General features: G+C 59.1%; 54 protein-coding genes, 2 tRNA genes and 2 pseudogenes (1 of these 58 running past the window's edge). 20 read left to right on the top strand and 38 right to left on the bottom strand.

The features are described from left to right. A protein-coding gene (locus GA0061103_RS30815; protein ID WP_092718583.1) for a DUF1737 domain-containing protein crosses the window boundary here: on the top strand, positions 1-156 show its 3' portion. It extends 51 nt beyond the left edge of the window; 156 of the gene's 207 nt are visible here — the last part of the coding sequence; its start codon lies off the left edge, out of view; its stop codon occupies positions 154-156. Between the two features lie 48 nt (positions 157-204). On the opposite strand, the gene GA0061103_RS30810 is transcribed toward GA0061103_RS30815, so the two are convergent. Beyond that, a complete protein-coding gene (locus GA0061103_RS30810; RefSeq protein ID WP_092718579.1) occupies positions 205-642 on the bottom strand; it encodes a metallopeptidase family protein in 438 nt (145 codons plus the stop codon). Between the two features lie 275 nt (positions 643-917). On the opposite strand from GA0061103_RS30810, the gene GA0061103_RS35515 reads away from it, so the two are divergent. Genes GA0061103_RS35515 through GA0061103_RS30800 form a run of 3 tightly spaced genes read left to right on the top strand, consistent with a single transcriptional unit; the run spans position 918 to position 6,839 of the window. After that, complete coding sequence (locus GA0061103_RS35515; RefSeq protein ID WP_245304919.1) at positions 918-1,907, top strand: ImuA family protein; 990 nt, start codon at positions 918-920, stop codon at positions 1,905-1,907. 40 nt (positions 1,908-1,947) lie between these two features. After that, positions 1,948-3,375, top strand: coding sequence for a Y-family DNA polymerase (locus tag GA0061103_RS30805; protein WP_245304929.1), 1,428 nt, complete (start codon positions 1,948-1,950; stop codon positions 3,373-3,375). Next, entirely contained in the window at positions 3,372-6,839 is a 3,468-nt protein-coding gene (locus tag GA0061103_RS30800; RefSeq protein ID WP_092718573.1) for an error-prone DNA polymerase, read from the top strand. The genes GA0061103_RS30805 and GA0061103_RS30800 overlap by 4 nt, the downstream gene beginning before the upstream one ends. A 62-nt stretch (positions 6,840-6,901) precedes the next feature. Here the strand turns inward: GA0061103_RS30800 and GA0061103_RS35510 are convergent, their stop codons facing one another. After that, positions 6,902-7,144 carry a hypothetical protein gene (locus tag GA0061103_RS35510; RefSeq protein ID WP_245304928.1) on the bottom strand — a complete coding sequence of 81 codons (243 nt, stop codon included), beginning with the start codon at positions 7,142-7,144 and terminating at the stop codon, positions 6,902-6,904. Between GA0061103_RS35510 and GA0061103_RS30795 the strand changes: the two genes are divergently transcribed. Further along, positions 7,031-7,303: a (2Fe-2S)-binding protein gene (locus GA0061103_RS30795; protein ID WP_245304927.1), complete on the top strand. Its 273-nt coding sequence runs from the start codon at positions 7,031-7,033 to the stop codon at positions 7,301-7,303. The two genes, GA0061103_RS35510 and GA0061103_RS30795, sit on opposite strands and share 114 nt — an antisense overlap. Continuing rightward, entirely contained in the window at positions 7,269-7,754 is a 486-nt protein-coding gene (gene bfr, locus GA0061103_RS30790) for a bacterioferritin (protein ID WP_075853386.1), read from the top strand. Before GA0061103_RS30795 ends, bfr begins: the two co-directional genes overlap by 35 nt. 145 nt (positions 7,755-7,899) lie before the next feature. On the opposite strand, the gene GA0061103_RS30785 is transcribed toward bfr, so the two are convergent. The 7 genes and pseudogenes from GA0061103_RS30785 to GA0061103_RS30755 form a co-directional block, all read right to left on the bottom strand. Continuing rightward, a complete protein-coding gene (locus GA0061103_RS30785) occupies positions 7,900-8,439 on the bottom strand; it encodes an RNA pyrophosphohydrolase (protein WP_092718567.1) in 540 nt (179 codons plus the stop codon). A gap of 41 nt (positions 8,440-8,480) precedes the next feature. Continuing rightward, positions 8,481-9,674, bottom strand: a complete 1,194-nt coding sequence (locus GA0061103_RS30780) for a divergent polysaccharide deacetylase family protein (protein ID WP_092718564.1) — start codon at positions 9,672-9,674, stop codon at positions 8,481-8,483. 228 nt (positions 9,675-9,902) lie between these two features. After that, positions 9,903-11,231: a S41 family peptidase gene (locus GA0061103_RS30775; protein WP_092718561.1), complete on the bottom strand. Its 1,329-nt coding sequence runs from the start codon at positions 11,229-11,231 to the stop codon at positions 9,903-9,905. Beyond that, complete coding sequence (locus GA0061103_RS30770) at positions 11,221-12,663, bottom strand: murein hydrolase activator EnvC family protein (RefSeq protein ID WP_245304918.1); 1,443 nt, start codon at positions 12,661-12,663, stop codon at positions 11,221-11,223. Before GA0061103_RS30770 ends, GA0061103_RS30775 begins: the two co-directional genes overlap by 11 nt. Positions 12,664-12,850: 187 nt before the next feature. Further along, positions 12,851-13,333, bottom strand: a complete 483-nt coding sequence (gene rlmH, locus GA0061103_RS30765) for a 23S rRNA (pseudouridine(1915)-N(3))-methyltransferase RlmH (protein WP_092718552.1) — start codon at positions 13,331-13,333, stop codon at positions 12,851-12,853. 114 nt (positions 13,334-13,447) lie between these two features. Continuing rightward, a pseudogene (gene rsfS / locus GA0061103_RS30760) lies at positions 13,448-13,890 on the bottom strand (ribosome silencing factor). Between the two features lie 163 nt (positions 13,891-14,053). After that, the gene (locus GA0061103_RS30755; protein WP_092718544.1) at positions 14,054-14,353 is read right to left on the bottom strand and encodes a DUF1330 domain-containing protein; all 300 of its coding nucleotides are present in this window, start codon (positions 14,351-14,353) and stop codon (positions 14,054-14,056) included. 168 nt (positions 14,354-14,521) lie between these two features. Between GA0061103_RS30755 and GA0061103_RS30750 the strand changes: the two genes are divergently transcribed. Further along, the gene (locus GA0061103_RS30750; protein WP_092718542.1) at positions 14,522-14,908 is read left to right on the top strand and encodes a winged helix-turn-helix domain-containing protein; all 387 of its coding nucleotides are present in this window, start codon (positions 14,522-14,524) and stop codon (positions 14,906-14,908) included. On the opposite strand, the gene modC is transcribed toward GA0061103_RS30750, so the two are convergent. From modC to rplU, 11 genes are all read right to left on the bottom strand, one after another. Then, complete coding sequence (modC, locus tag GA0061103_RS30745; protein WP_092718539.1) at positions 14,905-15,978, bottom strand: molybdenum ABC transporter ATP-binding protein; 1,074 nt, start codon at positions 15,976-15,978, stop codon at positions 14,905-14,907. The genes GA0061103_RS30750 and modC overlap by 4 nt on opposite strands. After that, positions 15,975-16,676, bottom strand: coding sequence for a molybdate ABC transporter permease subunit (modB, locus tag GA0061103_RS30740; RefSeq protein WP_092718535.1), 702 nt, complete (start codon positions 16,674-16,676; stop codon positions 15,975-15,977). The genes modC and modB overlap by 4 nt, the downstream gene beginning before the upstream one ends. 83 nt (positions 16,677-16,759) lie before the next feature. Continuing rightward, a complete protein-coding gene (gene modA, locus GA0061103_RS30735) occupies positions 16,760-17,557 on the bottom strand; it encodes a molybdate ABC transporter substrate-binding protein (RefSeq protein WP_092718532.1) in 798 nt (265 codons plus the stop codon). Between the two features lie 559 nt (positions 17,558-18,116). Next, positions 18,117-18,698 (bottom strand): nicotinate-nucleotide adenylyltransferase, encoded by a 582-nt coding sequence (locus GA0061103_RS30730; protein ID WP_245304926.1) that lies wholly within the window; start codon positions 18,696-18,698, stop codon positions 18,117-18,119. A gap of 37 nt (positions 18,699-18,735) precedes the next feature. Further along, a complete protein-coding gene (locus tag GA0061103_RS30725) occupies positions 18,736-20,019 on the bottom strand; it encodes a glutamate-5-semialdehyde dehydrogenase (RefSeq protein ID WP_092718874.1) in 1,284 nt (427 codons plus the stop codon). Beyond that, complete coding sequence (gene proB, locus GA0061103_RS30720) at positions 20,012-21,181, bottom strand: glutamate 5-kinase (protein ID WP_092718526.1); 1,170 nt, start codon at positions 21,179-21,181, stop codon at positions 20,012-20,014. The genes GA0061103_RS30725 and proB overlap by 8 nt, the downstream gene beginning before the upstream one ends. Continuing rightward, entirely contained in the window at positions 21,178-22,284 is a 1,107-nt protein-coding gene (gene obgE, locus GA0061103_RS30715) for a GTPase ObgE (protein ID WP_092718523.1), read from the bottom strand. Before obgE ends, proB begins: the two co-directional genes overlap by 4 nt. A 529-nt stretch (positions 22,285-22,813) precedes the next feature. Next, positions 22,814-23,401 carry a GNAT family N-acetyltransferase gene (locus tag GA0061103_RS30710; RefSeq protein WP_092718519.1) on the bottom strand — a complete coding sequence of 196 codons (588 nt, stop codon included), beginning with the start codon at positions 23,399-23,401 and terminating at the stop codon, positions 22,814-22,816. Next, positions 23,398-24,033 (bottom strand): GNAT family N-acetyltransferase, encoded by a 636-nt coding sequence (locus GA0061103_RS30705; protein ID WP_092718516.1) that lies wholly within the window; start codon positions 24,031-24,033, stop codon positions 23,398-23,400. Before GA0061103_RS30705 ends, GA0061103_RS30710 begins: the two co-directional genes overlap by 4 nt. Positions 24,034-24,162: 129 nt before the next feature. Continuing rightward, complete coding sequence (rpmA, locus tag GA0061103_RS30700) at positions 24,163-24,432, bottom strand: 50S ribosomal protein L27 (RefSeq protein ID WP_004127267.1); 270 nt, start codon at positions 24,430-24,432, stop codon at positions 24,163-24,165. 32 nt (positions 24,433-24,464) lie between these two features. Then, a complete protein-coding gene (rplU, locus tag GA0061103_RS30695) occupies positions 24,465-24,782 on the bottom strand; it encodes a 50S ribosomal protein L21 (RefSeq protein ID WP_004127263.1) in 318 nt (105 codons plus the stop codon). Between the two features lie 306 nt (positions 24,783-25,088). Here rplU and GA0061103_RS30690 point away from each other — a divergent pair. Then, positions 25,089-25,178 (top strand) — tRNA-Ser (locus tag GA0061103_RS30690). A gap of 64 nt (positions 25,179-25,242) precedes the next feature. Here the strand turns inward: GA0061103_RS30690 and GA0061103_RS30685 are convergent. Continuing rightward, positions 25,243-25,638, bottom strand: coding sequence for a cupin domain-containing protein (locus GA0061103_RS30685; RefSeq protein WP_092718513.1), 396 nt, complete (start codon positions 25,636-25,638; stop codon positions 25,243-25,245). Between the two features lie 230 nt (positions 25,639-25,868). After that, positions 25,869-26,789, bottom strand: a complete 921-nt coding sequence (locus GA0061103_RS30680) for an alpha/beta fold hydrolase (protein WP_092718509.1) — start codon at positions 26,787-26,789, stop codon at positions 25,869-25,871. 145 nt (positions 26,790-26,934) lie between these two features. Between GA0061103_RS30680 and GA0061103_RS30675 the strand changes: the two genes are divergently transcribed. Continuing rightward, positions 26,935-27,399 (top strand): winged helix-turn-helix transcriptional regulator, encoded by a 465-nt coding sequence (locus GA0061103_RS30675; RefSeq protein ID WP_092718506.1) that lies wholly within the window; start codon positions 26,935-26,937, stop codon positions 27,397-27,399. Between the two features lie 23 nt (positions 27,400-27,422). On the opposite strand, the gene GA0061103_RS30670 is transcribed toward GA0061103_RS30675, so the two are convergent. The 3 genes from GA0061103_RS30670 to GA0061103_RS30660 are packed head-to-tail and all read right to left on the bottom strand — an operon-like array spanning position 27,423 to position 31,177. After that, entirely contained in the window at positions 27,423-29,102 is a 1,680-nt protein-coding gene (locus tag GA0061103_RS30670) for an ABC transporter permease (protein ID WP_092718503.1), read from the bottom strand. A 12-nt stretch (positions 29,103-29,114) separates the two neighbouring features. Further along, entirely contained in the window at positions 29,115-30,074 is a 960-nt protein-coding gene (locus GA0061103_RS30665; protein WP_092718500.1) for an ABC transporter substrate-binding protein, read from the bottom strand. Positions 30,075-30,106: 32 nt separating this feature from the next. Beyond that, positions 30,107-31,177 (bottom strand): ABC transporter ATP-binding protein, encoded by a 1,071-nt coding sequence (locus GA0061103_RS30660; protein ID WP_092718497.1) that lies wholly within the window; start codon positions 31,175-31,177, stop codon positions 30,107-30,109. Between the two features lie 509 nt (positions 31,178-31,686). Between GA0061103_RS30660 and GA0061103_RS30655 the strand changes: the two genes are divergently transcribed. Next, positions 31,687-33,057 carry a GGDEF domain-containing protein gene (locus GA0061103_RS30655; protein WP_092718494.1) on the top strand — a complete coding sequence of 457 codons (1,371 nt, stop codon included), beginning with the start codon at positions 31,687-31,689 and terminating at the stop codon, positions 33,055-33,057. A gap of 137 nt (positions 33,058-33,194) precedes the next feature. Continuing rightward, positions 33,195-33,857 carry a flavin reductase family protein gene (locus GA0061103_RS30650; protein WP_092718491.1) on the top strand — a complete coding sequence of 221 codons (663 nt, stop codon included), beginning with the start codon at positions 33,195-33,197 and terminating at the stop codon, positions 33,855-33,857. 30 nt (positions 33,858-33,887) lie between these two features. On the opposite strand, the gene GA0061103_RS30645 is transcribed toward GA0061103_RS30650, so the two are convergent. Beyond that, the gene (locus GA0061103_RS30645; RefSeq protein WP_092718487.1) at positions 33,888-34,502 is read right to left on the bottom strand and encodes a TetR/AcrR family transcriptional regulator C-terminal domain-containing protein; all 615 of its coding nucleotides are present in this window, start codon (positions 34,500-34,502) and stop codon (positions 33,888-33,890) included. A 75-nt stretch (positions 34,503-34,577) separates the two neighbouring features. On the opposite strand from GA0061103_RS30645, the gene GA0061103_RS30640 reads away from it, so the two are divergent. Further along, positions 34,578-35,795, top strand: coding sequence for a TCR/Tet family MFS transporter (locus GA0061103_RS30640; RefSeq protein WP_092718485.1), 1,218 nt, complete (start codon positions 34,578-34,580; stop codon positions 35,793-35,795). Between the two features lie 97 nt (positions 35,796-35,892). On the opposite strand, the gene GA0061103_RS30635 is transcribed toward GA0061103_RS30640, so the two are convergent. Then, on the bottom strand, positions 35,893-36,810 hold the full coding sequence (locus GA0061103_RS30635) for a DUF1003 domain-containing protein (protein ID WP_092718481.1): 918 nt from the start codon (positions 36,808-36,810) through the stop codon (positions 35,893-35,895). Between the two features lie 473 nt (positions 36,811-37,283). On the opposite strand from GA0061103_RS30635, the gene GA0061103_RS30630 reads away from it, so the two are divergent. Continuing rightward, positions 37,284-38,240: a phytanoyl-CoA dioxygenase family protein gene (locus tag GA0061103_RS30630; RefSeq protein WP_092718478.1), complete on the top strand. Its 957-nt coding sequence runs from the start codon at positions 37,284-37,286 to the stop codon at positions 38,238-38,240. Between the two features lie 119 nt (positions 38,241-38,359). Here the strand turns inward: GA0061103_RS30630 and GA0061103_RS30625 are convergent, their stop codons facing one another. From GA0061103_RS30625 to GA0061103_RS30605, 5 genes are all read right to left on the bottom strand, one after another. Then, positions 38,360-38,845: a DoxX family protein gene (locus GA0061103_RS30625; protein WP_092718473.1), complete on the bottom strand. Its 486-nt coding sequence runs from the start codon at positions 38,843-38,845 to the stop codon at positions 38,360-38,362. 17 nt (positions 38,846-38,862) lie between these two features. Further along, a complete protein-coding gene (locus tag GA0061103_RS30620; protein ID WP_092718471.1) occupies positions 38,863-39,618 on the bottom strand; it encodes an HvfC/BufC N-terminal domain-containing protein in 756 nt (251 codons plus the stop codon). A gap of 10 nt (positions 39,619-39,628) precedes the next feature. Next, entirely contained in the window at positions 39,629-40,483 is an 855-nt protein-coding gene (gene bufB / locus GA0061103_RS30615; RefSeq protein WP_092718468.1) for an MNIO family bufferin maturase, read from the bottom strand. 159 nt (positions 40,484-40,642) lie between these two features. After that, a complete protein-coding gene (locus GA0061103_RS30610; protein ID WP_092718465.1) occupies positions 40,643-40,927 on the bottom strand; it encodes a BufA1 family periplasmic bufferin-type metallophore in 285 nt (94 codons plus the stop codon). Positions 40,928-40,973: 46 nt separating this feature from the next. Next, complete coding sequence (locus GA0061103_RS30605) at positions 40,974-41,240, bottom strand: BufA1 family periplasmic bufferin-type metallophore (protein WP_092718462.1); 267 nt, start codon at positions 41,238-41,240, stop codon at positions 40,974-40,976. A gap of 292 nt (positions 41,241-41,532) precedes the next feature. Between GA0061103_RS30605 and GA0061103_RS30600 the strand changes: the two genes are divergently transcribed. From GA0061103_RS30600 to GA0061103_RS30590, 3 genes are all read left to right on the top strand, one after another. Continuing rightward, entirely contained in the window at positions 41,533-42,099 is a 567-nt protein-coding gene (locus tag GA0061103_RS30600) for a sigma-70 family RNA polymerase sigma factor (protein ID WP_092718458.1), read from the top strand. Then, positions 42,086-42,721 carry an NrsF family protein gene (locus GA0061103_RS30595; RefSeq protein ID WP_092718454.1) on the top strand — a complete coding sequence of 212 codons (636 nt, stop codon included), beginning with the start codon at positions 42,086-42,088 and terminating at the stop codon, positions 42,719-42,721. The genes GA0061103_RS30600 and GA0061103_RS30595 overlap by 14 nt, the downstream gene beginning before the upstream one ends. 241 nt (positions 42,722-42,962) lie before the next feature. Continuing rightward, positions 42,963-43,036, top strand: a tRNA-Gln gene (locus GA0061103_RS30590). A 254-nt stretch (positions 43,037-43,290) separates the two neighbouring features. Here GA0061103_RS30590 and GA0061103_RS35245 read toward each other — a convergent pair. Continuing rightward, positions 43,291-43,722 carry a hypothetical protein gene (locus GA0061103_RS35245; RefSeq protein ID WP_208603591.1) on the bottom strand — a complete coding sequence of 144 codons (432 nt, stop codon included), beginning with the start codon at positions 43,720-43,722 and terminating at the stop codon, positions 43,291-43,293. Positions 43,723-44,086: 364 nt separating this feature from the next. Between GA0061103_RS35245 and GA0061103_RS30575 the strand changes: the two genes are divergently transcribed. The 3 genes and pseudogenes from GA0061103_RS30575 to GA0061103_RS30565 form a co-directional block, all read left to right on the top strand. Beyond that, the gene (locus GA0061103_RS30575; RefSeq protein ID WP_245304917.1) at positions 44,087-44,908 is read left to right on the top strand and encodes an ABC transporter permease; all 822 of its coding nucleotides are present in this window, start codon (positions 44,087-44,089) and stop codon (positions 44,906-44,908) included. A gap of 37 nt (positions 44,909-44,945) precedes the next feature. Beyond that, complete coding sequence (locus GA0061103_RS30570; protein WP_092718447.1) at positions 44,946-45,698, top strand: ABC transporter ATP-binding protein; 753 nt, start codon at positions 44,946-44,948, stop codon at positions 45,696-45,698. A 34-nt stretch (positions 45,699-45,732) separates the two neighbouring features. Beyond that, positions 45,733-46,241 (top strand): annotated as a pseudogene (locus tag GA0061103_RS30565) (ISL3 family transposase); the annotation flags it as partial. Positions 46,242-46,334: 93 nt separating this feature from the next. Here GA0061103_RS30565 and GA0061103_RS30560 read toward each other — a convergent pair. The 5 genes from GA0061103_RS30560 to GA0061103_RS30535 all read right to left on the bottom strand — a co-directional run bounded on the left by GA0061103_RS30560 (position 46,335) and on the right by GA0061103_RS30535 (position 54,636). Next, positions 46,335-47,456: a glycosyltransferase family 4 protein gene (locus GA0061103_RS30560; protein WP_092718444.1), complete on the bottom strand. Its 1,122-nt coding sequence runs from the start codon at positions 47,454-47,456 to the stop codon at positions 46,335-46,337. Positions 47,457-47,498: 42 nt separating this feature from the next. Beyond that, positions 47,499-50,546, bottom strand: coding sequence for a glycosyltransferase family 4 protein (locus GA0061103_RS30555; protein ID WP_092718441.1), 3,048 nt, complete (start codon positions 50,544-50,546; stop codon positions 47,499-47,501). Positions 50,547-51,129: 583 nt separating this feature from the next. Next, entirely contained in the window at positions 51,130-52,095 is a 966-nt protein-coding gene (locus tag GA0061103_RS30545) for a GDP-mannose 4,6-dehydratase (RefSeq protein WP_092718434.1), read from the bottom strand. Positions 52,096-52,124: 29 nt separating this feature from the next. Continuing rightward, positions 52,125-53,099, bottom strand: a complete 975-nt coding sequence (gene gmd, locus GA0061103_RS30540) for a GDP-mannose 4,6-dehydratase (protein ID WP_092718429.1) — start codon at positions 53,097-53,099, stop codon at positions 52,125-52,127. A 418-nt stretch (positions 53,100-53,517) separates the two neighbouring features. Next, complete coding sequence (locus GA0061103_RS30535; RefSeq protein WP_092718425.1) at positions 53,518-54,636, bottom strand: glycosyltransferase family 4 protein; 1,119 nt, start codon at positions 54,634-54,636, stop codon at positions 53,518-53,520. A 301-nt stretch (positions 54,637-54,937) separates the two neighbouring features. Between GA0061103_RS30535 and GA0061103_RS30530 the strand changes: the two genes are divergently transcribed. Then, positions 54,938-55,306 carry a phosphomannose isomerase type II C-terminal cupin domain gene (locus tag GA0061103_RS30530; RefSeq protein ID WP_092718421.1) on the top strand — a complete coding sequence of 123 codons (369 nt, stop codon included), beginning with the start codon at positions 54,938-54,940 and terminating at the stop codon, positions 55,304-55,306. The last annotated feature ends 121 nt before the right edge of the window (positions 55,307-55,427 follow it).

Genomic DNA, 55,427 nt, shown 5'->3' with positions numbered 1-55,427 from the left:
AAGGTGAGCGCGGCGCTGAACAAGGGCTGGGAGCTATACGGCTCGCCGACCTATGGCTTCAATTCCACAAGCGGCCGGATGGAATGCGGCCAGGCCGTCACCAAGGAAGTGGCCGGCAAGGATTACGATCCGGATATGAAGCTTTCCGAGCAGTAAGCCACAAATGAAGTTTTTCACCCCGGCCGTCTTGCGGTCGGGCCGGTATCACCGATCCGTCGCTTCCTCAGCGCTTTCCTCGATACGTTCCATGTCCTCGTCGCTCAGGCCGAAATGGTGGCCGATTTCGTGGATCAGGACATGGGTGATGATGTCGCCGAGGGTTTCCTCGTTCTCAGCCCAATAGTCGATGATCGGCCGACGATAGAGGCGGATTTTGTTGGGCATGTCGCCGGTCTGAGCGGTAAAGCGCTCCGAGATACCACGGCCTTCGAAGAGGCCGAGCAGGTCGAAGGGTGTTTCCAGCGCCATATCCTCGAACACCTCGTCATCCGGGAAATCCTCGATGAGAATGACGAGATTACCGGTAAGCGAGCGGAATTCCTCCGGCAGGTGGCTATAAGCCTCCATTGCCAGAGATTCGAATGTGCTGATGGAGGGCGAGTGGCGATCCCGCCAATCTTCGCTCTGGTCGACGCGAGCCATGAATATTCCTTCCTTGGCTGGTCATATAGAGACTTTGCGCTGCTTTTACGAGAGCGGAATAGAGCATGATACCGAAAAGTGTTTGAGCGGTTTTCGGACGACATCATGCTCTACTTCTTTGATTCCAGAGTGGATTCAGATTTTAGGTCGAACAGACCGAAAATCATCCGGCTCTGGCAGAGGAATATTTTCTCATGAAGTGGTGTTGACTCTTTCTCCAACCTCTGGAATCCATAAGAACATAACAGGAACATTATCGATCTGGAGTGAACGTCATGGCCGAGGCTGCCGTGGCGCGGGAAACGCTTTTTGCCCTGCGTGAAACCATTGCCCGACTGGAAGGTAGGCCGATCCCGGCACTGGCGGCAGCGGCGCATGAAGCGCTGGCAGGCAAGCCGGTGAGGGAGACGACGGGCATTGCGCAGCCCCTGCCCGCGCAATCTGGGTCTGCCCAGCCCATGGCTGAGCCGCTGCTGCTTGCGACCGGCGTCGACGATCTCGATGCGGCGCTGCAAGGCGGTCTGCCGCTCGATGGGCTGACGGAAATTCGTTCCCTCGGCCTGCGCGATGCCGGCGCGGCAAGCGGTTTTGCGCTGGCGCTCGCCGCGCGGCTTCACGCGCAAGCATCGGATATGGCTAAGTCTCCGGTCCTGTGGATCGGCGATACGGTCGCTTCGATGGAAGCCGGCCTGCCCTATGCCATCGGCATCCGGGATTTCGGGCTGGAGCCTCAGGCTTTCCTGCAGGCATCGCCGCGCAAGCTGGAAGATGCGCTCTGGGTGGCGGAGGCGGCGCTTGGCAGTGCGGCCTTTGCCCTCGTCATTCTGGAAGTGCGCGGCAATCCCGCTCGCTTCGGCCTGACTGAAAGCCGACGGCTGGCTTTGAGGGCCAAGGCGGTGGGGCGGCCCTTGTTTCTATTGCGGCAGGGAGGCGAGGAGGAAGCGAGCAGCGCCCTCTTCCGCTTTTCCGTCGAACCCGCGCCGGCGCAGGCGCGGCCCCTGCCGGACGGATCGGTGCTTGGCGGCAGCATCGGTCATCCGGCCTTTCGTCTGACCTTGGAAAAGAGCCGAAATCCGGCGCCTCTTTCCATAACTCTGGAGTGGAATGCCCATGACCGCCGCTTTGCCCCTGTCCTCGACGCTCAACGCCCTGCCTTTCCCGGCGAACACGCAGCGCATTCTGGCGCTGACCTTCCCGCATCTGCCGACCGACCGCATCGCGCGCAGGCGCTGGGGTCTGTCCTGGCGTTCGACAGGCAGGCTTGAAGCGCCGCCGCTTGCCTGTGCCGGCAAGCTCAATAACGCCATGCGTCTGACCGCCATCAACGAGCGCGCCGAAACGATCGGGCTGAAGCAGGGTCAGGGCGTGGCCGAGGCGAAGGCGATCTGTCCCGATCTCAATGTCGTCGAAGAAGACCTGGCAGCGGATCGCAAACTGCTGGAAGCGATCGCCGACTGGTGCGACCGCTATACGCCGCTGGTGGCAATCGACGGCAAGGACGGGTTGTTTCTCGACATTACCGGCTGCGCCCATCTCTTCGGCGGCGAAGAGGCGCTGCTCGAGGACATCTTGATCCGGATTTCCCGGCTGGGCTTCGATGTGCGCGGCGTCATTTCCTCGGCACCCGGCCTGTCCTGGGCCGTTGCCCGCTTCGACGACAGCCGTGTCGTTCCTCCGGAGGCGATGGAGGAGGCCCTGGCATCGCTGCCCGTGGCCTCCTTGAGGCTCGGCGAGGAGACCGTTGCCGCCTTGCAGAAGATGGGCCTGAAGCAGGTGGGGGATCTTCTGGCCGCGCCACGTGCGCCGCTTGCCCGCCGCTTCGGTGCGCAATTGCTTCTGCGGCTCGATCAGGCCGTCGGTCTGGTCGAGGAGCCGATTTCGCCGCGCCGCCCGGTCGCGCAATTGTCGGCCGAGCGCCGGCTGGCCGAGCCGGTGCAGGCGGAAGACGATATTCTTCAGCTTGCCCGCCAGCTTGCCGAAACCCTGAAGCCGGGGCTGGAAGCCCGCGGCGTCGGCGGCCGCTCCTTCGAGCTTCTGCTCTTCCGGGTGGATGGTGCGGTTTTTCGCATCGCAGCCGGCGCATCGCAGCCGCTGCGGGAGCCGGGCCGGATTTCAAGCCTGTTCACGGAGCGTTTCGGCGCCATTCATGACGATCTCGATGTCGGCTACGGTTTTGAAATCATCCGCCTCAATGTGCTTCAGCATGCACCTTTCGATGCAATGCAAGGCGATTTCGTCGGAGAAGACCGCCAGGAAGGCTCGCTTGCCGCCTTTGTCGATCGTGTGGCCGCGCGGCTGGGGCCGGACTGCCTGCAAGGGGTCGAGCTGCGACAGAGCCATATCCCCGAGCGAGCCGTGCGGCCGATGTCTGCCATCGCTATCCTGGCCTCGAAGCGGCGCACAGGTAAAGAGGATGCCGGGCATGGCTTTTTCCGCGGCGAGCGGCCGCTGCGGCTGTTTCGCATGCCGGAGCTGGTCGAAACCATTGCCGCCGAAGTGCCCGATGGCCCTCCCCGGCAATTCCGCTGGCGGCGGGTCATGCATCGGGTCAGCCGGGCCGAAGGGCCGGAACGGCTTTCGGCGGAATGGTGGGTCGAGGAAAAGGAAGAACCTGCCCGCGATTATTTCCAGATCGAGGATGAAGAGGGTCATCGTTTCTGGCTGTTCCGCAAGGGGCTCTATGGCCGAGGCGGCACGGCGCCGGATTGGTATATGCATGGGGTTTTCGCATGAACGCGCGCCCGAGCTTTCACGAACCCGCCCCCTTCTTCGAGATCGGGGTGAGAACGAACTTTTCCTTTCTCGAGGGAGCCTCGCATCCGGAAGAGATGGTGGCGCAGGCCGCCCTCCTGAAGCTTTCCGGATTCGGGATTGCCGACCGCAATTCGGTTGCCGGCGTGGTCAAGGCGCATGCGCATACCAAGCTTCTCCAGGCGAAATATGAAGACGTCATCAAGGAAAATCTTCTGCTTCGAGCCCAGGGGAAGCCGGAAAAACCGTTCCTGAAGCCGGTTCGTTTCCAGCCTGGAGCGCGCCTGGTGTTTTCGGACGGCACGCCCGACATCCTTGCCTATCCGCAGAACCGCAAGGGATGGGCACATCTCTGCCGGCTGCTGAGTGCCGGCAACCTCAGGACCGAGAAAGGTTCCTGTCAGCTCGAAGAAGCCGACCTCGTGGAATGGGGTGACGAGATGATGCTGGCGCTTATCCCTGATGCAGCGAGCGTCGAGACCCCGGAGGGGCAGGACAAACTGGAGCAATGCCTGAAGCGGCTATGGATGCGCTTCGGCCGGAAGCTGCATCTGGTCTTGTCGCCGGGCTATGACGGGCGAGATCGGTTGGTCTTCGCCACGCTCTCCATCATCGCATTGCGCAACGGCGTGCGGTTGATCGCCAGCAACCAGCCGCTCTATCACGCGACCGAGCGCAAGCCGCTTGCCGATATCGTGATTTCGATCCGCGAGCATGTGCCGATTCCCGAGGCGGGCTTCAGGCTGGCGGCGAATGCCGAGCGCTACATGAAGGACGCTGCCGAGATGGTGCGCCTTTTCCGGGATTATCCGAAGGCCATCGTTCACACCCAAAAATTCTTTAGTCGGCTGTCTTTTTCGCTGGATGAGCTGAAGCACAATTATCCCGACGAAAGCACCAAGGGCGAAAGCGTTGAGGAAACGCTGAAGCGGCTGACATGGGAGGGGGCCAGATGGCGTTATCCCGACGGGGTTCCCGACGAAGTTGCCAAGCAGATCAATGATGAGCTCACTCTTATCCGCGAGCGGCAATATGAACCCTATTTCCTGACGGTGCGTCGCATCATGGAGTTTGCCCGCAGCCGAAATATTCTGTGCCAGGGACGCGGTTCCGCCGCAAACTCCGTGGTCTGTTATTGTCTCAGGATCACGGAAGTCAATCCGAAGATTACGACGCTCCTGTTCGAGCGCTTCATCTCGACGGAGCGCGAAGAGCCGCCAGACATTGATGTCGATTTCGAGCATGAGAAGCGCGAGGAGGTCATCCAGTTCATCTATGACCATTACCACATCGAACATGCCGGGCTGACGGCGGCAGTCACCAGCTATCGGGCACGCTCCGCCGGCCGCGAGGTGGCCAAGGCCTTCGGCCTGTCGGAGGATGTGCAATCGGCTCTTGCGAGCGGCGTCTGGGGCTGGTCGACAGAGGATCTGTCCGAGCGCGAGGCGAAGATTGCCGGTCTCGATCTCACCGACAAGACGACGCAGAATGTGCTGTCCTATGCTTCGACGCTTATGGGATTCCCGCGGCACCTGACCCAGCATGTCGGCGGCTTCGTCATCACCCGGGACCGGCTGGACGAAGTGGTGCCGATTATGCACACGGCGATGGATGATCGCTACATGATTGAGTGGAACAAGGACGATCTCGACAACCTCAACATCTTGAAGATCGACGTGCTCGCGCTCGGCATGCTGACCTGTCTTGCCAAGGCCTTCAACCTGCTGCTTTTGCATTACGACGTGAAGAAAGAGCTCGCCGATCTCGGTTACGCCAATTATCCCGATGGCGAGCCGGTCTATGACATGATCTGCCGTGCCGATACGATCGGCGTCTTCCAGATCGAAAGCCGGGCGCAGATGAGCATGCTGCCACGTCTTCGGCCCCGCGAATTCTACGATCTGGTCATCGAAGTGGCGATCGTTCGCCCCGGCCCGATCCAGGGCAATATGGTGCATCCCTATCTCAAGCGACGGGAGGCCAAGCGGGCGGGAAAAAAGCTCGACTATCCAAGCCCGGAGCTGGAGGCGGTGCTAAAGCGTACGCTGGGCGTTCCCCTGTTTCAGGAACAGGCGATGCAGATCGCCATTACGGCAGCAGGATTTAAGCCTGCGGAAGCGGACAAGCTGCGTCGGGCGATGGCGACCTTCAAGCGCACCGGAACCATTCACACCTTCGAGGAGAAGATGGTCGAAGGCATGGCCGCGAAGGGGTACGACCGTGAGTTCGCCAAGAACTGTTTCGAACAGATCAAGGGTTTCGGCGAATACGGCTTTCCCGAGAGCCATGCGGCCTCCTTTGCCCTGCTCGTCTATGCCTCCTCCTGGCTCAAGGCCTATTATCCCGATGTCTTCTGCGCGGCGATCCTCAATGCTCAGCCGATGGGCTTTTATGCGCCGGCGCAGCTGGTGCGTGATGCGCGCGAGCATGGCGTCGAGGTGCGGCCTGTGGATATCAATCGTTCCAGCTGGGACTGCCTGCTGGAGAAGGCGCCCTTCGACCGGGCTGCGGTCGAGCCGCGCCATGCGACGATGCGCGATCATATCAAGACGCAATGCGCCGTCCGTCTCGGTTTCTGTCAGGTCAAGGGTCTCTCCGAGGAGGAGATGCAACAGCTGGTTAAGCATCGCGGCGATGGTTATCGGTCGGTGCGCGACCTTTGGCTGCGCTCCGGTCTTGCCAAGGCGCAGATCGAGCGTCTGGCGGATGCGGATGCGTTCGGCTCCATCGGCTTGAGCCGACGCGACGCACTCTGGGCAGTGCGGGCGCTCGATGCTGGCACTGCTGCCGAAACGCTTCCCCTCTTCGATCTCGGCAACGATCATGCGGAGCTGCAGATCGAGCCGGCGGTTTCGCTGCCCGAAATGCTGCCCGGCGAGCAGGTCATCGAGGATTATCGCTATTTGTCCATGTCGCTGAAGGCGCATCCGGTTTCTTTCCTGCGCGCCGATTTCGCCCGTATGGGTATCGTGCGGAGCCGGGATCTGCCTGATGTCGCCAATGGCCGCATGGTGACGATCGCCGGGCTGGTGCTGGTGCGCCAACGGCCGGGCTCGGCCAAGGGGGTGATCTTCATGACGCTCGAGGACGAGACCGGCGTTGCCAATGCGATCGTCTGGCCGAAGAAATTCGAGAAATATCGCGCCATCGTCATGGGCGCGCGGCTGGTGAAGATCCGCGGCCGCCTGCAGAGCGAGAGCGGCGTCATCCACGTGGTGGTCGATCATATCGAGGACATGACCCCGGCGCTCGGCATTCTGCAGCGTGAGGCACGACGCTTCGGTGTCAGCGACCGGGCGGATGAAACGCTACGGCCGACCATGGATCACAGACAGAAGAAATCCTCGTTGCTGCCGCGCGGAGCCGGTGCCGGAACAGCGGCGGAAGGCCGCAGCAATGGTGCCGACACGGCCAGAGTCATGCCGCGAGGCCGTAATTTTCATTGAGATATAGGGGCTTCGGTCCGGAGCGCGCCAGCCGATGCCCCGCCTGCCTATCAACCCGCCGATCAAAATGAATCGTTTCTTTCTTGACAAAGGGCGTCTTCTTTAGCAGATAACAAGACAGCGGATGTCATGTTTGACGGGCTGAGCGAAGAATGCTGGTTTGCAGTTGTAATTACATCACCGACAAGGAAATCCGGGAGGTCATCACCGAACTCCTCGATCAGGACTGTTGGCAGCTCATCGTTCCCGCCAAGGTTTATCACGCCATGGAAAAGCGCGGCCGTTGCTGCGGTTGTTTCCCGAATGTGGTTGATATCATTATACAGACAACCGAAGATTATCATGCCCGTCGCCACTCGACGGAAGCCGAAATATTTGATTTCATGTCCCGCCTGAAAAAATTCCATGAAGACAACAGGAGAGCGGACATTGAAAGGCGACAAAAAAGTCATCGAGCGGCTTAACGAGGCGCTGTTCCTCGAGCTTGGCGCAGTCAACCAATATTGGGTTCACTACAGACTCCTCGAAGACTGGGGCTACACTAAGCTCGCCAAGAAGGAGCGCGCTGAGTCCATCGAGGAAATGCAGCACGCCGACCGACTCGTCGCTCGCATCATCTTCCTTGAAGGTCATCCCAACCTGCAGACGCTGGCGCCGCTGCGCATCGGCCAGAATGTCAAAGAAGTTCTGGAAGCCGATCTTGCCGGCGAATATGACGCCCGCACGGCCTACAAGAAGTCGCGCGACATCTGTCATGACGCCGGCGACTATGTTTCCATGAAGCTGTTCGAAGAGCTGCTGACGGACGAGGAAGGCCATATCGACTTTCTCGAAACCCAACTCGAGCTGCTTGGAAAGATCGGCGAAGCCAAATACGGCCAGCTCAACGCCGACTCCGCCGATTCCGCAGAATAATCGATGCCAGAGCGGTTCAGCTTTTCACGGAAACTCTGAACCGCTCCATCTTTTTGTTTTCCGACAATTCGGGACGGAAAACCGCTACGCACTTTTCCTCGAATTGTTCTAGAAAACCGGCTGCTTTGCGGCCGGTTTTTTTTGTTCAGTCTTCGGCCTTCAGGCCGGCCAGATGGCTGAACTCCGAAACCACCTGTTCGTAGACAGATCGCTTGAAGGGAACGATCAGATCGGGAAGCTTGGCCATGGGCTTCCACTCCCAAGCGTCGAATTCCGGCTCGTGGCCGCCCGGCGGCGGATTGATGGCGATCTCGCTCTCGTCGCCGTCGAAGCGGAAGGCGAACCAACGCTGCGTCTGGCCGCGGTATTTTCCCCTGAGGCCGATGCCGATCAGCTGCGGCGGCAGATCGTAATTGATCCAATCCTTCGCTTCGGCGAGCAAGGTCACGGTTTTCATGCCCGTTTCCTCGTAAAGCTCGCGATAGGCGGCCTTCAGCGGATCCTCGCCCTCGTCTATGCCGCCCTGCGGCATCTGCCAGAGCTGCGGTGAGCCGTCATATTCGGAATTGCCATCCGGAATGCGGCGGCCGGCCCAGACCAGGCTCTCCCGGTTCAGGATCATGATGCCGACACAGGGGCGGTAGGGCAGGTCTTCGGCTCTTACGGGCGCGGGGGGCGTGCTCATTTCTCTCTCCAGGGATCAGGCCCGGGGAACCAGGCCAAGGGTCAGGGATGTTTCGGGTCGTCGGCAAGCGCCGAGACGGCGACGATTTCAATGCCGCGCATGGCCGCCTCCTCGCTCCATTTGCTGATGGCATCGACACTCTCATCGAAGGCGGAGGCAACGCCGATCGCAGAGCCATTACGGCGGGCAATGCGCTCGAGCTCATCGAGTTTCCTGAGGATGGCGTCCTGCTGCAGTTCTCCGTCGAGCTGCACGTCGGCAAAAGCATGCGGCACTTCCAGCGTCTTGGCGAGCGTTCCGGATTTGGACTGTGCCGAAGAGCCGTCATCCAGGAACAGCAGGCCGCGCTTTCCGATGTCGCGCAGCACCGGTTCCATGGCGCCGGGATTGGCGAGGAAGCGGCCGCCGAGATAGTTCATGACACCGGTATAATTGGTGATCTTGCCCATCGCCTTGTGCAGGTTGTCGATGTTCTTTGCGGCCGAAAGCGAGGTCAGCAGCGTATCCGGGCCGGGATTGTTGCTGGGATAATCGAAGGGCTCGAAGGGCACCTGGATGAGGATCTCATGGCCGCCGCGCCTTGCTTCCTGCATCCAGCGCTGCAGGCTGTTGCCGCTAACGGCAAAGGCGAGCGTGACTTCCTCCGGCAGCTTCTCGATGGCGCGCTGCGTGCCGGTCTGGCTCAGCCCAAGGCCGCTGACGACGATGGCGACACGGGTGCCGCGCGCGCCCGACCAGGGCCGGGCATATTGATCCATCGGCCGCAGGCCGCTCGGCGAGGTGATCGGCAGCTTGCCGAAGGGCGAATCTTCCAGAAGGCTGTCATTCGGTGTTGCCGCCATGCGTGGATCCTGGCCCACCTGATTGGCATTGATCAGGACCGGACCGCTGCCATCCCGATTGCTCGGACTGAACATGGTGACGACCGAACCATCGCCGGTAACGATACGTGTCGCATTGGCGCCGGATTGCGGATCGACCTGGGTTAGCCCGACCTGGCCGGATTGCCCGGTCACAGCCGGCTTGGATTCTGCCGGAGGCGCCGGATCGTCCTTCTTTGCCGTCTCGGCCGGCTGGGTCTTTTGCAGGTGATCGCGAAAAAGCGCGGAATAGAGAGAAAAGCCGGCGATCGCGATCAGGCAGAAGCCGCCGAGAATGCGTCCAAAGGGGATGGAGCGCCGCTGGCGGCCAGGGCCGCGATTCTGTCCCAACGGTGCATGCAAATCCGTTCCCAAGTTCCAATCCACCCCAAGCGGAAAACTCTATCGGCCTCGAGCATATCGCTCACGGCGAAGCGGAAAAATGCCCGCGGCACTCAAAGCGCTAAAACATGAACAAAACTGTTTCTGAACGACGCCGGATTCATACAGAATTGAGGCCGGCCGAGAAAAGCGGAACGATACCCGTTGTTCCGCTCCCTCATCATGAAAGCGCCGGGTCTGTTTCCAGCCCGGCGCCAATCCTTACTTGGAGGAAACCGCCTTTTCGGGGTTCGGCGGGAAGGCCGGATCGGTCTTGGCGCCACGCAGCAGGTCGAGCGCGTAGTTGAGCTGGATATCGTCCTTCGGGTCCGGCGGCACGTAGGCCGACGAGCCGGAGCCCTTGTCGGTCTCGCTCTGGCCCTTGATGTGGCCCGGCAGGCTGGATTCGCCTTCCGTCGTCAGCTTGCCCTTCAGATCATCGGGAAGCGGCTGGTCGACCTTGACGTCAGGCGTGATGCCCGTGCCCTGGATCGAGCGGCCCGACGGCGTGTAGTAGAGCGCCGTCGTCAGGCGCAGAGCGCCATTGCCGTCGCCGAGCGGGATGATCGTCTGGACGGAGCCCTTGCCGAAGGACTGGGTGCCGAGCACGGTGGCGCGGCGCAGATCCTGCAGAGCGCCGGCGACGATTTCCGAAGCCGAGGCCGAGCCGCCGTTGATGAGCACGATGATTGGCTTGCCGTCGGTCAGATCGCCGGGAGTGGCGTTGAAGCGGCGCGTCTCGTCCGGATTGCGGCCGCGGGTCGATACGATCTCGCCGCGCTCAAGCACGTCGTCGGCAACGTTGATCGCCTGGTCGAGCAGGCCGCCCGGGTTGAGGCGCAGGTCGAGGACGTAGCCCTTCAGCTTGTCGGCCGGGATATCCTTCTTGATCTTGGCGATCGCGGCTTCGAGGTCCGGCGTGGTCTTTTCGGTGAAGGAGATGATGCGGATATAGCCGACATCGCCGCCTTCCTCGCGCGACTTGACGGCGGCAACGGCGATGACGTCACGGATGACGGTGAGCTCGATCGGCTTGTCGACGCCCTTGCGCATCAGGGTGAGCTTGATCGGCGTCTTGACCGGGCCGCGCATCTTCTCGACGGCGTCTTCCAGCTTCAGGCCGCGAACGGACTGGCCGTCGATGGCGGTGATGTAGTCACCGGCAAGGACACCGGCCTTGGCAGCCGGCGTATCGTCGATCGGGGTGATGACCTTGACGAGATCGTTGTCCATCGTCACTTCGATGCCGAGACCGCCGAACTCACCCTTGGTCTGGGTGCGCATGTCTTCCGCATCCTTGGCGTTCATGTAGCTCGAATGCGGGTCCAGCGAAGACAGCATGCCGTTGATGGCGGCTTCGATGAGCTTGTCTTCCTGGGGAGGGGTTACATACTGCGCGCGGACGCGCTCAAAGACATCGCCGAAAATCGACAACTCCTTGTAGGTGGAAGTGCCAGCGGCTTCCGCCGGCGCTACCGCCGAGTAGATAACGCCCATCGCGGTCGCACCCATCAATGCGCCGACGAGAACAAGAGAAGCCCTACGTATCATTGCGTGCCTTTCCAGTGTCTTTGGAGGTCCACCAGGGCCGAGAATCGACTGGTTTTCCATCTTTTCGGAATTCAATGTAAAGCGTTGGCCGATCCGTTTCCAGCGCCAATGCGGTCGCGCTCGCGACTCTTTTTTGGCCCATTGTGGCAAGCGGCTCGCCAGCGAAGACGAATCTGCCAGGGCGCGTCTTGATCGCGTCCATGCCCGACAGCACCATGTGATAGCCGTCGCCCGTATCCAGGATGATCATCTGTCCGTAGCTGCGAAACGCGCCGGCATAGACGACCGTGCCGTCGGCGGGAGCCGTGACGAGTGCTTCCGGGCCGGTCGCGACGGTCAGTCCCATCGCGGTGTGGCCGGTGCCATCGTCGTCGCCGAACTGGCGGAGAATATCGCCCGCCACGGGCAGCTCCAACTTTTTCTTCAGGTCTGAAAACGGATATGCGGGCGTAATGCGGTTTTTATCGGGCACGCCATTCTCGGCAAGGGCTTTCGCCTGCTCGCGCTGCTGTTCAGTCATCTGCGCCCGGCGCGCTTCTTCCGCGCGGGCAGCAGCGGCGGCATCGCGCACGGAGCCGATCTGGCTTTCCAGCGAGGCGACGAGCCCTTCCAGGCTGGTTGCCTGACCTGCCAGCTCTTCCGCCCGCTTGCGCTCCGCCTCGAGCTGGGTGGCGTTTTCCTTGCTGTGCTTGTCGTTCTCCGCAATCAGCAGATCCATGCGCCGCTCCTCCTCCAGACTGTTGGTCATGGTGGTGGTGAAGCTCGCCTTTTCGGCGGCGGCATCGGCCTGCAGTTTGCTCAGATCGGTGAGATCGGCGATGAGCTTGTCCGTCTCCTTGCGCATTCCGGGCACGACGGCGCCGAGAAGAATGGCGCTACGCACCGAAGCGAGCGCATCGTCCGGCGTTACCAGCAGGGCCGGCGGCGGATTGCGTCCCATGCGCTCCAGCGCGCCGAGAACCTCGGCCAGCAGCGCGCGGCGATCATGCAGGGAAGCGCGGATCTTGTCTTGCCTGACGGCAAGGTTCGTCAGTGTCTTCTCGCTCTGCTGGATCTTGCGATCCAGGTCCTTGCGGCGGGCGGCGCTGTCGATCAGCGCTTGGCGCAGGCTGGCAGTGCTCTTGTCGAGCGAGGCGATGCTATCTTCCAGCTCCTTCGTCTTGCCGGAGGAAAGACTGATCGTCTTGGAAAGCGCATCGAGCTGCGTGCGCGTCTCGTCACGCTTGCGCGCAAGGTCTGCCGCCGGATCAGGCGCCTCCTGTGCGGACGGTGGGAGCGAGGCCGTCGTCGAAGTACGATCATCGGGTGCTTGCGGCGCGATGGCATCGGCTTCCTGGGCGACGGCGACGTCCTCCCGGGAGAAAGGGCCTGCCACATAGACGCTCATGCCGAGCGTTGCCGCCAAAGCTGGCAGCACGATACGCGAAAGCATGGGCGGGGCTTTTCTCATCCAGTCGGTTCGGCCTGGTCCCTTCAGATCACGCGAAAATAAGCTGATTTGCGGCGATCATCCAGGAAGCATCGTCATTTTCAGGGCGGGAATCAAAACACGCCTGTGTGAGCGTTTCGTTAACGCAAAAACGGCGAAAGCCAAACTGTTTTCAAAACAAGTGGAGCAATCACACCCGGTGGTAGGGGTGCCCGGACAGGATGGTCACGGCGCGGTAGAGCTGTTCGGCAATCAGGATGCGCACGAGCTGGTGCGGCCAGGTCAGCTTGCCCAGGCAAATGGTCATGTCGGCTTTGTCGTAGAGGGCGGGGTCAAGGCCGTCGGCGCCGCCGATCGCGATCGTCAGGTCGCGCTTGCCCTGATCGCGGAATGTTCCGAGCATGGCGGCGAAGGCTTCGCTGTCGAGCGCCTTGCCGCGTTCGTCGAGAAGGATGAGGACGCCGCCTTCCGGATGCGCCTTTTGTAAGAAGCCCGCTTCTTCGCGCTTGCGGGTGTCGCTGTTGGAGGCGCGGCTTTCGGCAACTTCGGTCATGCGCGCCATTTCCAGGCCGATGGCCGGCCCGGCCTTGGCGAAACGGTCGAGATAGCGAGCCGCAAGATCCTTTTCAGGGCCGGCTTTCAGCCGTCCCACCGCAAAAAGACCTATCCGCATTCCCGCTCCCACGCATATCCGCCGTCATGGCGGCACAAACGAAACTCTTGCCGGAGGCTCATCTCCGGCGATGTAAAGCTGCCAACCGGGACCGGGAAAGCGTTCCGGGGTCGGTTAGTGCAGCGTGCCTTCGTCGAGATCGGGTGCGGCCCACATCTTTTCGATGTTGTAGAACTCGCGGATCTCGGGTCGGAAGACATGAACGATGATGTCGCCGGTGTCGATCAACACCCAGTCGCCGCCATCGAGACCCTCGACACGGGCGTTGCCGAAGCCCTCGTCCTTGAGATCGGTCATGAGATGGTCGGCAATCGCCAGGACATGGCGGTTCGATCGGCCGGAGACGACGACCATGTAGTCTCCAAGCGCAGACTTGCCAGCAATGTCGATGGTGACGATATTTTCGGCCTTGGAGTCCTCGAGGCTTACGAGGACGGCTTGCAGGGCGCGGGCAGCGGCATCGGCGCCACGTTCCGAGCTCTTCGGGATAACGACAGGCGTTCTTCCCTTGGCGTGTACTGTTGTCAGTGCTCTTCCTTCCTTGAGTAACAGAACATGCACGTGAGTGATCTGAGTCGATCACGTTATAAAGATAGGCATCAAAGCATTAAGGTTTCAAGACGCAAGCCCTCAACTTCGGGCGTTCGGGACAAGGATTTGTGTCTGAACGGGGCTCTTTTGCACCAGATATGGATGAATCTCTGCAGCGAAGGCCAAAAATCAGATTTCGGGGCTCACTCCGTCGACAAGAATGGGGTTACGGCTGAGCGCTTGGTCGCGAACCTCGAGGGCAAGCGCATATTCGGGTGAGCAATACCAGGCTTTCGCTCGCTCGATGTCGGGAAACTCGACGATCACGATCGCTTGCGGTGACCGGCCACCCTCCAGCTGTTCGATCGGGCCGCCTCGAACGAGATAGCGCCCGCCATGTTGGGCTATGGAGGCGGTTGCACGGCTCCCGTAGATCTGGAAGGCTTCGGCATCGCGCACCGTGACGTCGGAGATGATATAAGGCGGCATCGATTTTCCCGTCCAAGCGAAGGTCAAAGCTCGTGCCATTCCTGCTTGGAGTGTGCCGCTGCATTGGAAATCAGATAGGCTGATGGCGTCTCCCGTCCATTCTCTCCGGCATGTACAGGCGCGTGAAAGCCGCCTATAAACCATTGAGACCAAACCGTTACAGGTGCCATGACCGACGCTCCGCAGCCATCGTTGAAGCCCATTCTCCGCATCAGCTTTTCGGGGCAGGATCGGCTGGGGCGCGGCAAGATGGAGCTCCTCGAGCATATTCAGGAGACCGGCTCGATATCGGCCGCCGGCCGCGCCATGGACATGTCCTATCGTCGCGCCTGGCTGCTCATCAGCGAACTCAATCACATGTTCCGCGAACCGGTGGTGGAATCGCAGCGAGGCGGCCAGAAGGGTGGCGGCGCTGCGCTGACACCGTTCGGCGAGGAGTTGTTGCGGCGCTTTCGTGGCATGGAAACGACGCTGCGCGCGGCAATCGCCGATGATCTGAACTGGCTCGAAGCCAATCGCAGCTTGGCGGACGCTTCTTCAAAAAATCCTGACTAATGTTCGAGCGCCACGGTCTTGATGACCGCATGGACCGGCAGCCCGATGCGCAGCTCCAGCCGTTCGGCTGAAAATTGCGTGATGCGGGCAGTAACGATGTCGCCGCCACAGTCGACCCTGACCTCCGCCGTCCCGTCGGCGGCCGTGCCGATGCCCAGCACTTCGCCATCGAGAATATTGAGGGCACTGAGGCCCTCGGGCCGGGCGGTCGCCAGCATGACGTCGCGGGCGGGAATATGAACGCGCACGGTCTTGCCGACGGCAGCCGCCTGACCCGGCACGATGAGTTTTGCCGCCTTTAAGGCGACCATGGTCAGGTGATGGCGATCGTCGATCGCTTCGACGCGGCCTTCCAGCAACACGCCGGCTTCGCGCCGGTCTGCCGCCAGTGGGCCGGAGAGCTGGCTGAAGATGTCGACAGCGGAGCCGATGGTCTCGACCTTGCCGTCGCGCATGACGACGACGCGATTGGCAAGCCGCGCCACCTCGGCGATGGAGTGGCTGACGTAGATGATCGGGATCTTCGTTTCGTCGCGCAGCCGCTCGAGATAGGGCAGGATTTCCGCCTTGCGGGCTTCGTCGAGCGCAGCAAGCGGCTCGTCCATCAGCAAAAGCCGCGGCGAAGAGAGCAGCGCGCGGCCGATCGCGACACGCTGCTTTTCGCCGCCGGAAAGTTTTGCCGGCCGGCGATCGAGCAAGGCCGAAATGCCGAGAAGATCGACGACGCCGTCAAAGCTTTCGCCGCGCCCGCTCTTGGGGGCGAACCAGCGGCCGTAATTGAGGTTTTGCCGCACGGAGAGGTGTGGGAAGAGCCGCGCCTCTTGGAAGACATAGCCGAAGCGGCGGCGGTGGCGCGGCACAAAAATCTGCCTGTCAGTGTCGGCGAGCACCGTATCGTCGAGGCTGACGCGGCCGTGATCGGGGCGCGTCAGACCGGCGATGATGCGGACGATCGACGTCTTGCCGGAGCCGGAACGGCCGAAAAGAGCTGTTACGCCACCCTCCGAGGTGAATGAAGCCTCCAGTGAGAAGGCGCCGAGGCGATGGCGGATGTCGACAAAGAGCGTCATTCGAAATCCACCCTGCGGCCAGCGAGGTAGGCAAGGAATTCCGAGGCAAGCAGGGCTGCCATGGAAATGATGATGGCGACGATGGTCAGCCGCATAGCGCCGGCATCGCCGCCCGGAACCTGGGTGAAGGTATAGATCGCCGAAGACAGAGTCTGGGTCTCACCGGGAATGTTGGAGACGAAAGTGACCGTGGCGCCGAATTCACCCATGGCCTTGGCGAAAGACAGGATCATGCCGGCGATGATGCCGGGCAGGATCAGCGGCAAAGTCACGGTCAGGAAGGTCCAGGCGGGATTGGCGCCCAAAGTGCCGGCGGCTTCCTCGAGCTTGCGGTCGACGGCCTCGATCGACAGGCGGATGCTTCTCACCATCAGCGGAAAGCCCATGACGCCACAGGCAAGTGCCGCACCCGTCCAGCGGAACGAGAAGACGAGGCCGAGATATTGCTCGAACAGCGAGCCGATCGGCCCTTTGCGACCGAAGAGAATGAGAAGGATGAAGCCGGTGACGACCGGCGGCAGGATCAGCGGCAGGTGAATGAGGCCGTTGAGGATCGACTTGCCCCAGAAGCGCCCGCGCGCCAGCAGATATGCGGCGCCGATGCCGAAGGGCAGGCTCACCAGCATGGCGACGATGGAAACGTGCAGGCTCAGCTCTATGGCTGTCCATTCGTCGCTGCTCAAACCCAATGCGTCCAAATTCCGCCCCTTAAAACATCTCAGGCCCGCCACGGTCGGCGAGCCTGATATCGAACCTCATGCCTGATCTGCGGTGATGACGCTCACTGCTTCAGGATGGTGAAGCCCTCATGCTCGAAGAAGGGAACAGCCTTAGCCGATTTCAGGTAGTCAAAATAGGCTTGTACGTCCGGGTTCTTGCTGCTGGCGGTGATGGCAAAGGGATAGACGATCGGCGGGTGGCTGTCGGCCGGGAAGGTGCCAACGACGGCAATGCCCGGATCGGCCGAGACATCGGTCTGATAGACGATGCCATAGGGCGCCTCGCCGCGCGAAACCAGGGCGAGGGCGGCGCGCACGCTCTCGGCGCCGGCGACCTTCTTTTCAACCGATGACCAGACGCCCAGCTTTTCCAGCGCCGTTTTGCCGTATTTGCCGGCCGGCACGGATTCCGGCTGGCCGATCGCCAGGCGGCCGTCGCCGAGAAGGTTAGCCAGATCAAAGCCCTGTTTGATCTCGACTGGCTTCGCCTTATCCTTGGCGGCGACGAGAACGAGCTTGTTGCCCAGCAGGTTGACTCGGCTGTCGTCCTTGATCAGCTTCTTGCCGGCGACATAATCCATCCAGTTGGTGTCGGCGGAGATGAAGACATCGGCCGGTGCGCCGTTTTCAAGCTGCTTGGCGAGCGGGCCGCTCGCTGCATAGGAGACGGTGACTTCCTTGCCGGTTTCCTTGATGAAGGCGGCATCGGCGTTGTCGAGCGCGTTCTTCATGCTGGCGGCCGCAAAGACGACGATCTTTTCGGCAGCAAATGCCGGTGTCGGCGTAACCGAGAGACCGAGCCATGCGGCTGATAGCGCGGCGGTGGCAAGCTTGATCCATTTGCGTCGGCTGGTAGCCATCTTATTTCTCCCCAAAGATGTCGACATGTTTCGAGAGATATAACGGCGCGACAAGCTTGGCTAGGGATGTATTTAGAAAAATACATCGCGATATGATCGCGTAACCCTACGTATTTTATGGATTTTCAACATTACAACGCATATGAGTAGGGTTGCGTGCCGCAAAAATGCATGGCTGAATTTGCCCACTGGATTGGCGAACGCTCACGAAGCGAGACGTAACGTTACGAACCGTGGGATCTTAGGGCTTTGAGCCACGGAGCGAGTGCCGTCCACGAAAATGAAATCGTGCCAAATTTGCAAAAGAAGCGTTTTTTGGGCAGAAAATTTTCATAGCCATGCGCAATATGCATTGCTGCATTGCGCAATCGACCATTTATCAATCGGTAAAATCTGGTAAAACATAATCATCGAAACGGCGATCTCCTCCTCCCAATGCCGTTCGATATGGATCAGCAACTCTCCTCCTCCCAGTTGCTGATCAGGTTCAAAAGCCCGACGCATCCTCCTCCCGCGTCGGGCTTTTTATTTTCCGGACTTTTCCAAAAAATCGGCGAAATTATTGAGCGGCACGCAAGGCTGTCGAGCTGAGCGTTGAGCGTGGTCCGTGGATGAAGGTCCAGGCCGGCGCGCGCTTCTTCCAGAGTACGCGGGCGTCGTCTTCATCGACGCGAGCGTAGTGGAACGTCTTGGCCATTTTGGCCGAGAGATAGGAGAGCGTCGATCCCGGCCGGTCGATGACGGCGATCGGGAAGGTGCGGGCGATTTCCTGCCATTTCTGCCAGCGATGAAACGTGTTCAGGCTGTCGGCGCCCATGATCCAGATGAAATGGATATGGGGATTGCGCGCCTTCACATGGGCCAGCGTATTGGCCGTGTAGCTCAGCCCAAGCGTCTGCTCGAAGGCCGTCACCTTGATACGCGGATTGTGGAGGATCTGCTCGCTGAGCGCGATACGCTCGGCAAGCGGCGCCAGGTGATTATGGCTCTTCAGCGGATTGCCCGGCGTCACCATCCACCAGAGCTGGTCGAGACCAAGCCTGCGAATGGCGATCTCGGCTACCAGCGCATGACCACCATGCGGCGGGTTGAACGAACCGCCGAAAAGACCGACCACCATGCCGCGCTCGGCATGGGGCATGCGCAGATAGCGTTGATCGACCTCTTCTGTCAGCACGTCAGGGCCGTATCTGTCCGGTGCCGCGCACGCGGTATTTGAAGGAGGTGAGCTGCTCGACGCCAACAGGCCCGCGTGCATGCATCTTGCCGGTGGCGATGCCGATTTCCGCGCCCATGCCGAATTCGCCGCCATCGGCAAATTGCGTCGAGGCATTGTGCAGCAGGATCGCCGAATCGATTTCGGTAAAGAAGCGTTCGACCACTGCGGGATCTTCGGCGATGACTGCCTCGGTATGGTTCGACGAATATTTGCCGATATGGCCGATCGCGCCGGAAATGCCGTCGACCAGTGCGACAGAGATGATGGCGGCCAGATACTCCGTCGTCCAATCCTCTTCCGTTGCCGCCTTCAGGCCAGGAGCAAGCTTCAACACATCGGCGGAGCCACGGATTTCGCAGCCGGCCGCGGCAAGGCCGTCGAGCAGCGGCTTCAGATGGGTGGAGGCGACCTTCTTGTCGACCAGCAGCGTTTCGGCGGCGCCGCAGATGCCCGTGCGGCGCATCTTGGCGTTGACGACGATGGCTTTCGCCATGTCGAGATCGGCCGAGGCGTCGATATAGATGTGGCAGAGGCCTTCGAGATGGGCAAAGACCGGCACGCGCGCCTCGGTCTGCACGCGACCGACCAGGCTCTTGCCGCCGCGCGGTACGATGACGTCGATATTGCCTTCGAGGCCCCGCAGCATGGCGCCGACGGCGGCGCGATCGCTGACAGGCACGAGCTGGATCGCATGTTCCGGCAGGCCGGCTGCTTTCAGCCCCTCGACCAGGCAATCGTGAATGGCTTGCGAGGAGCGGCGCGAATCGCTGCCGCAGCGCAGGATGACGGCGTTGCCGGCCTTCAGGCACAGCGCACCGGCATCGGCCGTCACGTTCGGCCGGCTTTCGAAGATGACGCCGATAACGCCGAGCGGCGTGCGGACGCGCTCGATCTTCAGGCCGTTGGGGCGATCCCAGGCTGCGATGACTTCGCCGACGGGATCGGCGAGGGCAGCAACGGCGCGAATGCCGTCTGCCATCTCGGCGACGCGCTTGTCGTTCAGCGTCAGCCGATCGACGAAGGAGGCGAGCATATCCGTGCCTTCCACGTCTTTCAGGTCTTTGGCGTTTTCGGCGAGGATATGATCCTTGCGAGCGAGAATGGCATCCGCCATGGCGTTCAATGCCTTGTTCTTGCTCTCCGTCGACGCGAAGGCTAGAGGTCGCGACGCAGCCCGGGCCTTGCGGCCGATATCGTTCATCAGCACGTCGATGTCGGGGCTTTGTGCGACAGTATCAAGCATGAGCTTCATCCTTCTTCGATTTCTCGGCCCTCGCCTTGACGGAAGCGGTCATGACGAGGTCGTCGCGATGCACCATGGCGGCGCGGCCGGCATAGCCGAGGATCGCCTCGATCTCAGCCGATTTACGACCGGTGATCTGGCGGGCCTCTTCGGCATCGTAGCCGACAAGGCCGCGAGCGATCTCGCGGCCGGAGGGGCCGATGACAGCGACGGTGTCGCCGCGGCCGAAATGGCCGACGACTTTACGGACACCGGCGGGCAGCAGGCTCTTGCCGGCGCCGAGCGCCGTGACGGCGCCATCGTCGACATGTAGCTCACCGGCCGGCTGCAGCTGGCCGGCAATCCAGGTCTTGCGGGCGGTGACGGGCGTACCTGACGGCGCGAACCAGGAAGAGCGGGCGCCGTTTTCGATTGCGTTCAGCGGCCGGTCGGTCTTGCCCGATGCGATAATCATGGCGCAGCCAGCACCCGTTGCGATCTTGCCGGCATCGATCTTGGTGCGCATGCCGCCGCGCGACAGTTCCGAAGCGGCGCCGCCGGCCATGGCTTCGATCTCAGGCGTGATCTCGCCGATGGTATCGAGGAATTTCGCCTGCGGATCGAGATGAGGCGGGGCGGTATAGAGTCCGTCAATATCCGACAGCAGCACCAGAAGATCGGCGCCGGTCATGGTTGCGACCCGAGCGGCCAGGCGATCATTGTCGCCATAGCGAATTTCACTGGTCGCGACCGTATCGTTCTCGTTGATGATCGGCACCGCGCCGATCTTCAGCAGCTGGTTGATGGTGGCGCGGGCGTTGAGGTAGCGCCGGCGCTCTTCGGTGTCGCCAAGTGTCAGCAGAATCTGGCCGGCGACGATATCGTCATGCGACAGGCTTTCCGACCAGGCGCGGGCCAGCGAAATCTGACCGACGGCCGCTGCCGCCTGGCTCTCCTCCAGCTTCAGCGCGCCGGAGGGCAGATCGAGCACCGAGCGACCGAGCGCGATCGCGCCCGAGGAGACGACCAGAACATCAATGCCCTTGGCCTTCAATGCGGCGATGTCTGCGCACATGCCGTCGAGCCAGGATTTCTTCAAGCCGGTCTTGCGATCGACCAGGAGGGCGGAGCCGATCTTGATGACGATGCGGCGGTAGCGGTCGAGCGGCTTGCGGGCAGTCATCCCTGATGATCCCCGTCTTCACTAAGACGCTCGTCGGCGCCTTCATCGTCGGAAGGCTGCAAATCACGGTGCCGTACCTTGGGGGACTTTGCCGGTTTGTCCGCTTCGCCCGCATTGGCTTCGACGATGACGTCGCGCAGGGCGCGCAGCACTTCGGTCATGCCGCGACCGGTGACGGCGGAAATCTGGAAGGGCGTCTTGCCGCAGGCCCGCGCCAGTTCGCGCGTCTTCTTCTTCAGCGTTTCCTCGTCCACCACGTCGATCTGCGACAGCGCGACGATTTCAGGCTTGTCAGGAATGCTGTTGCCGTAGGCTTCAAGCTCGTGCTTGACGGTCTTGTAGGCCTTGCCGACCTTCTCTTCCTGGGCGGAGACCAGATGCAGCAGCACGCGGGTGCGCTCGACATGGCCGAGGAAGCGGTCGCCGATGCCGACGCCCTCGTGGGCGCCTTCGATCAGGCCGGGAATGTCGGCCAGAATAAACTCCTGGCCGTCGATGGTGGCAACGCCGAGATTGGGATGCAGCGTCGTGAACGGATAGTTGGCGATCTTCGGCCGCGCGCGGCTGACGGCCGCGAGAAAGGTGGACTTGCCGGCATTCGGCAGGCCGACTAGGCCGGCATCGGCGATCAGCTTCAGCCGTAGCCAGATGGTCTTTTCCTCGCCTGGCAGGCCGGGATTGGCCCAATCCGGCGCCTGGTTGACCGAGGATTTGAAATAGGCGTTGCCGAAACCGCCATTGCCGCCGGCGGCGAGACGGAAACGCTGACCTTCCTGCGTGATGTCGCAGATCAGGGTTTCGCCGTCTTCCTCGAAGATCTGTGTGCCGACGGGCACCTTCAGCGTCACATCTTCGCCCTTGGCGCCGGCGCGGTTCTTGCCCATGCCATGCGTGCCGATCGTGGCCTTGAAATGCTGCTGATAGCGAAAATCGATCAGCGTGTTCAAGCCGTTGACGGCCTCGACCCAGACATCGCCGCCACGGCCGCCATCGCCGCCATCGGGGCCGCCGAATTCGATGAACTTCTCGCGCCGGAAGGAAACGCTGCCCGCGCCGCCGTCGCCTGAGCGAATAAAGACTTTTGCTTCATCGAGAAATTTCATCTTACGTCCGTCACTCTGTGTCGGCGCCCGGCTTTCCTGACCGAACAGGATTGCGGAAAGTCGATGCGCTATTTTTCAATTCGCCACGCCTCTTGCATATTTGTGGCGCGTATTTACCCGTCATGTTGCCTTCGATATAGGCCGTGCAGCCGGAGGTCAAAGATTATCGTGAAGTTGATGATCTAGAACATCCTGCGAGGTCTGAATTTCCTTCAACTGACTCACGGGGAGTTGAAGTTGAAGGTTTCGATCGGTCCCTATGAAGGGTGAGATCGATCAATAGGACCGAGGATTATCAAGCCTATCCGCGTTGTCGCTTTGGCCTGCGAGACCCCTCACCCTAGCCCTCTCCCCGTTTGCACGGGGAGAGGGAATTATCATTTTAAATCAGCCGTTTCCGAACCAGGGGTTGGAAAGCGTCGAGCAGCGAATTGCCCCCTCTCCCCGCATTGCGGGGAGAGGGTTGGGGTGAGGGGCCAGGCATTCAGGCGCAACAAGCACAGGCATGCCTGACCAGCCTCACGTCATCTCAGGCCGCCTGCGAGAGCCGCAGCGCGCCCGGCTTCAGCATGGTTTCGATATGCGGAACCATGGTGTTGCGGGCGAAGCTGTAGATCTCCGAGCAACCGGTGATCTCGAAGCCGAGCTTCTGCTGTAGCTTCAAGGATGCCGGATTGTCGGCGAAGGCGCCGGAATGGACGGCGACTTCGGGCATGCGGCGGGCAAAACGTTCGAGCGAAGCCTTGACCGCTTCGGTCATGATGCCTTGCCGCCAGTAGAAGCGGTTCAGCCAATAACCGAGGTGCCAGCGGCCGTGGCGGAGCTCGATACCGACGCTGCCGATATGGGCATCATCCCGCTCGGTGATGGCGAGTTCCCAATCGGCCCCGAGGCCGGAGGTGTGCTCGACCAGCCAGTCGAGCGCATCCTGCCGGTCATAGGGCGCGGGAACGCGGGCCAGCATGCGGGTGACGGCGAAATCCGAAAGCGATTCCGCAATCATATCGGCGTCGCTGAGCCGGTGCGGGCGCAGCGTCAGTCGGCCGGTCTGGATGACCGGCGTCGGCCCAGGCATCAGCAGCCGGGCATCGCGGCGGGTGAGAGCGAGAGCGTTCATCTCATGCCTCCCCAGCTGCGCAACGATATCCAGGTCTTCCGGTCGAGCCTGTACCATTCGACCGGCACAGTGCTGCCAAGCGCCAGCGAAGCGGCGAGACCCGATCCCTGGAACTGGAAGCCGCACTTCTGCACGACCCGCCGCGAAGCGACGTTCATGACCCGGCAACGGGCATCGATCTGTGCAACGCTTTCGCGCGTGCGGAAGACCATGTCGACCAGCGCATGCGCTGCTTCGGTGGTGTAGCCCTGGTTCCAGTAGGGTTCGCCCAGCCAATAGCCGATCTCGACGGTGCGCGGATCGCCCGTAGGCTCAACCCCGCAGCAACCGAGAAAGGCGCCGTTGTCGGCTTTGGTAATCGCATAGACGCACTTGCCAATCTCGCCAAGTTTCGTGCGTCGCACGAAATCGGCGGCATCATTGGCCGTATACGGGTGCGGCATGCGCGACACCATCGTGGCGACATTGGCGTTGTTGGCGAGATGGGCAAGGGCGTCGATGTCTTCTTCGTGGGGCGCGCGCAGAACGAGCCTTTCCGACAGTAAGACGGGGCAATCGGTCCTTAACCTATCCGGCCTCAGCCGTTCTTCGGGAGACCTTGATTGGTCTTCCCTTAACAATTCGCCTTGCATGGTTCAGTCCTCCTTGGTTGAGGGTAAAGAAAAAGGGGAGATGGCGCCCCATCTCCCCTTTTTTCTTGACTGAACCTTGTAGCGTCAGCCGGGTCGATGAGACGCCGGCTGTTTTAGAGCGCTACCGGCTTATTCCGCTGCTTCCGCTTTCGGCATTACAGACACGTACACGCGGCCATTGGCCTTCGTACGGTAGTTCACGTTGCCCGCCGTAAGCGCAAAAATCGTGTGATCCTTGCCGAGGCCAACGTTGGAACCCGGGTGCCACTGCGTGCCGCGCTGACGCACGATAATGTTGCCTGCGATGACGGCTTCGCCGCCGAACTTCTTCACGCCAAGGCGCTTGGATTCGGAATCGCGACCGTTGCGCGAGGAACCGCCAGCTTTTTTGTGTGCCATTGGAGTTCTCCTTTAAACCCTGATCCCGTTACTTACTTGGCAGCCACGATGTCCGTGATACGGACAACAGTGTGGTGCTGGCGATGGCCGCGCGAACGCTTCGAGTTCTGACGACGGCGCTTCTTGAAGGCGATAACCTTCTTGCCGCGGTTGTGCTCGACCACTTCGGCCTTGACGGAAGCGCCCTTGACGAAGGGAGCACCAATCGCAGCGTCGGCGCCTTCGCCGATAACGAGGACTTCGGTGAATTCTACGGTGCCGCCGGCGGTGACTTCGAGCTTCTCGATGGTCAGCACGTCGTTGGCTGCCACACGGTACTGCTTACCGCCGGTCTTGATGACTGCGAACATTTTTTATCCTTTCATGTTCGTTCCGGCTCTCTCGTCTTGAGGACGAGCGGCCGTCTTTTTATCAGTCGAAATTGAGCAGGAATTCCAAAGGCCCGAGGCCTTAAAAAGATCTGCCGGTGAAACCCTGCGCGAAGCAGGGCGGGCAAGGCGCGGACTTATCCACACCTATTGCGCCGCACGGGATATATAAGCGCCCCTGATCTGTCAAGGCAAAAGGATGAAAAGCTTTCATATTCGCCCTTGCCATCGTCTCCGACTGTCGCTATGAGACAGCCCGCGCTGAGACGCGCGCCGACCAGCATAACCGGAGAGGTGGCAGAGTGGTCGAATGCACCGCACTCGAAATGCGGCATACCTGCAAGGGTATCGTGGGTTCAAATCCCACCCTCTCCGCCAGTTTGGTCATTCTTGCCGGCCAACATCAAACAAGCTGATTCCCTGGTAATCAGCTCAAAACCCCTCAACCCTCCGGAAATCGATAGACCACGTCCGCAAACGATCCCGTCGGAAACACGTAGAAGAATTTCAGGTTCGTGGATGATTCGTTGCGGATGCCGTGTTCGGCGTTGCCGGGGATGAAGACAGTGGTGCCTGGTTTGACCGTTGTTTCCTTGCCGTCTATCTGGACGATGCCGGTTCCTTCGAAGATGAAATAGATTTCCGAGGGGTCGTGGCGGTGCGGTTTCAGCTCGCCGCCGGGAGCAAGGTCGGCTATGCCGGCGCTCATGCTGTCGGTGGGGGTGATGTCGCTGCTGAGCAGCGTGTGCCAGGAGATGGAGCCGTGGACGGGGTCGTTCCATCCGTCGCGCGGGCGTTCTTCGGCTGTGGTGATAACGGCTTGCGATCGTTCTGTCATTTCGCCTCGAAACCTTGGATCAGCAATGTCCGGACGGTGTCACAATCGCGGAGAATGTCAATCCGATGGATCTTGGCGGATGGGTCTCGCATCGATGTGTGCCGACCGTCGCCTGTTGCGTTCCGTGGTCACCCGAGGCGGGATGGGAAGAGGTGATTGCACACGGGACAGGAGCGGGAGTGTTTGCCCGCCCCTCCGTTTTGCTTCGCGATTGGTTTGAACCAAGATTTTCAGCTCCGTCGCAGGAAGTCCGCGATCAGGCCTGAGACCGTCTCCGGCGCATCCTCGAAGCAGTAATGACCGACGCCGGCGAGGCGCTCTATACGCGCCGAAGGGAAGATGGCGGAGAAGAGCGGCAGGAAATGTTCGGCGTGCAGCGTCCGGTCCGCCTCGCCCCATATGGCGAGCGCCGGCTTGCTGCGGATGATGCGATCGGCTTCGGGGTCGGGCGTTTCGAATTGGTGGTTGCCGGTTGGAAAGCCGTTGGCCCAGCCGAGGGCACCGCGACAGTCGGCTTCTGTCGCGAAGGGCACGCTATAGGCCTCGATCCAGGCATCGGTGATGACGGCGTTGTTTTCGAAGCCGTTGAGCTTGAGGGTGCTGAGGATGTTGAAACCGAGATTGTTCAGCACCGGCTCGAGCGTACCGTCCGCCGCGGCCTTGCCGATCCATTGAAACCAGGGCGAGACGGCCGCGTTTGCCGTTAGCCGATCGAAAAGATCTGGCTGGCCGAAGGGTGTCGGGCCGTTTGCCGCGACGATGCGGCGGATAAGGTCGGGGCGACGGGCGGCAAAGCCCATACCGACGGGGCCGCCGAAATCATGCATGACGAGGGTGATGTCGGTAAGGCCAAGGGCTGCGACGAAGGCTTCCAGATTGGCGACATGGTCCTGCAGCCAATAGCTACGGTCTGCCGGCGTTTCGCTCTTGCCGAAGCCCATGTGGTCGGGGACGATGACGCGGTAGGTGCGGCTCAGCGCCGGGATGAGATGGCGAAAGAGATAGCCCCAAGTCGGCTCGCCATGCAGGCAGAGGATGACCTCGCCGTCGCGCGGCCCTTCGTCGACGTAGTGCATGCGGAAACCCGCTGCCTCGGTGAAATGTGGTGCGAAGGGGAATGTGCCGGCGAAGGTCGCATCGGAAGGAATCACGATTGTTCTCCTAATGTGGTTTTAGTTTGAAACCATTATTTCAGTATCTCTTGTGGTTTTAGTTTGCAACCGCTATGTTGAACCTATGCGCGCTTGCTTCCCGAAGCGGCGCGGACGGAGAGACGGAAGCAAGCGAGGCGGTCGGATGGCCAAGAGAGTGAGCCACAAGGATTCGATGTGCGGGGTGGCGCGGCCGCTGGATGCGATCGGCGACTGGTGGTCGCTGCTGATCATCCGCGATGCCTTCGATGGGCTGCGCCGGTTCGGCGAGTTTCAAAAGAGCCTGGGGCTTGCCAAGAACATCCTCTCGGCCCGGCTGCGCAATCTGGTGGCGCACGGCATCATGGATACCGTGCCCGCCTCCGATGGCAGCCCCTATCAGGAATATGTGCTGACGCAGAAGGGGCAGGGCCTGTTTCCGCTGCTGGTGGCGCTTCGCCAATGGGGCGAGGATTTCTTCTTCGCGCCCGATGAGCCGCATGTGACTTTGGTCGACAGAGCGACAAGCCTGCCGGTGCGGCGGCTGGAGCTGCGGGCACAGGACGGGCGGATGCTGATGGCTGAGGATACGGTGATTGTGGTGCCGCCGTCCGAGGATGGGCGCGAATAAACTGGCCGGCGTCTCGGCAGAGTTTATTCGGCGACTAGGCCGCTTCGACGCAGCAGCGACAGAAAGAGAAGCGGGATCAGCGTCGTCAGGATGATGGTCACGAAGGCCATGGCCATGCCGAGGCCGATCGAGCCCTGCTCGAACTGCCGCCAGATGAAGGTGGCGATGGTCTGCATGCCGACGGGTGCCAAGACGATCGAGGCGACGAGTTCGCGCGAGGCCAGCGCGAAGACGAGCAGCATGGCAGAGGCGAGGCTTGGCAGCACCAGCGGCAGCAGGATGCGGCGGAAGACAGTCAGCGTGCCGGCGCCGGAGACGCGGGCGGCGGCTTCGAGATTATCACCGATCTGCTGGAAAGCAGCCGAAGAATAGCGCGCCGTCTGCGGCAGCAGGATGCAGCAATAGGCCAGCAGCAGGATAATGCCGGTATTGTAGGGTGTGAAGGGCAGGCCGGGCATGTTCCAGACAAGGATCAGGCCGATGGCGACGACAATGCCGGGGAGCGCATTCGGCAGCACGGTCATGATGTCGATCAGCATGCGGCCGCGCATCCTTGTCTTCACGACGGTATAGGCCGTTGTAACGCCGATGAGGCCGGTGATGAGGGCGGTGCCGACGCCGAGCGCGAGACTGTTGCCAAGGGCGGCAAGCGCGCCGGCGCTGTTGCCGAAGACGGAAGCGAAATTGTCGAAGCCAAGATTGTCGATGATGAGGCCGCGCGAGATCGTCTTCGAGAGCGCGGTTGCGAGGATCGACAGCATGGGCACGCCGGTCGCCAGGAACGAGACGATGCCAAAGGCCAGCAGGACCGGTGCCGTCAGGCTTCCGAGCGGCCGCTTATCCTTGTTTTGTGGCTTGCCGTTCACCGTCTGGTAGGAGCGGCGCGACAGAATCCGGCGCTGGATCAGGAAGGCGATCAGCGAGATGATGACGAGGGTGAGCGACAGCACGGCGGCGCCCGGAAGGTCGATCGGCCAGTCGCCGATGCGCGTGTCGATGCCGGTGACGAGAACCTGAAAGCCGGCGCGGCGGCCGAGCGCTGCCGGCGTGCCGTATTCCTCGATCGCGGCGGCGAAGACCAGCAGCAGACTGGCGGCAAGGCCGGGCGCGGAGAGCGGCAGCGTGATGCGCCAGAAGGCGCGCGCCGGCGAAGCGCCGAAGACGCGGCCGACATCGGCATAGCGGGCGCCGACTGCCTCGACCGTGCGCGAGACGGCGAAATAGACGACCGGGAAGGTGTTGAAGGTCATGACGATGGTCATGCCCGCCAGCGAGAAGAGGATCGGCGCGAGATTGAAGCCGGCGATCTGCTGGAGATAGCCGCGCGGCTGCAGCGTCATGATCCAGCCGAGCGTGGCGATATAGGGCGGGATCATGAAGGGCGTCAGCAGCAATACGTCCCATAGCGGCGCGAAGGGAATGCGGTAGAGCGCCCGCAGCACACCGAGCGGAACGGCAATGAGCGCCGAAGCGAGAACGACGGCGCAGCCGAGAATGATCGTGTTCGCCGTCATGCCGAGCAGCGCTTCATCGGCCAGCGTCTTGCCGATAGCGGAGAAGGGTGCTGCAAAGGAGCCTTGCCCCAGCGAGGGAAAGACCGCCTGCAGCACGACGGCGACGAAGGGAAGGGCGACGATGATGGCAAGCCCCAGGGCTGCAAGCCAGGCTGCCGGCACCGGAGCGCCCGTTTCCTTCGCACTCATTCTCATCAAGCCTTACTTGCTGCCGAACAGATCGCTGATCTGTTTCAGGGTTTCCTTGCGCTTGCCGTAGACGGCGTTGACATCGTAATCGAGCAGCTTCAGATCACTGACGAGCGGACGCGAAGCCGGGATGTCGGCGCGGGCGGGCATCAGGTAGGTGCCGGCGACCGTTTTCTGGCCTTCATCCGACAGCATGTAGTCGACGAACTTTTTCGCTTCGTCCTGATGCTTCGACCAGTTGAGGATCATGACCGGGCGCGGCGCAATGACGGTGCCGGACTGCGGGAAGATGACGTCGATGCTCTCGCCCTTGGCCTTGGCGGCGAAGGTGATGTAGTCGACCGCGCCGAAGACGGCGGCCTTGGCGCCCTGCAGCACCGGGTTCAGCGCTTCGGCATTGGCACCGGCGATGATCGCGCCGTTGTCCTTGAGGTCCTTGAAGAGCTTGTCGCTATCCTTGGCGCTGAGGGCGGCGGTCAGCTCGAAGGAGGAACCGGACTGGGCGGGATCGGGAATATTGACGAGATCCTTGAATTCGGGCTTGGCGAGGTCGGCCCATTCCTTCGGCTCGGTGGTGCCGCTTTTGGTGTTCCAGGCGATGCCGAGGGCCGAAACGCCTTGAGCAACGGCCGTATCGGTCTTCAGGAAGGCCGGGACCTTTTCCGCATTCGGGCTGGTATAGGAGACGAGCCAGCCGCGTTTGGCGAAATCGGTCGCCGTATCCCAGGAAGCCGAGATCAGCACGTCGACGACCGGATTGGCGGCTTCGGTCTCGATGCGCGCCATGACCTTGCCGGTTGTTGCCTGGAAGACATTGACCTTGATGCCGGTCTGGGCGGTAAAGCCGGCGGAAAGCTTGTCAATGAGGTTCTGCGGACCGGCGGTGTAAACCGTGATATCGGCATGGGCGACGCCGCTCAGAAGAGCAGTCGAAAGGGTGAAAATGGCAATTGATTTCAGCGATTTAAACATGATTTCCTCTCTATGACTATCGAATGTTCCTGCTAGAACCACAGGATGCTGTCGGTATCGATGACCAGGCCGATTTGCTCGCCTGGCCGGATCTTGATCGGGCTCAGAACCTGCAGCTCGATGCCGGTCGTGCCGTGCGGCGAGGCGGTGACGAGATGGCCGTCTCCGCGGAAATGCGAGCGCAGCGCCGTTGCCGGCAGGCTTGGCCAGGCGGCTTCGCCCAGTGACACGGCGCGCGTCGGGATGAGGATTCTGGCTTTGTCCTGGCCGGGACGTGCGGTGTCCGACAGCACATGCGGGCTTCCTGCCAGCCGCCAGCCGTTGTCGCGCCATTCGAGATCGGCCGTGCTGCCAAGCCGCAGGAATTCGGCGACCTCGGGTGATGCCGGGCTCTTGATCAGCATATCCGGCGAGGCGAGCTGGGCAATTTCGCCGGATCGCATGATGGCGACCTCGTCGGCAAGCGTCAGGGCTTCGCTGTGATCGTGGGTGACGTAGATCGCCGTCAGGCCAAGCGTGGTGATGAGCTCTGCAAGCTCTCCGACCATGTTTTCGCGCAGTTCGCGATCAAGGTTTGAGAGCGGTTCGTCGAACAGGATGAGCTGCGGCTCGGCGACGATGGCGCGGGCGATGGCGACACGTTGCTGCTGGCCGCCGGACAAATCGCTCGGGCGCCGCTGTGCAAGGGCCGCCAATCCCACGCGTTCCAGCGCCCGCATGGTGCGCTTTTCACGCTCCGCCTTCGAGATGCCACGCATTTCGAGTGGGAAAGAGACATTGCCGCCGACCGTCAGGTGCGGCCAAAGCGCATAATCCTGAAACACCATGCCGAGATTGCGCTTTTCCGGCGGCACGAAAATCTTCGTCGTCGCATCGGCTACCACCTGGCCGGAAATGCTGATCCTGCCCTTTGTCGGCGCGAGCAGGCCGGCAACGAGGCGCAGAAGGGTCGTCTTGCCGCAGCCCGATGGGCCGAGCAGCGCCAGCGTCTGTCCCCTGGCGAGCGAAAGATCGATGCCGCTGAGAACGATCGACTTGTCGTAATGAAGTTCCAATCCCGTTGCCGAAACGGCAGCCTGGATGCGGCTTGCGTCACTTGTCATCTAAAAAATCGGCGTTTTGAAAAGCTACAAGCCTGAGTAGAGCCGCCGCATGACAATGGTGTGACGAATTTACTGCAAGGCCCGATATCGAGATACGATGCAGCAATGTTGGTACAAATTCAGACAATAATCTCCACGTTACCGATAATGATGATCAAGTCAATTGCAGACGGAAATTCACTAATAGTAAGATTTTGATCGATTAGATTGGCATTCCTGCCATTCGTTTTTAGTATGACAATAGGGGTTTACTCTTCGTATCGATGGTTTATTGAACCAGACGACTCATCTATTTGATTCTATTTCGTTTCGCCCGCAATCGAACTATCAAGACGGTAAAATCGACAGCAGATTATTCTGCTCGATGATTCCGAAGCTCCTTTGCGGTTTGGAGGCCTGGGTGGAATTCATGCGATGGGTGTGCCTCCGAAGTCCGATCTCAAGGGGCAGAGCATCGATCGAATGGCGCAATATCAGGGAACCGATTCTTGAACCAAGAAAGTGCCGTAATGCCTGAACGTATCGCGCGAGAGTGGAATAGCCTCGTCCAACAGACGTCGACCGAAACGCATCATATTGTCTGTGCGATCGTCCGCGACAATGAGGATGAGCTGAGACAGCGCTACAGAGCCTATCTGGAAGATGATTCCGACCTGGCGAGTCTCGTCGGAGAGGATACAAACCTCACCGCTTTTACCGCCCGGTTCCTGGAATGGATCAAGAAGCTGGTCGACCCGAATGCCACGTCCGGCGAGATATTTTTCTCCGACCAGGACAGCCTCGGCGAGACCATGGCGCGCATCGGCTTTCCGCCGCATGCCGTGTCCCGGTCGATCCGCAAGATCAAGCTCTGGTTTCTCAGGCATCTCGCCGAAGCCGAAGTCTCCCGGCAACAGCTCATCGATGCCATGGCTTTCGTCATCGGATTGTTCGACATTGCGCTGGAGGTCCGCGAAGCCAGCTATCAGAAGGGCGTTACGTCGAACGCGCGGGTGAATGAGGCCTATCGTCTGCATCTGCTGGGACAGAACCTGGCGATGGAGCGGGAACGGCAGAGGGCCGCGCTTATGGAATGGGGGCACGGTGTTCTCGCCGCCTTCTATCAGAGTGCGGCTTCCAGCGAGCTTCCGCGGCTCTCGAAGAGCGAGTTCGGCCTGTGGCTGAACCACAAGGCGCATATCCTATTCGAGCGCCAGCCGAAGCTCGAGCTCATCAAGCAGCTGGTCGGCCGTATCGATGGCGAGCTCGTTCCGGCGCTGGAGCGCGTCAGCTTCGGCGATCGCACGCAAATCAGCGATGCGGCGGGAAGGATCGAGGAGGAGCTATCGGCGATCAAGTTCCTGCTGAACAGCATTTTCGAAGCGCATATCGAAGTCGAAAGCGGTCGGGATCCCCTGACGCAATTGCTCACCCGTCGCTTCATGCCCTCCGTGCTGATGCGCGAGATACAGCTGCAGAAGGCGTCTGTTGCATCAGGCTTCTGCGTGTTGCTGCTGGATATCGATCACTTCAAGCGCATCAACGATACGCATGGACACAAGGTCGGCGATCTCGCGCTCAGGTCGGTCGCCGCCGCCATCACCGAAAGCGTTCGCCAGACCGATTTCGTCTTCCGCTATGGCGGCGAGGAGATGCTGATCGTACTTGTCGAATGCGACGAGACGATGGGCCTGCAGGTGGCGGAAAAGGTCCGCTCGGAGATCGCGACACTCTCGATCCCGCTCGCCGATGGCGAAAGGCTTGCCATCACCGCCAGCATCGGCGTCGCCGCCTTTGGCGGGGAGCTCGACTACGAAGGCATCCTGGCGCGCGCCGACAAGGCCGTCTACCAGGCCAAGGAAGACGGGCGCAACCGGGTGATGTTGGCGCCAGCAGCCTGACAAGGGCCAAAGCCTGCCGCGATATAGGAGCCATAACCGGCATCGATCACAGCGGGCATTTCGCAACACTTCGTTCATGGCCGAATTATCTCTGGCCTTCTGCCCTCTACACTGCAGCTCCCAAAGGAGAGTTGGCAATGTTGACGAAGGAAGCTGAATTCGGCGCCATTGAGGGCAGCCACGAGCATATCGAGATCAGGCCCAGCGTACTTTACATCGGCACTCCCGTGGTGCTGATTACGAGTCTCAACCCCGATGGCACGACGAATATCTCACCGATGTCATCGGTTTGGGCTTTATACGATCGAGTCGTTCTGGGTCTGACGTCGACAAGCAAGGGCCGGGAAAATCTCATGCGCGAGCGTCAGCTGGTGTTGAATTTTCCGTCGCCGGAGCTGTGGCCGAAGATCGAAGCGATCGCCCCGACGACGGGACGCAATCCCGTTCCCCCGCACAAGGAAAAGATCGGCTACCGTTTCGAGGCCGATAAATTCGATGTGGCCGGCTTCACGCCGCAGGCGGCCGACCTCGTGCGGCCGCTGCGCATTGCCGAATGCCCGATCCAGTTCGAGGCGGAGGCGGTAGCGGCGCATCCTCCCGGCGCGGAATGGCCCTCCGAGCGCGCCGAGGCGTTCTCCATCATCGAGGCGAAGGTCCTTCGCGTTCACGCGCACAAGGATATCGTCGTCGCCGGCACCAATCATATCGATACCAGCAGGTGGAGCCCGCTGCTTTATGTGTTTCGACATTATTTCGGCACCGGGCCGGATCTCGGCCGCACCTTCAAGGCGGAGAAATGATGCATTCTCCGGCGGAGGGTGTCTGTGCGGTCATAGAGTTAATTTGCCAGCTTCGGCCCCGCCTACCAGCAGCTCCAGACCGGCTTCGAACAGGGCCTCATGGCCGTTGGCGCGGTAGAGCGCCAAGGCTTTGCCCAGGTTCGGATGGCTTTCGGCGGCGGCGTCAAGCGCTGCCCGATCCTGGGAATCGGCCGCATCCGCCTGCTCTTCCAGCACGCATCCTACCACATAGCGGCTGATTGCAATCTGCAGCTCCAGCGCCTTTCCCGGATCGAAGCCGGCGACGAGCAGGCACTCGAGCTGGGCTTCGATCGCGTCGAGATGCGAAGGGTCGACCTCGGTGCCGGCATGAACGCGGGCGCCATCGCGCCACGCCAGCAGAGCGGAGCGGAAGCTGCGGGCGTTGGCGCGCAGGAATTCCTGCCACGACTCCCCGGCCAAAGGTAGGTTGCGGGTGTGGTTTCGCCTCAGCATCTCGGCATTCATCGCCGCCAGCAGGGCCTGCTTGCCCTTGAAGTGCCAGTAAAGTGCCGGCTGCTGCACGCCGAGGCGCTGGGCGATCAGCCGGGTCGACAGGCCGTCGATGCCGACTTCGTTCAAGATGGTCAGCGCCGCATCGACGATCTGGTTCCTGTCGATTTTCATGGTCTCTCCGATTGACAGGGTTTCACACATAATTTATCGGCGATAAAGTTCCTTATCAACGATAAGTTTTGCACTATGAACAAGATGCTTCTGACGATCTTGGCCGTCGTCGTTCTCGATGCTGCGGGCACCGGCCTGGTGATGCCGATCCTGCCGGAGCTTTTGCGGAGCGTGGCGCATTCGCCCGAACTCGGCTGGCGCTATGGCGCCTTTCTGTCGCTCTATGCGGCGCTGCAGTTCCTGGCCTCTCCCATTCTGGGGATGCTGAGCGATCGTTACGGCCGCCGGCCGGTGCTTCTCGCCTCGCTGGCGGGTGGTATGATCGACTATGCCTTCATGGCGTGGGCACCGGGCTTCTGGGGGCTGTTCCTCGGCCGTGCCATCGCCGGCCTGACGGCGGCCAATGCCGCGGTTGCGACCGCGTGCCTTGCCGACGTCACGCCGGAGGAGCGCCGCACACGCGCCTTCGGGCTTCTCAGCGCCTGTTTCGGTATCGGTTTCATTCTCGGACCGGTCATTGGAGGGGTGTTGGGCACGATCTCGCTACGCGCGCCGTTCGTCGCGGCCGCGTTTCTGGTGATGGTGAATTTCATTGTCGCGCTTGTCGTGCTGCCTGAGACGCGGATGGCAAGGCCCGAGCGGATCGATCCGGCCGCCTTTCATCCGCTGGCGCCGCTGCGCTGGATCGGCGCGTTTCCGGCGCTGGTGCCGCTACTCTTCATGTCCATCCTCCTTGCTATCGTCGGCGAGGTCGGCGGTACCGTCTGGGTGCTCTATGGTCAGGACGAGTTCGGCTGGGATACGGCAACCGTCGGCCTGTCGCTCGCCGGCTTCGGCCTGTTCCATGCGCTGGCCCAGGCTTTCGTCGCCGGCCCCTTGAGCGAGCGCTGGGGCGAACGCTGCGCGCTCATGGTCGCGATCGTCTGCGACGGTGCGGCCTATGTTGCCATCGCCTTCGTCACGCAGGGATTTCTCGTCTTTTTTCTGTTTCCGCTCTTCTGCCTCGGCGGGATCGGCCAGCCGGCGTTGCTGTCCTTGATGACCCAACGCGTCGGTGCGGACGAGCAGGGACGTCTGCAGGGTGTTTTGACCAGCCTGACGAGCCTTGCCTCCATGATCGCGCCATTGGCAATCAGCGAGATCTATTTCGCATCAAGACATGTCTTTCCCGGGCTGGTCTGGGTACTCGGCGCTTCGCTCTATCTCCTGTGCATGCCAATTCTCTTCGCAAACCGGCCACGGGCAGATGAGCCGCTGGAAGGAGCGGCTCATCGACAAGGCAAGCAGCCCTGAAAGGCATATGGCGGAACAATGCAAAGGGCGCGGGCGGTTAGCCCGCTATGTGGCAGCACCATGGTCTAAGATGAATGGCGCAGCCGTTCGGGTGCGATCAGTTGACGGATTCATCCGGATCGGGGTCCTTGACCTTGCCGAAGAGGCTCTTCAGCGCACTGGTCTTGGCCTTCGTAGCCTTGTTGGCCTTGATCGCGCGTGTCGCCGCCTTGGCCTGTTCCAGCATCATCTCGATCTGGATCTGCTGGATTTCGGTCAAACGCTCCCACTGGCGATTGAGGAGATGATCGACCTTTTCATGCAGGTGGCGGATTTCCAGTTCGGCCTTCAGGTTGACCTTGTAATCGTTGAGGGCACGCAGGCGATCCTTCTCTTCCTGGCGGCGCTGGCTCATCATGATGACGGGCGCCTGCAGCGCGGCGATCGTCGACAGGACGAGATTGAGGAGGATGAACGGGTAGGCATCGAAGGCCTCCTTCTCGCCCATGACGATGTTGACGGCCATCCAGACGCCGAGAAACAGACAGAAGGAAATGATGAAGGTCCAGCTGCCGCCGAAGGACGCGACACCGTCAGCCATACGGTCGCCGATGGAGCGGTGGTCCTCGTAATCTTCTTCGATGTTCTCGGCCAGCGTATCATGCGTCTTCAGGCTTTCGACGACCTCGTCCTCGAGGTTGGAAAGCTCGCCGCGCTCCACCGTCAGCAGCTCGGCAATATATTGGGCGCGATAATCGTCCATGACCTTGCGGCTGATATAATCGTCGGCGCGAAGCTCGGGATGCTTCAGCCGCATGAAATCCGCCAGCGAGGGGCGGAGGTCGTCGACATGGACGGCATCTTTTTTCTTCAGCACCTGACCGGTGATGGCATCGATCAGCTTGACGGACTTGGCCTTCGCCTGCGCGAGGCTTTTGGTATAATCGTCCATCTCCACAACGGTTGGGCTCTCGCCCTCGCCCGCGTCGAAATCGACGATGCCTTCCGCTGGCTCAAAGGTCTTCGTTTCTGTCATCTAAAGGGGCCTTCTCTGACGTTTTCTCGCTCATTTAGCCAATAATGCGAACAGGAATATGACTGTTAGAAGACAGTGAAAATTGCGGCCGATATAGACCGCAGCCGCCTATCCGCAACTTCCTCTGCTATTTGCTCCTATCAAATTTTTAGCGCCATTATCCTAAGCAACGGCAAACGCGATGCGCCGTTCCTGCAATCCCTTGCGTCTGTTTCGCCCGCGACTCCGGAAAAGCAACCGTTCCGGGCGAATTCGTCAACGTTTTCGAAAGCGCTGCGTGTTTCTGCAGGAATTTCTACCGATTCAATCAGGTTTTGATTTTTCACCCCCTTGACCAAGGCCGGCCGACTTCTATTTGCCGCGGTGCAACAGACATTCGCGAGAGCGAATAAATATTAAGGTTTCAATGAATTATCGTCAGCAGGTTGGGGGCCTGTTGTCATGGATCTTTCAAATGCGTGGAAAGGATCGCTATGCACAATCCCCCGGCAGAAGACTTGGAGTCTATCGCCCGACAGGGCGGCCGATTCAAGCGAATGGCTGTCAGGATACCCACCTACCTGACCGATCTTAAGGAAAACCCGGCCTGGCTGCCGATGTTCCTGCTGGCCCGAACCTTGCCGTTTCGGCGGATGCATTGGTTTGCCACCAAGCAGCCTGTCAGGCTTCCTGTTTCCGGCCCCTCTATGTTCGTCGGTGTCGAGCGCGGCGCCGTCGTCAAGGCCTTGCGGACGGATGGCATCTATCCCAGCCTGATGTTGCCGGATCATATTCATCAGGAAATTGCTGAATTTGCGCTGGCCACCGGCTGCTACGGCAATTTCAACCGGCAGCTCGAATTCGTCGCGGGCGAACACAGGGAAGCCGAAGGCCGCTTCGGCCGGCCGATTCTGAGCGGGCACTTCTTCGAGCGCTCGCTCGATTGCGAAGCCGTCATGGCGGTCCAGCGCGATCCGCTGTTGATCGACGTCGCCCGGCAATATCTCGGCGGTCAGGCCAAGGTGATCACCACCCGCATCTGGTGGAGCTTCCCGACCCAGGCTTCCGAAGCCGATCGGAGCCTCGCTTCGCTCGACAAATACCACTTCGATCTCGATGATTGGCGGATGCTGAAATTCTTCTTCAATCTTGTCGATGTGGATGAGGGCACTGGTCCACATGTCTTCGTCAAGGGAAGCCACAAGCGCCGCCAGGTCCGTCATCAGCTGACCTTGCTTGTCGGGCATCCGGCAAACGAGGTGCTCGATTATTACGGCCAGGCGAATGCGCTGACGCTGACCGGCAAGGCCGGCTCCGGCTTCGTCGAAGACCCGTTCGGCTTCCATATGGGCACCGTGCCGACGCAGAAGCCGCGGCTGATGATGGAGGTCGGTTTCGGGGTCTCGAAGCCTTCGCGACGCCGCTTCCACGGCGAACCCGTCCTGCGCTGAAGCATGTCGCGCAAAAGTGCGCAGCGGTTTTGCGACAACGATATACGCAAAATCAAAATGCGCATTTGGCCTGGCATCACAGAGCGCCAATTATGAATGGCGCTCTCGTCTGATCGGCGTCAGGCCGAGCGCGTGAAGCGCCTGGCAATCAGATGGTCGAGCGCGATGCGGCCAGGCCCGCCCGCTATGACCACCAGAAAGCAGGTTGCCCAGGTGCCATGCGTCGGCCAGGCATCGGGATAGACGAAGATCTCGATGACAACAGTCATGCCGAGCAGCGCCAGCGCCGAGAGCCGGCTTGCCAATCCGATGACCAGCATGAATGGGAAGAAATGCTCGCTGAAGGCGGCGATATGGGCGGCGATCCAGGGATCGACCAGCGGCAGCTTGTATTCCGTCTGGAAGAGATAGACGGCATTGTCGGTCACCTGCCAGCCATCCACCTTGGTCTGACCGGATTGCCAGAAGACGGCCGCGATAGACAATCGCGCTATCAGAGCAATCAGGTCATGCGGGATACGGTCGAGAAGCTTCAGGCCGCTATAAAGTTTTTGGGCCACGGTTTCGCGTTCGGCCGGAGCGGCCGTCATCATCTGGTTCTGCATGTCGTTCTCCCTGGCGTTCAGCGAATGGCCATGAAAACGCCTGCCGTGAACGCACCGGCGAGGTTGGCGGAAAGATCGAAATTGGCGGCTTCGGCGAGAGCCGTCTCATAGGCCTGGCCAAGAGTGGCGCCTGAAAACAGCTGCTCCAGAAAGGTTGCGCCACCCGACGGCAGGCGATGCACCTCGACGATCATCTGAGGACGGATGACGAGAGCATCCTCGCCCGTCCAATCGCTGATATCTGCAAGCTCGATTTCGCCGGTGTTCATCGCCCAGATGGTGACGGCCGGATGGGCGGAACGTGCCACCGAAGCGGAAGGATGCGGCACGAAGGCCAGTTCCGCCAGACCGGCCGGCTCGATGGTCGCCACCAGAGCCGCATCGAGCGGCACGGCGTCGGCCGCATGATAGGCCCGCCCCCGCAGCGCCTCCAGCCGCATGACGTCGGCCAGATAGGGGATTTCCTGCACCGGTTCTAAACCCTCGACGAAATCGGGAAAATCATCGCCATAGGCAAGCAGCAGCGGTGATCGCGGCGGGTGCAGACGGACGAACTCATGCGCCATGGCAGCGAAGAATTCCTCGCCGACGATCCTTTCCGCGGCAGGAAAGCGCGAGGCGAGCGCACCGATCAGGCCGATGGCGACATTGTTGCGATAGACGCCGAAGCGCCGTGCAGGCTGTGGGCCGTTCCAGGCCGTCAATCCCTCGGGCACGGAGAGATCGGGATCGATGAGTGCTGCGGCGAATTCGCCTTGCGTTGTGAGAGACATCGATCCCTCCTCAGGCTGCCCGACGGGCGGCGGCGCGCTTCAAAATGGCGCCGGCGGCCTCGGCCTCCGCCCTCAAAACCGGCCATTCCGGCACGTCGTTATCCCATTCGACGAGACTGGCGACCGGCCCGATCCGGCCGATCAGCTCCGCGTAAAGCGCCCAGACGGGATCTTTCACCGGCGTATCGTGGCTGTCGATCAAAAGCGGAGCACCGGCATCGTCGATGGTTTCCGAATGGCCACTCAGGTGGATCTCGCGCACCCATTGCACCGGGAAGCGCTTGAGATAGGCGCGCGGGTCCATGTGGTGGTTCGTGGCAGCGACGAAGACGTTGTTGACGTCGAGCAGCAGGCCGCAACCGGTGCGCTTGGCGATTTCGGCCAGAAATTCCGTTTCCTCGATCGTGCTCTCTTCGAAGAGCAGGTAGGTAGCCGGATTCTCGAGCAGCATCTGGCGGCCGAGCAATGTCTGCACCTGGTCGATATGGTCGCAGACCTGCATGAGCGTCGCCTCGGTATAGGGCAGGGGCAGAAGATCGTTGAGAAAGGTCGTATCGTGCGTCGACCAGGCAAGGTGCTCCGAAAAACTCTCCGGCTCGTAGCGATCGCAGACGATCTTCAAGCGGGCGAGATGTTCGCTATCCAAAGGCTGCATCGAACCGATGGAGAGGCCGACGCCATGGATGGACAAGGCATAATCCTGGCGCAGCCTGCCAAGCTGGGCATGTGGCGGTCCACCAGCACCCATATAGTTTTCGGCATGGACTTCAAAGAAGCCGATCGGCTGCGCGGCCGCATCGATCACAGAAAAATGCTCCGGCTTGAAGCCGACGCCAGCGCGACGGGGAAGTTCTGACGGTTTCATTACGGGCCTCCGGGTTAGAGCTATTCCAGGAAAATGCGCGTCGGCTTTGCGTCCGGAATTGCGCGAAAACAAAGGGATCAATCATTCCGTTCGGGAGGCAGGCGGCGCCGGTTAAACGATGCGCCGCCCACGTATTTGCGCTGCCTTGCCAGATCTGGGTCAGACCGGGGCTGGACCCTGCATCAATGTGCCGTGGCCGTTCGGCGTCTTGATCGTCTCACAGGTCCCGGCGGGAACCAGCTTCCACGAGTTGCGCTGATAGTCGACCTTCGACGTGCCGGCGCAGGTCGTGCCGGGGCCGGCGGCGCAATCGTTCTGGCCCTTGAGGGCGACGCCGTAGCATTTTTCCTTGGCATCGGCGGCAGATGCTGTCGTTGCGCCGGCAACCAGCGTCACCGCCGTTGCGACCGATGCGGCCAGGGCGAGTGCGGACATCTTGCTCATGACAAACTCCTTACGAGAGATGATTGACGATCAATCCGATTTCAGATCAGGCCGGCGTCAGCGAACCGTGGCCCTTCGGGGTCTTCATCGAGGTGCAGGTGCCCGTGGGGACGAGCTTGAAGGACATCTTGTCGTAGCTCATGGTCGACTTGCCGGCGCAATCATGCTTGCCGGCGGCGCAATCGTTCTGGCCCTTGAGGGCGACGCCGTAGCATTTTTCCTTGGTATCGGCGGCCGAAGCCGGGACGGCGACGGATGCAAGTGCCGATGCGATCGAGCCGGCGATGGCCAGGGTGAGGATGCTGTTCTTCATGGATCTGTCTCCTAGATGGATGCGAGCCGTCATTGGCTTGCATCGAGGTCTACGGAGCGTCTCGACTGGATGTTACAGCCGCATCGGAATTTTTTCCGAGATGGCGTCATCTATATTGTGCCGGCTATCTGCTGTGGCTGGCAATAGCCGGGCAGGTGTGGTGGTGAGGCTGACATGCGCATGGGTAGCAGACGCATCTGTCGGAGAACCTGCCACGGAGACGAAAGGGCTTGAAAAATAGTTGCCATTGCCGGTAACGAAAGCCTGCGGTCCCGCGTAGAGGAGATGTCGGATGAATCATTCGGCGCGCGAAGAGGAATGGGCAGTCTGGATGCGCGCCGCCATCGGCGGCGATGCGCAGGCCTATCACCGTTTCCTCACCGCTGTGACGCCGCATCTGCGCGCCATGGCGCGTCGGCGCTGCGATCAGCTGGGTGCGCCGGTAAGCGAGGCCGAGGATGTGGTGCAGGAAGTGCTGCTGGCCATCCATCTGAAGCGCGGCACATGGGATTCATCCCGCCCGATCGGACCCTGGCTGTCGACGATCGTGCGCAACAAGCTGATCGACAGCCTGAGGCGGCGCGGGAGGCATATGAGCGTGCCGATCGACGATGTGATCGATTTCCTGGAGGCGGAGGAGCATACCGACTCGCTTGATCGGTTCGATGTCGATCGTATGCTGGAGTTGCTGAAAGACCCGCAGAAGACGATCGTGCGCTCGATTTCCGTCGAGGGAAGCAGCGTCCGGGAAACGGCGGACCGGCTGAAGATGACGGAAGGGGCGGTGCGCGTGGCGCTGCACCGCGCGTTGAAGGCGCTTGCGGCTTTGTATCGGAGTGAGACCAGTGAAAACCGATGACCTCATCAATCTTCTGGCGCAGGACGCGCCGGTCCGCATGCGGATCGGCAAGGTCCTGACCCTGGCGGTCGTCGCGGGCATCCTGATCAGCGGCGGTCTCTTCTTTGCCATGATCGGCTTTCGCGCCGATATCGATACAGCGATGGAGACCGTCCGTTTCCTGTTCAAGTTCGTCGTGACCATCGCGCTTGCCGCAACAGCCTGCGCCGTCGTCTTCCGCATCGGGCGGCCGGGTGCCTCGCTGCGCCTGTGGGGCTGGACGCTGCTCCTGGCACCAATCCTGCTGCTTGCCGCCGCCGCCGTCGAAATGGCCGTCATGCCGGCCGGCAGCTGGAGCGCGCGGATGATCGGCCACAATGCCCGCTTCTGCCTGACGCTCATCCCGCTGCTGTCGATAGGCCCGCTCGCCTGCTTCCTTTTCGCCCTGCGCCAGGGCGCGCCGGAAAAGCCGGGTGCGGCCGGCGCCGTCGCCGGCCTTGCCGCCAGCGGCATCGCCGCGACCTTCTATGCCTCCAACTGCACTGATGACAGCCCGCTTTTCGTCCTGCTCTGGTACCCGATCGCGATCGCCATGGTGACGACTGTCGGATATATCCTCGGCAGGCGCCTGTTGCGCTGGTGACATCATCGAAGGCGTGACCGCGAGACTGGCGAAATCGCTCCTCCGGCGGCAGCCTTGGGCCATTGGGATAGTACGGCTTGGAAAAATCTGCTGGCAGCAGGCGGATTCGTGACCTATCATGACGGTCTGCTGCGACTTTCAAAAAATCGCATTTCCCCGTGTTAAAGTATTTGCATCCGCGGCAAATTCGATTATAGAGGCCCTGCTTTCCCCGCGGGGGCATCCAACGCCCGGCGGCTGTTGGGAAATAGTTCAATGGTAGAACAGCGGACTCTGACTCCGTTAATCTTGGTTCGAATCCAGGTTTCCCAGCCAATTCTCTCTAAATGCCCTTAGTTCCCTAATTTTCCAGTCTGGTTGGGTATTTTTTTGGCATCACTAGCGACCTAATGTCCAGAACTGTAATCCACAGGTGATGCCCACGCAGAAAATGCATCGTGCCGTCGCCAGGCGGCAGGCAAGGGCGAACTCCTCATGGCTGTCCGCCACGACGTCGAGAATCTCACCCGCCGCGGCAAGGCGCGCGCGTCCCCAACGCGTTCCAGCAATGCCGACCGAGCAGCCGGCTTTCACTGAGCCTTCATTGTTCGGATCATAAAAAGGCTCAAGTCATCGGTTGAAAGCTCAACGTGCTGCTGGCCGAGCTGAAGATGAACTCGAAGGAACCCATGTCCAAGGCGCAGCTCCAAAAGCTTTGCGAACAGGAACGCGACATGATGCTCTTGCATTTGGAAGATGTCTCGACGGCCGCGCGGCGCAATGGTCGTCCCGAAGGTGAACTTTGGCACGCATAGAGGTTTTGACACGCCAGGAACGCCGACGCGCTTGCTCTGACGAGCAGAGGCAGGAGATTTTGCGGGATGTTTCGTCGGATGTTCTGACCGTCGCTGATGCGGGAATTTTCTGTAAACTGACAGATCTTGATGTTCGTATCCGGTCAGTTGATCTTCGGTTGCGTGAAATCTTTCGCAATAGCGAGCAATGCCAAGGTCTTGGTGCATCCTCAGCGCGTTCCTCTCCGGGAGGGAGGAATACTTGATTCGATTGTGTTGATGGATCACCGCGAAATGAAGATGACATGGAATTCCGTATTGGGGTTAGCATCGTATTTTGCTGCCATCCACGCCTCTGGAGGCTTCACAGCTAGCTACGTTGACCAACTTCAGACGATCTCAGCCATTCGGTGGCTGTGTGGTGTAGCCCGCGCCGGACAAATGGATGCTTGAACGAGTGATAATCGTATGGGCATGAATATTTTCATGTGGGGGCTATCCTCAGTTTCCATCCTTTGCTACGCGTTCGCCTTAAAAAGGGCTGCATGTCTTTATCGTTAGGGCAAAAAACGAACCTGAAAATGGATTGCCGGTGAAGAATTTTAAAATCGCCAAAAACGAAGTGCGTTATCATGGCGCGGTATGGGACATTGCAGAAGCATTGTCGAATTTTCGCTTGGCGGCATTGCTAGGGTGGCAAGATGTCGCGCAGCGCTACAGGCGATCGCGGGTCGGCGCATTTTGGCTTACTATCAATATGGGCGTATTGATCGGAGCTCTTGGCCTTGTTTTTGGCACGATCTTCAATTCACCCATGAATGAATTTCTACCCTTCATATGTGTGGGCTTAATATTTTGGGGGTACTATACCCAGATTGTTAGTGAGGGATGTACCGGGTTTATATCCAATAGCGAAATAATATTGCAATTAGATATTCCATTTTTTACATATATACTTAGGGTTTGGTATCGAAATTCCATAATACTTTTGCACAACCTCGTGATATTTCCAATCGTTCTTCTGATATTTTGGAAATCAATTGGGATTTCTGCACTATTGGTGATCCCAGGGTTCGTGCTAGTCACGTTAAACATGACTTGGATTGCGTTGATATTGGCAATACTGTGTACACGTTATCGCGACCTCATCCAGATCGTTCAGAATATCATGCAGGTTATGCTTTATGTCACTCCGATCATGTGGATGCCGAATCATTTACCACAGAGCGCTTCGCGCGGAATGCTCGACTTTAATCCGTTTTTCCATCTAATTTCAGTCGTCCGAAATCCGCTTCTTGGAGAGGCTGTGACCGCCACAAATTGGGCTGCGGCAATAGGTATTGCCGTTGTTGGCTGGACTATCGGACTTCTGCTGTTGAATAAGTACCGAGCCCGCATTGCTTACTGGTTATGAGCCAAAGCAACCGAGATTTCAGAGAGTACAGGCAAGCATGACATCGATTTCCTTGCAGAATGTCACCGTTGACTTTCCCATTTATAACGCGCGTGGCCGTTCGCTCAAAAATCGCGTCATGAACATAGCCACCGGTGGTTCGATCAACTCGGAAGGCCATGGCGCAGTGGTTGTCCGCGGATTGGACGCGATTAATCTTGAATTGAAACGACATGATCGTATCGGCCTCATAGGCCACAACGGTTCCGGTAAGACGACCCTTCTTCGCGTGCTAACGGGTGTTTACATACCGACATCCGGCAAGGTCGACATCCAGGGTAAATGTACATCGCTCATCAACATCTCGCTAGGAATCGATCCTGAAGCGACCGGTCGCCAGAATATCTTCCTTCGAGGAGCATTGTTGGGTTTCCGAAAGGACGAGATGAAGGCCCGGCTTGAGGAAATTGAGGAGTTCAGCGAATTGGGTGGCTTCCTCGAGATGCCCGTTCGCACTTACTCAAGCGGCATGCAGCTACGATTGGCATTCTCAATTTCCACCATCCTGCAGCCCGAAATACTCATCATGGACGAATGGTTGGCGACGGGCGACGAGGGTTTCAAGGTTAAAGCTAATCAGCGCTTGAACGAGCTTGTAGAAAAAACTCAGATCCTGGTGATAGCGAGCCACGCCAAGGAGCTTCTGGAGAAGAATTGTAATCGAATCATTTGGCTCGAGCACGGAAAGGTGCGTATGGATGGTCCGCCCTCTGACGTTTTGAGCGCTTATTTTGGAGTTGACACTCCTTGAGGATAGGCAGTTGATTCCACAGAGACGTGATACGGTAGATAAACTTTGGATATCTGGGCAGCGTAACGGGGCTGAACTCTGGCGACGGTTAAAATGCAGAGGCTTTCGTGGTTGTTCTCGTCTGGTCGGACAATGGGCGGCAAGGCGACCGCGGCGAGCGGGTCTGCGATTGGCTACTTCAAAAAGAGCTGTCCGCCAGAACAATTGCCCTATTGATGACAACCGCTCGCGATCAATTGAGCAAAACCGACACAATTACTATCGCGGCCATCGAAGCTGGCGTTCCTGCCTTGATCGAAGCCCGCAATCTGATTGATCGTTTCCGAACAATGATCCGAAGAAGGCCAAGACCGAACTCGGCCCGTGGATCGCTGACGTACGTGGCCTGTTCGCCCTCCCTTTGCCAACGGGATCCTGAAAGACAAGGCAGCGGTGTCTGCAGCAATGTTGAAGGACAGATCAATAAGCTGAAGCTTGTTAGAAGGCAAATGTATGCGTGCCAAGCTGCATCTTCACTAGGCACGATTGATCGGCGCGATGTGAAAGAAACGTCATCAAATATGCGCGAGACCACAAAGTTGACCCCTGTGGCAGGGTAATACTAATCCAACTTTCAGTGCTGATTGACAATTTAGGTTACATGCCGCCGCGGCGCTTGACTATCGCCTTCTCGAAGACACGCTCTAGCCGGCTCGCGCTTTCCGTCCAGCCGAATCGCGCAGCATTCGGCCTTGCATTATCAGCAAGACGCGCATGCAACGCGTCATCGGTAGCAAGGCTTTCCAAGCCATTTCGAATGGATTGCACATCGTTCGGATCGACAAGAATACCGGCTTTTGCAGCAACCTCGGGCATGGAGGACGTATTGGATGTCAGCACCGGTATTCCCATCGCATTCGCTTCTATGATAGGAAATCCGAAGCCTTCATAAAGGGACGGCATCGCGAGAAAGCGAGCGTGACCGTACAGTTGAGCAAGATCGGTATCGGACACATAGCCGGTCAACCGAACAGATGAGTCAATTTGCAATTCCGCAATATGCCCTTTCAGATCACCCAGCCTCCAGCCTTGGCCACCTGCGAGCACCAGAAGAAATTGTTGCCGCGTGGCTTCGGGCAACGCTGCATAGGCTTGCAGCAATCTGAGCAGATTTTTGCGGGGCTCGAGCGTTCCGACGAAGAGAATATAGGGTCGATCGATCGCAAACTGTGACAGATCCTTTGGGATCGCTACTCCGCCGATGGTCGTCAACCCAGGATAGACAATGCTAAGCTTGTCGCCGCATCTCGGAAACTGAGCCTTGAGCGCCTCAGCCGTTGCAGCGGAATCAGCAACAATCTCGTCGGCAACAGCGACCCCCGGTTTCATTAGCCAGCGATCGGCCATCCAGGTCTGCCACCGCATAGTTGCAGCCATATCTCGCCAGACGAGATCATGAATCGTGATGACACGCGCGATGCGACGATCGAGAAAAAGCGGTAGGCGGTGAGCGGGACCCCAAAACACTTCGATCTTATCCTGCGCTGCACGGCGTGGTAGCTCCGTCTGCGCCCAGATCATCCGCATTATTCCACCAGGAAAGCGCGCAACATGCAGTTTTGCCGCAGGCAACTCTTTCAGATCACCATATGGAGCTTCGGGCAAATAGAAATGCAGTTCATGGCCGCGAAATGCGAGATGCCGGCTCATTTCCAGCACGTACCGTCCGATGCCGGTCATGCTCGTTACCAAATTACGCGCATCGATACCGATTTTCATTCGCGAGCTACCCATGTACCACTGCGTCTTGCGGTCGTGCCATCACAACGAGACCCGTAGCGGATTACTCCACCAACCGACTGATTCTTGAAGCAAGCCTATATCTGCGAAAGCACCGCCCTTCCTCTTGAATGTCGAAGGGATCTCGATTGACATATATAGACTGTCGCCAGGCGGCAACACGAATGGAATGCGAGACTTACGGTTCTTCGGGTAGATCGCCTCTCCATTGTTCGACAGAATGCGATAGCTTGCCATCACCGCCAGCGAACCATCCGGAGCACCGACGCTTCCCCACAACTTTTGGGACAAATTGACAACACGCACTATGTACTTCAGTATGTCGTTTTCACTCACAATCGGCCCTTCCACCAACTCGATCTCATGCCGAGTTTCATCGGAAGCCAGCGCGTGTCCCATTTTCGTGATGCCGATATTGCTTATTGGCACGTAAGTCGTGTCCGACTGCGGCTTATATAGCCGGTACCAATCGTCAGTAAGCACGATCCTCTGCAATTCTTCGGCACTTTCCTTCCAACTTGTCCCTCCATTGACCCTTCGCGCCAGCGGCGCGGTTTCGATAGTATTGGTTTCTGTGCCAACGAACGAACGGATCGACTTTGCGAGCGACTCGGAGGAACCGACGGCAAAGAAATAGCAATTCTGGCCACTTGCAGTGACTTCGCGGAAAACTGGAATATCGCTTGCAATCACAGCTTTCCCAAAGTGCGCGGCCTCAACAATGGGAAGGCCGAAACCCTCAGCATACGAGGCAGCGATCAAGGCATCGCTGTCGCTGTAGGCATTCTGTAATTTTTCATCCGAAACGCCGTTCATCCAGATCAGACGCTTCCCATACTCACGATGCTGTTTTATTCGCCGAACGAAATGCTCGCCCCCCCAGCCGGGCTTTCCGACAATAGTCAGCCTGACGTCCATACCTTCGTCCCACAATCTATCGAAAGCCTGTAGCGCAATACCATGCCCTTTGCGCGGCTCGAGTGTGCCAACCATCAGGAACTCCGAGCGCTCATCGCGGCGAACAGGCATAACATCGGCAGCAGTCGTCGCCTTGGCAAAATCGGCGCCGAGGTGCCAATAGCCTATCTTCATCTCCCGTGGAAACTGGATCGCTTCAAGTATCCTGATCAGTTCATCGGCAACGGCTTTTGAAATGCAGATAAACGCATTCGAATAGGACAGGGCAGCTTGAAACCAGTTCGAGAATGTAGGGGGCATGCCAGGGTCGCAGAAACCTGGGAATCTTAGCGGAATCGTGTCATAGAGGCATGAAATGACAATGGCGCCCCTCAAGCGGGCTGAGCGTAACGTTGCGTAGTGATGCCTATAAAACTCCCAGGAGCTATCGAGCATCAAGATGCGGTCATTCGGGGAAAACTCCAGCCGAGTATCTTCTGTGAAGTCAGTTGCAGTGTTGGTTTTTTCCAGCGTCTTCGGAATCGCAAACCAGCCGTCGAGAGAATCGCTATATGCGACTATCCGTTCGACGCCATCACCTTGCGTTATCTCGAGATTGGAACAAATATTTTTGACAACACGCTGAATACCGGTCTTGTGGTCCACTCGATATGTTGATGTCGCATCAACGATCAGTCGCGGCCGATCAGATTTGACTAACTCCGATCGTGCAAATGTCTGCGCGATGAAATTCGTCGGAAGATCCGTATTTCCAAGTCGCTGCAAAGCAGCATATTTAGCCGTTGAGATCGATTCAACCTTGCCGCTCTCCGCCGAGTTGGCCACGGCATCCTTCAGCGCGGCAACGGCAATAGCAGCGGATTTCTCCCAGCTGAATGCCGCGGCACGATTGCGCTGTTTGTCAGCCAAGGCCTTCATCGCTTGACGGTTGCCAAGTGCCTTCTTCATTACTCGCGCTATGTCCTTGACATCCGCTGGATTGAAAAGAAGTTCCCTGTCTCCAATGACTTCAGGCAGGGCGCCCATGTTCGACGCAATGACAGGCGCGCCGCACGTCATGGCTTCCAATGCGGTCAAGCCAAACCCCTCCAGTAGCGAAGGTTGAATGGCGAGGTCCGTCCCCCTGTAGAGCGCCACGAGCTGGTGGTCCGTCACATGGCCAATAGCCACGAGATCCTGCTCAGGAAGCCCCAGCTTCTTCCATCTCTCTTGTTCGTCTCGTAACAGCGATTGCGGGTGATCGCCGGCCAGCACAAAACTGTATTGCTCCCGCAAATCTGCCGGCAATTGTGCGAATGCCTCAATGGCGGACCTCACATTCTTGCGCCAATCCAGCCCGCCGACGTAGAGGATGAAGGGTTTCTCGGTCAGCTTTGGCGCGTTCGTTTCGACATGCTCCATCGCATCCCTGAAATCTCTCGATACGCCCGCAAGTATGTTGAATACCCGAGGATTTCTTGAGATTTCCAAGCATTCGTGTTGGGAGTATTCGGAAATACAAAGATTCAGATTGAATTCTGAGTAGGAGGCGAGGCGACGGTCATAATAGGCACGCAACGCCGAGGATGAGAGATATTGCTCGGGATAGCGATAAGGTATCGCATCGTAAAAGATCGATGCGAAAGGAATTTTCGAGATATTGTTGGGAACGAGCGGAACAGCCTTGTCAAAGCTGCCTTCGAACGGGCTCGCAGACAGCGCGATGTCGGGATTCAGCGACGCGACATGATAAGCCAGAGCGATCTCGCTGAGCCGCCTTTTCTCTGTGTAGCCCTCTATCGCTTCTCCCCCTTCGGCAACACCATGCCACATGAAAATATTGGCAGGTTTTATCCATTTCTGGAGATGGTCGCGAGCTGCAAGTGCTTCCAGCGGCATACCAGCATTGAGGGAAATAAGAAGTTCGACGTCGAGATGATTGTCGACAATACCAAGAATAAGTTCTTGCACGTAACGCCCGATTCCACGCCACTTGCTCGCGGTCTGGAAGCATTGCCCATCAATCCATAAGCGCATTGAAGATCGTCTTTCATTGCAATCTTGAAGTATCTCGAAGCAATATATCCCATTCAGCGACCGTGCCCTTGGGCGCATCGATATACCACTGTCCTTCCTGACCGTCGTCCAACCAGTCAAACGGTTGAATTCCATACCCGCGGGCTCCCGCGAATGCCATAAGCCGACCCCTTATCCTCGGAAAGCGATAGGCTAACCGAAGGCACTTATCCTTCACTCGTGGTCTCCGAGAAAGCCAACGAATGAGCTTTTCAAGCAGAGTCGTGACGACAAGCCGCGGGAACCTTTTCACATTAAACAGCAATGAAGAACCCATACGAAGCGGTCGGGTAAGGCGCCAGGAAAGACTATTATAGATGCGATGCAACTGGGATCCTCTTGAATGCTTGCGCCTGCTCGATGCATACGGTCATGCTTCCGCGTCAAGATTTCGCTGGACAGACCCCGTCAGGCCATGCCTCATAAAAATAGATCGGATATGCGCACGGATGATTAACATTCGGCATCTCTGCCCCACGAAGTCGGCCCAGATGATCAAGAACATCAATGCCTGCGCTAGCGGATGGAGGATAAACCATAACGCACCCGGACGCGGAAACCGTGCACGCAACTCGCCGCTGACGGCAAGAATAAAATGCCCATATTTCCAAACACTGGTGAGCAAATGCTTTCCCTCAGATATTATGATCATATGGTCGATCACTGGGGACCGATATGGTCAGCGCGCCACTCGGATCTTCCAATCGTCAAGCACATCGCCGAGTGTGCGGCTTAATTCTATTTCCGGCTTCCAGCCAAAGGCCGCCAACACCGCCCTATTGTCGCCGGAAGCCGCCACGATTTCTGGTCCACGTAACCGCTGCGGATCTATCTCGATTTCCACCTTCAATCTGCAAAGTTCGATAAGCATGTCGAGTATCGACTGAATCTGTATTGACCGCCCCGAGGATAGATTGAACACGCCTCCAAGCATATCCGACACATCCTCGACCAGGGCAGCATCGGCATAGGCACGTACAACGTCTCGCACATCAAGAAAATCACGAAAGGCCGAGAGATTTCCGACGCTGATGCGAGGATTTTTGACACCCAGCGATATTTCCGCGAGTTGCTTGGCGAAAGCAGAAACAACATAAGCATCCGTCTGGCCGGGTCCGGTATGGTTGAACGGACGGAAGCGGATGGATTTCAACCCATCATGGGCAAGCTGGCCGACGAGCACGTCTGCCGCCGCTTTCGTTGCACCATACACATTCATCGGCTTGAGCGCCGCACTCTCGTTTATCGGAGCATTTGCAGCATCGATGAACGAAGCGCCATAGGCTTCGGAGCTGCCCGCGAAGATGAAGCGCGCTTCCGGTGCAAACTCCATCGTGGCGTAGGCGAGATTCATAGTGCCTTGGAAATTCACCTCCCAGGCCCGTTGCGGCATCTTGCGAGCATCAGCCGGGGCTGCAATCGCGGCGAGATGAATGACTGCTGTTGGGCGGCAATTACGGACCAGGGTCGCCACTCGATCCCGATCCGTAATATCTGTCTTCCAGTCCGATGCATCTCCCTGGCCGGCAGTCAAAACCACCAGGTCAGGATCCTGTTTCAGCCGCCGCTCACGCAATTCACGCTGCAGCCAAGCCCCGACAAAGCCGCTGGCGCCAGTAATGAGAATACGGTGTTCTCTCGGCATGGAAGTGTCTCGTCGTTTGACCGGAAGATTTACTTGGTCAATCGTTCAAGATCGGCTTCGACCATTTCGACGATCATCTCCTCGAGGCCGATCTTGGGCTCCCATCCGAATTTCTTCCGAGCCTTCTCCGGGTTGCCGAGCAGCACATCCACTTCCGCCGGACGGAAGAGTTCAGGATCGATCACGAGATGATCGTCCATGTTCAAACCGGCATGCTTGAAAGCAATGGCGCACATGTCGCGGACGGTTGTCGTGCGGCCGGTCGCGATCACGTAATCGTCGGCAACGTCCTGCTGGAGCATCATCCACATAGCGCGGACATAGTCTTTCGAATGGCCCCAATCGCGCTTGGCATCGATGTTTCCGAGCCGCAGTTCCTTTGCCATGCCGAGCTTGATGCGAGCGACCGCGTCCGTCACCTTGCGGGTAACGAATTCGATGCCGCGAAGCGGAGATTCATGATTGAAGAGAATACCGCTCGACGCGTGCAAGCCGAAGCTTTCGCGATAGTTGATGGTGATCCAATGGCCGTAGAGCTTGGCAACTGCGTAGGGCGAACGCGGATAGAAAGGCGTTTCTTCCGATTGCATCGGCTCCTGAATGAGCCCGTACATTTCGGAGGAGGAAGCCTGATAAAAACGAGCCTCAGGCCTTTCAATGCGAACCGCCTCCAGGACATTCGTCACACCGAGAGCCGTCACCTGACCGGTCAGCAGAGGTTGCTGCCACGACGATTTGACGAAGGATTGAGCCCCAAGGTTATAGACTTCGTCCGGCTTCACGTCCTTTACCGTTCTGATAAGACCAGAAAGATCCAGGAGGTCGCCATCGACAATGCGGACGTCGCGCTCGATGCCCAACCATTCCAGGCGGGTGAGATTGACATCCGCGGTGCTGGAGCGACGTGCAAGCCCATGCACTTCGTAGCCATTCTTCAGTAGCAGTTCTGCAAGATAGGCGCCATCCTGACCCGTGATACCCGTTACCAATGCTTTCTTCGCCAAGTTCCATCTCCAACTATTGCCGCATTCATTCCATGCGGGTACGCCAAGTTCGCAGAACGCCGCCGAGCGCGCACCATACTTGGCCATCAATTTTCTAGCGCCATTTAGCCCGTATGGGGCCTCATGACAACGACCATGAGCAATTCGCCCTGGATGCGCCCCTCAACGGCGCAAGACCAATTGCAGAAAATCGGCACGCTAATCTCTTGCTGCATGCGAAAACACTTTACAAGAGATTGGAGAAATCGAAGCTCATTAAGCTCTAATGCCCAACCATTGTTTGTCTATTCTCCGAAGGGTGAACCGATGAAGCTCGCGGTACTCATTCAAATACGGAGATGGCTATATCGTGGCGATGTCCAGGATACGTCAACCGTCCAACAGGAAAGAGCCATGACATGGACTGCGTTTTCCAGGTTCAGCCCGTACGAGAGCCTGTCAATTCGCCATAGAGGCGATCATAGGCCGAACACATCTTCTCTGCCGTGAAGCATGCAAGATAGCGATCACGCGCCGCGGCACCCAATGCGGCGGCCTTCTGCTCATTGTCCCAAAGGGATTTCATGGCATTCGAGAGAGCATCGACATCGTTCGGCGGCACCACGAACCCGGTCTTCTCATCCAGATTGACGAAACTGGTCCCCGTGCCGATTTCACACGAAATCATCGGCTTGCCAAACATTGCTGCTTCGACCAGAGAAAGTCCGAAGGCCTCGGAGCGGAGATGCGAGGGAAACACAAACCCCGCACAAAGCTCGAGCAGAGCGATCTTGTCGTCGTCCGACAAGGATCCGAGAAAATGGATATTGTGCAGATTTTGCCCGGCAGCCTGCTTCAGTTCCGCCTCCATCGGGCCACTGCCGACGATCACGATATCGAGGCCATTGCGTTTCGCGGCCTCCAGCAGGATATGGACCCCCTTGTAATATCGCAGGACGCCGACGAATAAGAGGAAGCGATCGGGAAGCCTGCCACGCCAGCGAGCTAAAGTCGCTTCGTCGGCCTTAGGATAGTCCGCTTCATCCAGACCCAACGAGATCACCCTCGTTTTGGATTTGAACCTTTCCACGACATCGCTCGACATTGCGTAATTCGGAGACGTCGCAACAATGCAGTCAACGCTTTTCAGAAAGCGAGACATCAACGGCTTGTAGAATTGCAACAAGACCTTCTGCTTCACGATGTCGGAATGATAAGTCACGACAGTCGGCTTATTGGGGGGAACGGTCAGATGGACGATATCCATCACTGGCCACGGAAAGTGATAGTGGACGATATCCGCCTTCTGGCTCAGTTCCCGAAACCGTCCGAACACCTCGCGCGAAAAACCGGTGGATGCGAATTCGAAGTCGAGCTTAGCCTTGTACGCCATATGACCATCGAATTCGACGCTGTTTTCAAACGGTGTTTTACTAAGTGAGAGAACATCTGATTCTACGCCGTATTTGGCGGTACCCTTGGCGATCGCGTGAATGGTCCGTTCAACCCCACCGAATGTGTCGGGCCAATATGTTTTGAAAAAATGTAAAACGCGCATTCCACTCCTGTATCGAAAAGCAATTGCTACGTCACCTTGAGCATCGTTCTCTCGGAGAAAACATCAGAAGCCTCGAAATTTCCAGACCAATGGCCGGCATATTCCGGCTGCATCGACGTCGACCAAACAATCGGCCGACTAATCTGAACTGGTGTGCTTAGGCAAGTCGGATAACAGTATGCAATAAGGTGCTTTTATGGCCATTGGCAGAAAAGCCTTGCTCTACGGGCACCACTGAATTAATCGCGCGCATATTTTCGGTCGTGCGGTTGCCGATCGGCTTGTTGAAGAGGAAAACTCATTGAAGTCCGGAAGTCTTTATAAGGTTGGCGACAACGATCAACGCCCTTGGGGCACATGGCATGTGCTCGATATCGGTGATAGCCACGTCGTCAAACGCATTGTTGTGAATCCGGGAGAGCGGTTATCGCTGCAATATCACAATCACCGTTCGGAGCGTTGGACCGCCGTTTCGGGGCATGGTATTGCCGAGATTGACGGAACAGAACACGGTCTACAGGTCGGGCATACAGTCGATATTCCGCTCAAGGCGACACACCGTGTTTCGTGCACCGGAGATAAGCCGTTGGTTTTTATCGAAATTCAATACGGCGAGCTGCTCGACGAGAACGATATCATTAGGCTTAGCGACGATTATAATCGGGTCTGATATCGAAACCGTATCAATCGAATAGCTCGGCATCCGCGAGCAGCGGTTGCTGCTGATCCTTGGCGGAAAGCGTGAGCGCATCCAGAGTTTTCCAGTCGATGGCGATCTGCGGATCGTCCCA

Source organism: Martinezella multihospitum, assembly GCF_900094585.1.
GTDB lineage: Bacteria > Pseudomonadota > Alphaproteobacteria > Rhizobiales > Rhizobiaceae > Rhizobium > Rhizobium multihospitium.
This window is presented reverse-complemented; position numbering and strand designations above follow the sequence as displayed.

Bases quoted from the DNA above. Each gene is read 5' to 3' on its own strand.
- GA0061103_RS30810 (WP_092718579.1), bottom strand. From the start codon at position 642: ATGGCTCGCGTCGACCAGAGCGAAGATTGGCGGGATCGCCACTCGCCC.
- GA0061103_RS35515 (WP_245304919.1), top strand. From the start codon at position 918: ATGGCCGAGGCTGCCGTGGCGCGGGAAACGCTTTTTGCCCTGCGTGAA.
- GA0061103_RS30805 (WP_245304929.1), top strand. From the start codon at position 1,948: ATGCGTCTGACCGCCATCAACGAGCGCGCCGAAACGATCGGGCTGAAG.
- GA0061103_RS30800 (WP_092718573.1), top strand. From the start codon at position 3,372: ATGAACGCGCGCCCGAGCTTTCACGAACCCGCCCCCTTCTTCGAGATC.
- GA0061103_RS30785 (WP_092718567.1), bottom strand. From the start codon at position 8,439: ATGAGCACGCCCCCCGCGCCCGTAAGAGCCGAAGACCTGCCCTACCGC.
- GA0061103_RS30775 (WP_092718561.1), bottom strand. From the start codon at position 11,231: ATGATACGTAGGGCTTCTCTTGTTCTCGTCGGCGCATTGATGGGTGCG.
- GA0061103_RS30770 (WP_245304918.1), bottom strand. From the start codon at position 12,663: ATGCTTTCGCGTATCGTGCTGCCAGCTTTGGCGGCAACGCTCGGCATG.
- rlmH (WP_092718552.1), bottom strand. From the start codon at position 13,333: ATGCGGATAGGTCTTTTTGCGGTGGGACGGCTGAAAGCCGGCCCTGAA.
- GA0061103_RS30755 (WP_092718544.1), bottom strand. From the start codon at position 14,353: ATGCCGCCTTATATCATCTCCGACGTCACGGTGCGCGATGCCGAAGCC.
- GA0061103_RS30750 (WP_092718542.1), top strand. From the start codon at position 14,522: ATGACCGACGCTCCGCAGCCATCGTTGAAGCCCATTCTCCGCATCAGC.
- modC (WP_092718539.1), bottom strand. From the start codon at position 15,978: ATGACGCTCTTTGTCGACATCCGCCATCGCCTCGGCGCCTTCTCACTG.
- modA (WP_092718532.1), bottom strand. From the start codon at position 17,557: ATGGCTACCAGCCGACGCAAATGGATCAAGCTTGCCACCGCCGCGCTA.
- GA0061103_RS30730 (WP_245304926.1), bottom strand. From the start codon at position 18,698: ATGCCCCATGCCGAGCGCGGCATGGTGGTCGGTCTTTTCGGCGGTTCG.
- GA0061103_RS30725 (WP_092718874.1), bottom strand. From the start codon at position 20,019: ATGCTTGATACTGTCGCACAAAGCCCCGACATCGACGTGCTGATGAAC.
- proB (WP_092718526.1), bottom strand. From the start codon at position 21,181: ATGACTGCCCGCAAGCCGCTCGACCGCTACCGCCGCATCGTCATCAAG.
- obgE (WP_092718523.1), bottom strand. From the start codon at position 22,284: ATGAAATTTCTCGATGAAGCAAAAGTCTTTATTCGCTCAGGCGACGGC.
- GA0061103_RS30710 (WP_092718519.1), bottom strand. From the start codon at position 23,401: ATGAACGCTCTCGCTCTCACCCGCCGCGATGCCCGGCTGCTGATGCCT.
- GA0061103_RS30705 (WP_092718516.1), bottom strand. From the start codon at position 24,033: ATGCAAGGCGAATTGTTAAGGGAAGACCAATCAAGGTCTCCCGAAGAA.
- rpmA (WP_004127267.1), bottom strand. From the start codon at position 24,432: ATGGCACACAAAAAAGCTGGCGGTTCCTCGCGCAACGGTCGCGATTCC.
- rplU (WP_004127263.1), bottom strand. From the start codon at position 24,782: ATGTTCGCAGTCATCAAGACCGGCGGTAAGCAGTACCGTGTGGCAGCC.
- GA0061103_RS30685 (WP_092718513.1), bottom strand. From the start codon at position 25,638: ATGACAGAACGATCGCAAGCCGTTATCACCACAGCCGAAGAACGCCCG.
- GA0061103_RS30675 (WP_092718506.1), top strand. From the start codon at position 26,935: ATGGCCAAGAGAGTGAGCCACAAGGATTCGATGTGCGGGGTGGCGCGG.
- GA0061103_RS30670 (WP_092718503.1), bottom strand. From the start codon at position 29,102: ATGAGTGCGAAGGAAACGGGCGCTCCGGTGCCGGCAGCCTGGCTTGCA.
- GA0061103_RS30665 (WP_092718500.1), bottom strand. From the start codon at position 30,074: ATGTTTAAATCGCTGAAATCAATTGCCATTTTCACCCTTTCGACTGCT.
- GA0061103_RS30660 (WP_092718497.1), bottom strand. From the start codon at position 31,177: ATGACAAGTGACGCAAGCCGCATCCAGGCTGCCGTTTCGGCAACGGGA.
- GA0061103_RS30655 (WP_092718494.1), top strand. From the start codon at position 31,687: ATGCCTGAACGTATCGCGCGAGAGTGGAATAGCCTCGTCCAACAGACG.
- GA0061103_RS30650 (WP_092718491.1), top strand. From the start codon at position 33,195: ATGTTGACGAAGGAAGCTGAATTCGGCGCCATTGAGGGCAGCCACGAG.
- GA0061103_RS30645 (WP_092718487.1), bottom strand. From the start codon at position 34,502: ATGAAAATCGACAGGAACCAGATCGTCGATGCGGCGCTGACCATCTTG.
- GA0061103_RS30640 (WP_092718485.1), top strand. From the start codon at position 34,578: ATGAACAAGATGCTTCTGACGATCTTGGCCGTCGTCGTTCTCGATGCT.
- GA0061103_RS30635 (WP_092718481.1), bottom strand. From the start codon at position 36,810: ATGACAGAAACGAAGACCTTTGAGCCAGCGGAAGGCATCGTCGATTTC.
- GA0061103_RS30630 (WP_092718478.1), top strand. From the start codon at position 37,284: ATGCACAATCCCCCGGCAGAAGACTTGGAGTCTATCGCCCGACAGGGC.
- GA0061103_RS30625 (WP_092718473.1), bottom strand. From the start codon at position 38,845: ATGCAGAACCAGATGATGACGGCCGCTCCGGCCGAACGCGAAACCGTG.
- GA0061103_RS30620 (WP_092718471.1), bottom strand. From the start codon at position 39,618: ATGTCTCTCACAACGCAAGGCGAATTCGCCGCAGCACTCATCGATCCC.
- bufB (WP_092718468.1), bottom strand. From the start codon at position 40,483: ATGAAACCGTCAGAACTTCCCCGTCGCGCTGGCGTCGGCTTCAAGCCG.
- GA0061103_RS30610 (WP_092718465.1), bottom strand. From the start codon at position 40,927: ATGAGCAAGATGTCCGCACTCGCCCTGGCCGCATCGGTCGCAACGGCG.
- GA0061103_RS30605 (WP_092718462.1), bottom strand. From the start codon at position 41,240: ATGAAGAACAGCATCCTCACCCTGGCCATCGCCGGCTCGATCGCATCG.
- GA0061103_RS30600 (WP_092718458.1), top strand. From the start codon at position 41,533: ATGAATCATTCGGCGCGCGAAGAGGAATGGGCAGTCTGGATGCGCGCC.
- GA0061103_RS35245 (WP_208603591.1), bottom strand. From the start codon at position 43,722: ATGCACCAAGACCTTGGCATTGCTCGCTATTGCGAAAGATTTCACGCA.
- GA0061103_RS30570 (WP_092718447.1), top strand. From the start codon at position 44,946: ATGACATCGATTTCCTTGCAGAATGTCACCGTTGACTTTCCCATTTAT.
- GA0061103_RS30560 (WP_092718444.1), bottom strand. From the start codon at position 47,456: ATGAAAATCGGTATCGATGCGCGTAATTTGGTAACGAGCATGACCGGC.
- GA0061103_RS30555 (WP_092718441.1), bottom strand. From the start codon at position 50,546: ATGGAATTCAACCGTTTGACTGGTTGGACGACGGTCAGGAAGGACAGT.
- GA0061103_RS30545 (WP_092718434.1), bottom strand. From the start codon at position 52,095: ATGCCGAGAGAACACCGTATTCTCATTACTGGCGCCAGCGGCTTTGTC.
- GA0061103_RS30535 (WP_092718425.1), bottom strand. From the start codon at position 54,636: ATGCGCGTTTTACATTTTTTCAAAACATATTGGCCCGACACATTCGGT.